The organism is Polyangium jinanense, assembly GCF_028435365.1.
The window spans coordinates 743,999-801,669 of record NZ_JAGTJJ010000002.1 but is presented as its reverse complement, the minus strand read 5'-3'; the positions used below and the strand labels follow the sequence as shown (position 1 = coordinate 801,669).

Below are 57,671 nucleotides of genomic sequence, written 5' to 3'. Positions count from 1 at the left end.
GGCGCGCGCGAGGATCTGCCAGACGCCGTCGGGCACACTGGTGAGCCGGGGCGGCTCGTCGCTCAGGATCGAGGCCATGAGGCTGACGGCGCCTCTGTCCGAGCGAAACGGGAGCTTGCCTGCGAGCAATTCATACGCGACGACGCCCCACGCGAACTGGTCGGCGCGCGCGTCGATCTCTTCGCCGCGGAGCTGCTCGGGCGCCATGTACGCCGGGGTGCCGACGAGCGCGCCTTCGGCCGTCATCGTGGAGAGCGCGCCGTCGGCCGTGGGCCCGAGGGGATCGGCGCTCGTGCGCGCGAGCTTGCGGGCGATTCCGAAATCGAGGACCTTCACGGCGCCGTCGGCGCGCACGACGACGTTCTCGGGTTTGACGTCGCGATGCACGAGGCCCGCCTGATGCGCGGCCGAGAGGGCCCGCGCGATCTCGAGCAGGATCCGCAGGCGCGTGCCGAGGGGTTCGTCCCCGCCGACGAGGGCCCGCAAAGGGCGGCCTTCGACGAGCTCCATCGCGATGAACGGAGCGCCCTCTTGCTCGCCGACGTCGTAGATGGCGACGATGCCCGGATGCGAGAGCGCCGCGACCGCGCGCGCCTCGCGCAGCATGCGCGCGACCGCGCGTCCCCAGGTCTCGCTGTCGGCCTCGTCGCCGCGGCGCAGCACCTTGAGCGCGATTTTGCGGCGCAGGCGCGTGTCCTCGGCGCGGTACACCTCGCCCATGCCACCTTCGCCCAAGAGCGACTCGATGACGTAGCGGTCGAAGGACTCCCCCGGCGAGAAACGCATGGCAAGAACATCGTAGCCCGTCCGGACCCTCCCGCCCAGGGACGATGGCGCGGTTCGTCAGGGTCCGCGCCGGGCTCACAGCCGAGCGTCTTGGCGCGACGCCATCAAGACCAGGACGGTATCGCTTCCTGCCTCGCCGCGGTCAGAGGCTCTCGAGGAGCTTGAGGAGCTCGAGGTTGGGCGTCGCTCGCTCGGAGGCGGGGATGTAAAGCGTGCTCGCCGGGGTGAGCCGCGCCTTGTCCAGGTCCTGAATGGCGACCCAGTCCTCCCTCGGCTTGCAGCCGGGGAACATGGCGGACTCGTAGATACAAACCTTGTGGTCCGTAGGATAAAACTTGGCGAGATGCTCCACGAAATAGTGGAACCCTTTGAGCTGGTAGTTCGAACGGCTGTAATCGCCGCGGCCGAAGACCCCAACCTGCCAAAGAATGAGCGCCGCCTTCGGGTTCGGAACGTGGCCATTGATGACGAAGGCCGTGGCCTCGTAGCTCTGGCATCCGGTCGTGGCCGGATCGACACCGAGCTCGGCGAAGAGACAATCCTCAGCCGAGATGCCCGGCAACATGAACGCCTCGTACCCCTGCTTCCGAAGCCTCTTGATGGCCATGTGCGTGGGATAAGCAAATACCCCAGGGTGGCCGTAGTAGGCGGCGCACGTGCGCATGCCCGCATGGACGCTGGCCATCATGCGCTCGATCATCTGCTCGTAGGTCTCCATGCGGCGCTTCCCCTCTTCGTAAAGCCCGGTGAGCGATTCCGACTTCCCAGGGTTGAGGCGTTGAATGACGCCTTCGGCGACCGGGTCGGAGACCACGTAAAAGACCTTGTCCGCTGCCTTGATCCAGGCGAGCGCCTCCTGGGTCAGGTGACCCACCGTCTTGATCCCACTGCCCACGACGACCAGTGAACCCTTTTTGCTATCCAAGGCTTTCCTCTCCGCGGCGTCTCGTTCATGGACGCTGACCGGCGATGACCGAGTCAATGGCGATGATATTCCAAGCGACAGCGCTGGCACGCTCGTCCTCTACGGGACAGATGCGTGCAGCGCTGGAGTGCTAGGTAAGTATGTTATGTGCGGACGGGGGCGGCGGGCTGGTCCTTCGATGACCCCGCCCGCGTGGGACGACGGAGCAGGAGTCGTCCGCAGCTCGTCAAACGGTCTCGCCCGTGTCGTTGGGATAGTACGGGTAATTGTAATTCGTGATGGCTTGTGCGCTGCTCGAGAGCGGGTCATTGGGATCGTACGTCCGCCCCTGGATGCGCGCGTAGATGATGTCGGGGTTTCCGGTCCGCAGCGCCCGCTCATCGTCCGCCGAGAGCTGCGCCGATTGGATGGCCGACTGCGGATCGGTCAAAAAGACCATGAGCTGGTCGTGATCGAGTGCCGCATCCGTGAGAAAGTCCTTCAGTCGCGAGTCCATGTTCTCACCTCCTGAACACGCGCAGACGCATTGACGTTGCCGCGTGTTCGTTTACGCGTGATCCGAGGCAGAAGGTAACAGCCCTCTGTGAGGGGCAGCAAGTAGTTTCTACACGGAGCCCGCTTTCACCTCGCATCGCGAACCGCTCGCAGCAAAGGAGGACGTACGGTCCGATGGGAACAAAGCCGCGTCCTCCTCCCTCCGGGCTCCCCTCGCCGGCATGCGCCTACGCAAGCGTGACCGCCATCGACTCCCCCCGGAGGGTCCCCGACCGCTTCGCATTGCGTGCGAGGTGCCTCCCGAGGGGTCCGATACGCAAGGCGGAGCGGTGCGAGGCGCCCTCGAGGGGTCGAAATGGGCTCGGGGATGTGAGATGGAGAGCCTCAGGAGGCCCGAACATCGCTCACGCTTGCGATGAGGGAGGCCTCCGAGGCCCGACCCTCGCAAGGCGCTGCGCCCATCGACCCCTCGAGGCCAGGCCAACCGAAGCAGGAAGCGCTCCTTGGCCCTCCGAGGGTGCCCCTCGACGGTTGGTCTACGCACCAAAGGAGGCCTCGAAGGCCCACGCACCGCAACGTCGAGCGTTGCCCTCCCCCTCGGAGGGCATTCGGCACGCTCGACGTTGCGGTGCATGCCCCCTCGGGGGGCCCGGAGTGCGCTTTGCCTTGCGGTTCATGCCCCCTCCGGGGGCCTGAAGAGCGCAACGCCGTGCGAAACGACACGCCCAGCGCGGGCCATCAAGGTCCGGGCCGGGACTCGCAGCCGAGCGCCTTGGCCCGACGCGCGACGTCGCGCGCAGTGATCGAGTCCTTCGCCGCGCCCCACCGCGAAAGGACGGACCGGTACGCCTCGCACGCAAGGTCCTTTTCGCCCCGCGTTTCACGCGCGACACCGAGGCGATGCTGGTTCTGCAGATAATGAACCGGATCCAGCAACATGCCGCAATGGGAGGAGGCCTCGACGAGGTCCGGGAGGGCCCCGTCCATGTCGCCGGCGAGGAAACGGACTTTTCCGCGCAGGGCGGCGGCAGACCGGGCGCGGTAGTAAGGGAGGCCTTCAGGAAGCGAGGGGCGGGAGGGCATGGCGGCGAGGGCCTCGCGCGCCTCGTCGGGCGTCGTTGCTGGCAGGGCATACGCGCCGTACCAGGCGCCTGCGGCGTCACCCTCCTGCACGCAGCGGCGTATCCAGGACTCCCGATGGGAGGCTCGCTCGGCCTCCGAGAGCAGGCCCGCGCGATGCGCGGCGGCGTAAAACGACGGCTCGGGATCGACGGTACAATCCATGGTGCCCGAACGGAGCGAGGCGGTCTGCCGCGCGAGAAAGTCCTGCGCGACGCGGCCCGCGTCCTCAGTGCGTCCGAGCTCGATCAAAAGAAAGACGTGTTTGGCCGTGGGGCCGGCCTCGTGGTCGATGTCGCCGACGACGCCCGTTTGTCGCGCGATCCGGAGCGCGGACTCGAAATCCCCCGTGCCCGCGGCAAAGCCGAAGTCGAGCGTCAAGGCCTCCACCTGGAATCCCGAGGCGCGGAGCTTTTGCGTCGCCGTGTCCACGACGGCGCGGACGGCGGCGTTCTCGCGGCCCTGCCCATAAAGCGAACACGCGAGATAGCTGTGCGCCCGGCCGAGATCGGGCTCGCGCGCGACCCAGCTCCGCGTGACCTCTTCGAGGCCCACGCATCGGTTCGACATGATCTCCACGGCCGCCCGGTCGAACATGCAGTCGCCCGCGGTGGGAGCGACTTCGACGCACCGATCGAGCGCGCGCCGCGCTTCCTCGTGCCGCCCGAGCGCGATGAGCGCGCGGGCCTGGATCTGCAAGCAATCGGCATATCGATCGTCGAGCGCGAGGCAACGCTCGGTGAACGCGAGGAGATCGGCCGGCTTGCGCTGGGGGATCGGGAAAAACTCCCAGTACACGAGCTCGGCGTCGCCGGGGTACCGGGCCGAGAGGTCCGCAAAGCGGCGGCGCATCTCGGCGACGTCGGGCGGGTCGCGCTGCAAAAAGGGTTCGAGCGCGTCGAGCAGGGAGCGATCCCGGTCGCTGAGCGAGGACCGCAAGAGGAAGGCGACCCGGTAGGCCTCGCGCGAGGCGTTGAGGTCCTCGCTGTCCATCGCGACCATTGCATAACGCAGGTGCGCGAGCGCGAGCGAAGGATCGGCCTTGCGGGCCCGATCAAAGGCGAAGCGCGCCGTCGTCCACGAGGCGTCGCGCACGGCCTGGACCCCCTCGCGATACGCGACGAGCGCTTCGGGGTTGTCCGTGGTCGGGAGCGGTAGATCGGTGATCGCAATCCTGACGAGCGGCGCAGCCGATGGAGTCGGCGCGACGGGCGCGCTGTCGACGGGTTTTTCCCGGCGAAACAGAAACCATGCGGCGGCGGCGAGCGCGGCAAGGACGGCGACGAGGGCGAGCGCGCGGGTCGCAGAAACACGGGCCGCGGCGGGCGGGAGCGGCGTGGGTTCGGGTTCGGGTTCAATCGACAGGAGCGCGAGCTCGTCGGCGAGCACGGTCATCGAGGGGAATCGATCCGCGGGATCCTTGGCGAGCGCGCGTTTCACGAGGGCCCGGATTGCCTCGGGCGCGCGGTTCATGGGCCTGGGCTCGTCGGCGAGGATCGAGCTCATGAGGGCTGCCGGGCCCTTGTCCGCGCGGAACGGGAGCTCGCCCTCGAAGAGCTCGTGGGCGACGACGCCCCAGCCAAACTGATCGGTGCGCGCATCCAGCGCCTCGCCCGTGAGCTGCTCGGGCGCCGTATACGCGGGGGTGCCGTGGAACAGGGACTCGGCGGGCTCGGCCTCGAGCGTGCGCGCGCCCGGATCGGTCTCGCGATCGAGGCCACGCGCAATGCCGAAATCGAGCACCTTCACGGTGCCCGCGCGGCTCACGACGATGTTCTCGGGTTTGACGTCGCGGTGCACGAGGCCCGCCTGGTGGGCCGCGGCGAGCGCACGCGCGACGTCGTGGAGGATCTGGATCTTGCGCGCATCTGCCGCGTCCCCGCCGACGAGCGCGCGAAGCGGCTCGCCCTCGGCGATCTCCATGGCGATGAACGCCGTGCCGTCGAGCTCGCCGACGTCATAGATCGCCACGATGCCGGCATGCGAGAGCGCCGCGGCCGCGCGCGCCTCACGGAGCATGCGCGAGGCCTCGTGCGCCCACGCGTCCTCGGAGAGGTCGCCGTCCTTGCGCAGGACCTTCAGCGCGACCTTGCGGCCGAGGCGCGTGTCGAGGGCGCGATACACCTCGCCCATGCCCCCCTCGCCGAGGAGGGATTCGACGACGTACCGGCCGAAGGTCTCGCCGCTCGAAAACCGCGTGGACTCGGCCATGCGTCAACCGGCCTTCGATTCACACCCGAGCGCCTTCACGTGCGCGCGGGCCTCGGCCGCGGTGCGCGAGGCGCGCGCCCCGCCCCAGCGCGCGAGGACGCGGCCGAAGGCGTCACATGCGCCCGAGCGATCGCCGAGGGCCTCGCGGACGAGGCCGAGCTGGTGGAGGCTCTTCGTGTGGCGCATGTGCTGCGTGGGCATCATGGGCTCGATGAGGCCGCCGCACGAGACGGTGGCGGCCGTGAGGTGCGGCAGCGCGGCTTTGGGGTTGCCCGCGAGCCAATACGTCTGGCCGAGCGCGCTGTCGAGCACGAGGCCGAGGTGGAGGGAAAAGCTCCGATCCTTGGTCAAGGCCTCTTGCGGCATCGCGGCGAGCGCGGCCTTGGCGTCCTCGGCGTCGCGGGCGAGGAGCGCATATCCGGAAATCCAGACGCCGATGCGATACAGGGGCTCGGGGTGGCTCTTCACCCAGGCCGCGCGCTCGGCCTCGTACGCCTCCCGGGTGACGAGCCCGGCAGCGAGCTCGGCGCGCAGGAGATGCAGGGAAAAATCCCCGCTGAGCGGCTCGGCGATCAGCGCCCCGCGGCGCGCGCGGAAGCTCTGGGCCTCGCGGCCCGCATCCGCGTCGCGGCCCATTTCTTCGAGCACCTGGACGAGTGTGATCGCAGCCCAGCCGTGCGCCCCCGCGGCCGGATCGTTCGCGACGAGGCGCTGGTGATCGCGGAGCATACGCTCGGCTTGCTCGAACCTCCCCACGGCGATCTCGTGTAGGATGAGGTGCTTACTGGCCTCGGCTTCGAGCCCCTGCGCGCGGAACTGCGCCGCGGCGGTCTCGACGGCGGTCTTCACGGCGGCCTCGGGCGCGCCGCGCGCGTACATCGCGGCCGCAAGCTGCATGTGGGCGATGGGCGCGGAGCCGACCTTGGCGATCCATTCGCGCGCCCCGGTCTCGACGAGCGAGCATCGGCCGAGCGCAATGTTCGTGTCGCCGCGATCCATGAGGCAATCGGAGGCGGCCGGCGTGGCCTCGATACACCGCTCGAGCGCCGCGAGCCCCTCCTCGACTTGCCCGGTGCGGCGAATGAGCAGGCGCGCCCGACCCTGCAAGCAATCGCCATAGAGCGGATCGAGCGCGAGGCATCGATCGACGAGCGGGAGGACCTCGGAGGGCGGCAAGTAGCCGATCGCGAACATCGAATAGTAGTTCGCGATCTCGGCGTTGCCTGGGAATCGCGTGGTGGCGAGCGCGAGGCGTCGGACGGACTCGCCGACATCACTCGGCGTGCGCTGAATGAGAGGCTCGTGCGCGTCGAGCAGGGCCTGGTCGTGCGGTTCGAGCGTCGCGCGGCCCATGACCGCGCGGCGAAAATGCTCCCGCGCGGTCGTGACGTCGGCATCCCAGATGACGATGGCCATGCGCAGCCAGGCCGCGGTGAGGCCCGGATCGGCCTGCGTGGCGCGCGAGAAGGCGGCATACGCCGTCCTCCAGGCGCCGTCCCGCAACGCCTGAAGCCCTTCACGATACGCCGCGCGCGCCTCTTCATTGGCGAACGAAGGCAAAGGCAGGGCGGTGACGGCCGTCGGGACCGGCGTGAGCGCGGTCCGCGCGAGCACGGGCGGCGGTGCGGTTCTCGCCTTGCGCGCGAGGAAAACGCCGGCCGTCGCGAGGCCCACGGTGACGACGGCGGCGAGGCCGAGGAAGCGGCGCGAGCGCGAGGGAGCACGCGTGCTCGTCGCGGGCGGCGTGTGATGCGTGGCGGCGCGGCGCGCGGACGAGCGGGTCGTCGTGGCGCGCGAGGAGGTGTTCGCGGGCGGGCGCGGCTCCTGCACGGAACGACGCGCGGCGCTCGCGGGCTCGTCGTTTCTGCGCACGAGCGTGGTGATCGGCATGGCGAAGGGCGCGAGCGCCGCGGCGATGGCCTCCATCGAGGCGTAACGATCGGCGGGCTCCTTGGCGAGCGCGCGCCGGACGACGGATTCGATCTCGGGCGGCACGCCGTCCATCGGCGGCGGGTCGTCGCTCAGGATCGAGGCGATGAGGCTCACGGGCCCGCGATCCGAACGGAACGGGAGCTTGCCCATGAGCAGCTCGTACGCGGTCACGCCCCAGGCGAATTGATCGGCCCGCGCGTCGATGGCCTCGCCCTTCACTTGCTCGGGCGCCATGTACGCGGGGGTGCCGATGAACGAGCCGTCGCCGGTGCGCGTGGCGAAATCGTCCTGTCCCTCGGCCGCGAGCTCGTCGTCGGTGCGTCGCGCGATGCCGAAATCGAGGACCTTGATGGCGCCGTCCTCGCGGATCATCACGTTCTCGGGCTTGACGTCGCGATGCACGAGCCCGGCGCGGTGCGCGCAGCAGAGGACCTCTGCGACCGCGGAGAGCAGGGCGATCCGCTCGCCGATCGGCGCGTCTTTGCGGATGAGGTCGCGCAGGAGCTTGCCCTGCACGAGCTCCATCGCGATGAAAGGCGTGCCCTCGTGCTCGCCGACGTCGTAGACCGCGACGATGCCGGGATCACTCAACGCCGCGGCGATCCGCGCCTCGCGCAGCATGCGGCGCACCTGCCGGCCCCACGTCTCGCTCGCGCCCTGGGCGTCGCGGCGGAGCACCTTGAGCGCGACGGCGCGACCGAGACGTGTATCCAGCGCGCGATACACCTCGCCCATGCCGCCTTCGCCGAGCAGCGCTTCGACGACGTACCGATCGAACCTGTCTCCAGGCGAAAGGGGCATGGCGCAGAGGGTAGCGCGAAGGAAGGTTCGCCGGAAGGATGGCGAGGGCGCGATTCAGCGCTTCAGGTGCTCGGATCTGATGCTGAGCGCGCCGCACGTCTCGTCGTCGAGTTCGTCGCGCAGGGCCGGGGGAACGTAGAGCGTGGTGGCGGGGCTGAGTTCGGCGTCGACGAGGGCGCCGAGGGGGATGCGCTCGATACGCGCAGGGCAGTTGATGAAGATGGCGGCCTCGTAGAGCGTGACCTCGTGGCTCGGGGAGTAATGCTCGAGGAGCCGCTCGACGAGGAGGTGAATCCAGCGGCCTCGATTGCGCTGGGGCTGATACGTCGGGTCGCCGAAGCTGCCGACCTGCCACAGGACCAGCGCGGACGTGGGGTCGATGGGCTTCCTGTACAGGACGAACCGCGTGGCCTCGTGGCTCACGCAGCCCGGATTCGCGGGGTCGACGCCGAGGTCGGCGAAGAGGCAATCCTCGGCCGAGATGGCGGGGAGCATGATGGCGTCGTAGCCCTCGGCGCGCGCCCTGCGCACCGCCTCGTGCGTCGGGAAGGCGAAGACGCCGGGATGGCCGTACGCCGCGAAGCACGTCCGGTGGCCATCACGCACGGCGCTGAGGACGCGCTCGACCATCGCGTCGTACGCCTCCTTGCGAGCCCCACCAAGCCGGTAAAACCGACCGAGCGATTCCGCGGCTGGCTGAATCTGCTTGATCACCTGCTCGCCCACGATGTCGGCGACGAGGTAAAACACCTTGCTCGCCGTCTTCAACCTGGCAATGGTGTCCCCGTTGAGCTGACCGACCGTCCTGATGCCGGTCCCCACGACAGCGAGCGACCCCTTTTCTTTGATCATCCTGCGCGATGCCTCCCATGCCCGCGGACGACACGCGCCGCGCGCGTCATTCGCCGCATTTCAATGTTTTCGCCCGAGCCGCGGCCGCCTGGGCCGTGACCGAGCCTTTTGTACGACCCCAGCGCCCGAGGACGGTGCGGTACGCGGCGCACGCGCCGGGTTTGTCGTTTCGTTGCTCCCGCACGAGGCCGAGGCGGAAGGTCGCGACGGTATGCTGAATGGGTTCGTCGAGCGCCGTGCAGGAGCGAGCGGCAATCTCGAGGTGCGGCAGGGCGCGTTCCGGATCCCCCGCCAGGCTATGAATGCCGCCGAGCCACATCTCCACCTTGGGCGCCATTTGCGTATAAAAAGCCGCGGGCTGGAGCGGCGGCTGCGCCGCGAGGGCCTCCCGCGCATCGGTCTCGCTCCGGGCGGGCGCCGCGTACCCGACGAACCAGACGGCCGCCTGCTTCGTATCGCCCGTCCCGTCGACCCAGCCGTTCGCCCACGCCTCGCGCGCCGTGGCGTATCCCGCAGCGTCGAGCGCTCCTCCCCGACGCTTCGCCTCCAGGAAGGCCATCGTCGAATCCCACCAGGTCAATTGAACCACCGGCCTCGTCCACGCCGAGCGTTGCGCGAGGAATCGATCCGCGACCTCGGCGGCACGTTTGTCTTGGCCGAGCTCCTCGTAGAGCTGGACCAGCGCGAGCGCCGGGACGACGTGTTTTTCCTCCAGTGATTCGCCCGCGATGTCCTTCTCCAGATCGCGGGCGAGTCGCTCGGCACCCTCGAAGTCGCCGAAGACCAGGGCGTGATGGATACGCAGCCGGCCGGCCTGCTCGTTCCGACCCTGATCCCGGAACCTCTTCGCGGCTTGCTCGACGGCGGCGTTCACGGCCGGGGGCGGCTGCCCTCCGGCGTGGAGGGCCACGGCGAGCTCGTTATGCGCGATCGCCGAGGTCGGGGCCTTGGTGATCCAGCGGCGCACGTCCGTCTCGAGGAGCTCACATTGGCCGAGGTACTTGCGCGCGCGAATCCGTTCGAGCAGGCAATCCACCGACGCCGGCACGAGCTCGACGCAACGATCGAGCGATGCCAGCGCCTCCGTTTGCCGTTCGACGCGGAAGAGCGAATAAGACCGCACCTGCCAGCAATCGGCATACTTGGGATCGAGCTCGATGCAGCGGTCCGTGAGCGCGAGGACCTTCGAGGGCTCGGCGCGCGCCTGAATGGCCACCTGCAGCTCGACGAATTCGGCGTCTCCCGGATACCGCCGGGAGGCCTCCTCGATACGCTTGACCCCCTCGGCCACGTCCGGCGGATCGCGCTGCAAGAGCGGCTCGAGCGCATCGAGCAGAACCTGGTCGCGCTCCGTCATCGTGGCGCGGAGCTGCATGGCGCGCTGAAATGCCATCCGCGTCCCGGCGGTGTCCGCGCGGAATCGTTCGATCAGCGCCAGACGCAAATATGCCGTGCCAAACCCATTGTCGGCCTTCGTCGCGCGCTCGAAGGCCCCACGCGCGACCTCCCAGGACGCGTCCCGCAAGGCCTGCAGGCCCTCCCGGAACGCAGCGATGGCCTCAGGGTTCGACGATCCGGCAATGCGCAGCTCCGTGATCGGCGTGGACGCGGGCGCGGGCGTGGCCGTGGGCACGGACGGCGGCGGCGGCGCGATTTTCTTCCGATACCAGAAGGTCCCCCAGACCGCCGCGGCCACGACCCAAATCGCGCTGAGGCCCACCACGGCCCATCGCGGCAATCGCCGCCCGAGCCTCGGCGGGGGCATCGTATGCATGGCCGGCGATTCGAGCGTGGTCACCGCCGTCGTCGTTTTCCCCGCGTTCCCCGGCATCTCCACGCGCACAATGGGCGTGGGCGGCGGCGGCGGCGTGGTCCGCCCGCTTCGGTCGATGTCCGGCGAGCGCATCGTATGCGTCGGCAGCGCGCCTCGCGGGGGCGGTGCGGACTCCGACTTCGCCGCGATCGGGATGCTGGGCCGCGACCTCCGGACCGGCAAGACGCGCGCATTCGGCGCCACGTCCTCGGGGGCCAGTGTCTCCGGCTGCGTCGAATCGGGCCCCGGGATCAAGACATCGTGCAGGCCGCCCGCGTTCTCGGAAGCGACGTAGGGCGCGAGCGCGTCGACCACGAGATCCATCGAGGAGAATCGGTCCACTTTGCGCTTCGCGACCGTGCGCTTGAGGACACGCTCGATCACCGGCGGCACGAGGCCTTCGAGCGACGGTGGCTCGTCCTGCAGGATGGCCGAGAGCAGCTTGATGCCTTCGAGGTCCGCGCCGAACGGCACGCGTCCCGTGATGAGCTCGTAGGCGAGCACGCCCCACCCGAATTGATCGGTCCGCGCGTCGACCGGATCGCCCGTGAGCTGCTCGGGCGACATGTACGCCGGGGTGCCGACCATCACGCCTTCGCTCGTGACCGTGTCGGCCCCGCGCATCGATCCGACCTTGGCCAGATCTGCGCCGCGCCGCGTGGAAGCGACGGCCTCGTCGGCGTCGAGATGCACGCGCCGCGCGATGCCGAAGTCGAGGACCTTGATGGCGCCATCCTCGCGCAGCATCACGTTTTCCGGCTTCACGTCGCGGTGGACGAGGCCGGCGCGGTGGGCGGCGGAGAGGGCGCGGGCCACGTCGAGCAGCCACCCGAGCCGCGTGGGGATCGAGGCGCCGCCGCCGATCAAGCGCCGGAGCGACAGGCCCTCGATGAGCTCCATCGCGAGGTAGGGCAAGCCCTCGGCCTCGCCGATGTCGTAGATGGAGACCGTGTTCGGGTGGTTCAGCGCCGCGGCGGCGCGGGCCTCGCGCAGCATGCGAACGAGGGCGCGCTGCCAGCCCTCGGGATCTTCGGCGGCCTCTTTGCGCAGGACCTTCAGCGCGACGCGACGTCGCAGGCGGTTGTCGCGCGCCTGATACACCTCGCCCATGCCCCCCTCGCCGAGGAGCGCTTCGATCACGTACCGGTCGAAGGTGTCGCCCGGGCGCAGGCGCATGGCGTCATGCTACCCCGGTGCGGGCGCATTCGCTAAGAACATGCTACGCGGCAAATTTTAGACAGGTGGAAGCCCACGCGGGCTCACCCGCGGGCCGCTGAGAAAGCAGCGCTCCGTATGAGGGGCCCCCCCGGGGAACTCAAAACATCATGAGGACCGGGCAGTTCCACGGCGCCGAGGCGGGTCCGCCACGCTCCGTGCAAAGCCAGTCCGACATCAGCGCGGCGTTCGCGCTCTGGACGACCAGGCGCTCTTCCTCGCCCAGGTTGACCTGCTTCATCAGCTCGTCAGGGTCCTGGAGGAACGCGGCCAAACGGGACGGATCGAGGGCCATATCGGCCAAAAACCGACCAAGAGAAGCTTCCACGTGGGACTCCCTACGTCGTGCGGCTCTGAATCGACGATGACTCCATCGCCCAATTCGAAGGGACGACAGGCCGGCAGTGTTCCCAGTTTACGTAGGAATGCTCGCCCAGGGCAAGCATTTTCTGTCTGGTGGGATCTTGCTGGTTTGGAGGGCCGGGGGCGCGGGCGCGCCCCCCCGTCAGAACTCGGCGGGATCGGAGTGCGTGCCCATGACCTCGCGCAGGACGTCGCAGATCTCCTGCTCGGTGCAGTAGGCCTTCGCGGCGGCGATGATCGGCGGCATGAGGTTCGACGAGCCCCGCGCCGCCTCGCGCACGGCCGCGAGCGCCTCGCGCACGGCGTCGGCGTTGCGGCTCGCCTTCACCTTGGCGAGGTTGTCGCATTGCGTGCGCTGCACCGTCTCGTCGATCTTGAGGAGCGGGATGTTCTTCTCCTCGGACGCGACGAAACTGTTCACGCCGACGATCACGCGCTGCTCGTCCTCGATCTCGCGCTGGAAGCGGTACGCCGAGGCCGCGATCTCGCGCTGCGGATAGCCCTTCTCCACGGCCGCGACCATGCCACCCATCTCGTCGATGCGGCGGATGTAGTCGAGCGCCTCGGCCTCGAGCTTGTCGGTCAGCCATTCCACGTGATAGCTGCCGCCGAGCGGATCGATCGTGTTCGCAACGCCGCTCTCGTGCGCGATGATCTGCTGCGTCCGGAGCGCGATCGTGACCGACTCCTCCGTGGGCAGCGCGTACGTCTCGTCGAGCGAGTTCGTGTGCAGCGATTGCGTGCCCCCGAGGACGGCCGCGAGCGCCTGCAGCGCGACGCGCACGACGTTGTTGTACGGCTGCTGCGCGGTGAGCGAGACGCCGGCCGTCTGCGCGTGCGTGCGGAGCTTCAAGCTCTCGGCTTTGCGCGCGCCGTAGCGCTCGCGCATGAAGCGCGCCCACATGCGACGCGCCGCGCGGAACTTCGCGATCTCCTCGAAGAAATCGTTGTGCACGTCGAAGAAGAAGGAGAGGCGCGGGGCGAAGTCGTCGACGTCGAGCCCACGCGCGATGCCGCTCTCCACGTACGCGAGGCCGTCCGCGATCGTGAAGGCGAGCTCCTGGGCGGCCGTCGCTCCGGCCTCGCGGATGTGGTAGCCGCTGATCGAGACCGTGTTCCAGCGCGGCACCTCGCGCGCGCAGAACTCGATCATGTCCGTCACGATGCGCATCGCCGGCCGCGGTCCGACGACCCAGGCGTGCTGCGCGATGAACTCCTTCAGGCAGTCGTTCTGCACCGTGCCGCCGATCTTGTCGCGCGGGATGCCCCGTTTGTCGGCGAGCGCGATGTAGAAGGCGAGCAGCACGATCGCCGGCCCGTTGATGGTCATCGACGTCGTGACCTTGTCGAGCGGGATCCCGTCGAAGAGGACCTCCATGTCGCGCAGCGTGTCGACTGCGACGCCGCACATGCCGACCTCGCCGAGCGAGCGCGGCGAGTCGGAGTCGTACCCCATCAAGGTCGGGAAATCGAAGGCGGTGGAGAGGCCCGTCTGGCCCTCGGCGAGCAGGTACTTGAAGCGCTGGTTCGTCTGCTCGGGCGTGCCGAAGCCGGCGAACATGCGCATCGTCCAGAGCTTGCCGCGGTACATCGTCGGCTGGACGCCGCGCGTGAACGGGTACTCGCCGGGCAGGCCGAGGTCGGCCTTGTAGTGGATGCGTTTGTCGGCCGGCGTGGCGACGTCGAGGACCTCGAGGCCGCTCCAGGTGGTGAACTTTTGCTGGCGCGGCTTCACCTTGCGCTCAGCCTCGGCGACAGGGCCGATGCGCCAAGCGGCGAGCGCCACGCGCAGCGCGCGCAAGCCCTCGTCATCGAGCCCCAGGCTCTCTCCACCGTCGCCGTTCGTAAAGCGCCGCTCGTCGGATTCGAGCGTGCGTGCGTCGTCGTGTGCCATCGGTCGCGAACCTTCCGGCCGCAAATGTAGCGCGCGAAAGCCCGGCTTGTCTTCTTCCTGCGGCCTTACGGGCAACCGGTCGGCTTGAACACGTCGGAGGCGACAGAGGTGGCGCCGACCTCGAGGCTGTCCTGGATGGTGCCGGCGATCCGAACGCCCGCGGGCAAGCAGACCGTGTCCGCGGTCTCCTGCGAGATCGTCTCGTCGAGCTCGAAGTCGATCGTGACCTCGCTGTCCGGCTGCACGGTGACGGGGAACGGCTGCGTGGAGATGAGCGAGAAACCCGACACGATGGACTGCTGGTTCGGCGCGTCGGTGATGGCGACCGCGCCGAGCTGCACGGTGCTCGGCCCACTCGCGCGTGGACCGAGCACGAGCTTGAGCGTGAACGAGCCGGTCATCGTGGCGCCGAGCACGCCGGCTTTGACGTCGGCGGTCGGCGCCTCGATGCGCGGCTCCACGAAGAGGATGTCCTCGTTCTCGCCGATGCACCCCGCGAGGAGCGAGGAGAGCGCGAGGAAGGCAGGAAGGGCGCGGAGGTTCATCATGAAGAGACGATAAATCAAGGCGACGGCACGCGGCGCGAAGATGCGGCGCATTGCGGGGCGGCGGGGCCACGTCAATGCGGAGGAGCAATGGCGCGGGCGCCGAACCCCTCGATTTCGATTTCCAGAGAGGAATCGCTTCAGGGCGAAGGCGAGCTGATCCCCTTCGATCGCGCCTTCTCGCAGCCGAGCTCGACGCCCGTGGGACCGGCGTCGGTCCGGACGATCTTGAACTCGACGCGGCGGTTCTTGTCCCAGGCGACGGCGTTGTTCGCGGGATCGACCGGACAGAACGGGCCGTAGCCCATGGCGCGCAGGCGGCTCGCGTCGACGCCGCGCTCGATGAGCGCCTTCACCACGGACTCGGCGCGGGCCTGCGTGAGCTTCACGTTCGCGAACTCGGCGCCGCGCACGTCGGCGTGGCCCTGCACTTCGAGGAGCTTCAGGCTCGGGTTGCCCTTCAGCGTGGCGGCGACCGCGTCCACGATCGGAAGCGACTGCGCGAGGATCTCGGCGCTGCCCGTCTTGAAGAGGATCTTCTCCAGGATGAGCACGTTGTTGTCCTGCACGATGACGCTGCCCTTGTCGGGGCAGCCGTCTTCATCGTCCTTGCCGTTGTACGTCTCGGGTTCGTCCGGGCACTTGTCCTCGGCGTCGGCCTTGCCGTCCGCGTCGTTGTCGTCCTCGGGACAACCGTCGTCGTCCTTGAAGTTGTCCTTGTCCTCCGGCGTGTTGATGCACTTGTCGCGCACGTCGGGGATGCCGTCCTTGTCGTTGTCCTCTTCGGGGCAGCCGTCGGTGTCCTCGAAGCCGTCCTTGTCCTCGGCGTTGTCCGGACAGCCGTCCTCGGCGTCGAGGATGCCGTCGCCGTCGCGATCGCCGCTGCGAACCTGCACGGGCTCGTCGACCGGATCGTCCTCGGGGCAGCCGTCGGTGTCCTCGTCGCCGTCCTTGTCCTCGGGATCGCTCGGGCATTGATCGACGTCGTCGGGGATGCCGTCCTTGTCGCGGTCCTCCTCGAAGGGTTCGAAGACGAACGCGAGCATGCCGCGCTGCGAGGCGGACTGGAAGCCGGGCAGGTAGCCGACGCCGCCCGCGAGAGAAAGGTACGAGTTCTTCTGGATGAAGACCTTGAAGCCGCCGAGGACCTCGGCGCTCAGGCGTTGCTTCGCGTCGGAGTCGCCGCCGAGGAGGTAACTCGCGTAGGTCTCGGCCGTGATGTCGAACTTGTCGCCGATGCGCACGCTCGCCGCAAAGCCGCCGGTGCCGAGGTTTCCGTACTGGAAAACGCCCGATTTGAGCTGCGCGAGTCCGGCCTGATCGAGGCCGAACGTGGGGTTTGTCCCAGTGTGGCCGCGGTAGCCGGCGTTCAGGCCGAGGCGCACGACGTTCGTCTTGCCGAACTGCTTCTCGACGATGAGCTGGGGCCAGTAGAAGAAGCCGGGATCCGCGCCGAAGTTGCGTTGCCCGCCGATGCCGTAGCCGCCCTGGACGAGCAGGGCGAGGCCGATGGGTCCGTCGGGCGAGAGCAGGCGGAGCTTTGCGTGCAGGGCGATGTGGCCGAGGGCCTCCGCGGTGAGGCCGTCGTCGTCGTAGTTGCCGGCGGCGCCCGGGCCGATGTCCGTGACGCCCGTGCCGTAGTTGAGGACGACGGGCGCGGTGAGGCCGAGGACGAGCCGATCGGCGATGCCGTAGTTGAAGCTCAACGTGCCCTGCAGGGCGTGGTCGACGAGGTAGTCGGAGCCGTGGCCGGACGCGAGCTCGAGGAGGTTTCTGCCGTAGTCGAGGACGAGGCCGAAGCTGATGGCGTTGCCGGGCAGGACGCCCGCGCCGTTCACCGAGAAGAAGCCACGCGAGTCGACGGCGGGCCGGAAGAGGTGCAGGTCGGCGCCCTCGCCGTTCGACGCGGGGATACGCTCGGTGCTCGTGGTCTGCGCGCTCGCGGGCTCGGCTTGGAGGAGGAGGAGCGCGGAGAGCGCCACGAGCGTCGCGACAGGGCGGCGACGCAGGCCGGTGAGCAAGCCAAGGGTCGTCATGACTCGGTCCTCGTCAGGCGGATCGTGAAGCGCGATTTCGCGGAAGCCTGAAAAACTCGTATCACCAGGCCTATACAACTGCAAAAGGATCGCAAGGATCGCGCGGCCCTCTCCGTCCACGTTCTCCGTCGATCTGCTACCGTGCTCGGCCGTGCGCCGCCCTCGCTCCTTCGCACGTCACTCGCTCGCGGCCCTCGTGATCGCCGCGACGACAGCCTTCGCAGCGAGCGCGAGCGCCCAGGGCAAACCCACGCTGAGCGGGTCGTGGTCGGCGAGCTCCGTATCGGAGAGCTGGTCCGTAGGCGGATGGGTGGATGCCTGCGGGCCGAAGCCGAAGGGCCAAGGCGGAGGCGGCGGATCGGTGCAGATCCGCGAGCAGGGCGGAGAGCTGTCGATCGTGGGCGCGGGGCGCGCCTGGAGCACGGCCGAGTGCTGGGAGCAAGCGCCGGGGCTCGGGCGCGTGAGTCACTCGCAGTCGGGCGGCGGGCGGTTCTGGCGGACGCGGTGCAGCCTCTCGAACGAGAAGCAACGCATCACCGTGACGACGACGGTGTCGGCGACGGACACGTCGATCACGATGCAAGAGACGTCGGAGCACAAGGTCACGGCCGAAGGCGCGACGTGCACGGCGACGGCGAGCCGGTCGCGATCGTTCGGGCTCGTGAAGCGCGACGGCGAAGAGGCGGCGCCGAGCGCATCGGCGAGCGCCTCCGCGAGCGCAGCTCCTTCCAGCCCGCCCCCGAGCCCACCCCCGAGCGCCGCCGCGAGCGCCGCGGTGCCCGCACCCAAGGCGCCGCCGAAGGTGTGCAAGGTGGCGGGAGACCCGGCGCGCCTCGAGGTGTACCCGGCGAGGAAGACGCTGCGGCCGGGGGATCGTTTTTCCTTCCGAACCGTGGTCACGGACAGCGAAGGCTGCGCGGTCTGGGTCAAGCCGACGTGGGCGGTGACGCCCGGTCCCTTCGCGGCGAAGGTGACCGTCGACGGGAGCGGGACCGTCACGGTGGCCGAAGGCGCCGAGGAGGGGCGGGTCGAGCTCGTGGCGACGGTGTCCGGCAAGGGCGTGCCCGTCGCCGTGGAGATCACGAGCCCGACGAAGTACGACGCGCTCCTCTCGGCAGGCACGCTCGACCCGCAGGGGTCCGAGCAAGGCGCGGTAGCGGTGATCGCCACGGGCGCCGTGGGCGGGCGCAAGGGAGTCGCGGACGACGTCGGCCAGGAACGCAAGCAGACGTTCGTGGCGATCGTGATCGGCCTCGCCTTCGCCCTCGGCTTCGCGGGCCTCGTGCTGATGCGGCGCGGGCGGAGGCCGGCGGAGGCGGAAGCCGAGGCGGAAACCGAGCCTCACGAGGAAACGGAAGCCGAGGCAGAAGCGGAGGCCGAGGCGAACGAGGACAGCGAGGCAGAGGCCCCGAAGGCCCAGGCCCCGGCACGATCCACCCCTACACGCGCGGTGGCGCCGTCCGGGAAGGTCTGCCCGACGTGCGGGGAGCGCTACGGCGCGGAGGCGCAGTTCTGTGGGGCAGACGGCACGACGCTGGTGCCGCTGAACCGGTGATGTCCATCGGTAGACCCGGGCGGCTGACTCGCACGTCGGAGGAGCAGCTGTAGGTTGCTTGATCGCGCTCGTGCGAAACCGTTATGCTTTGTGACGGCGTACGGAGAGGCCGGTAACGACCGGACCCGAGGTCCTCGGCGAGAGAGCAAGACGATCGTTCGTGCACGTGCGCGAGACCCGGAAGGGCAGCTTTCCCCATGAAGATTACGTGTCAGTCGTGCCAGGCGAAGTACACGATCGCCGACGAAAAAGTCGTCGGTAAGACCGTCAAGATCAAGTGCAAGAAGTGCGGCTCGGCCATCGTCGTCAACGCGAACGAAGCCGCACCCGACGCACACGGCCAGGGGGGCCAATACGAAGACGAAGACGACGGGGCGACCCGCGTCTTCTCGGGTGATGCGAACGCAGCCGCACCAGGCGGCGGCGGTGGCGAGGAGTGGACGGTCAACGTCGGCGACGACGATCAACGCACGATGTCGACCGCCGCGATCGCAGCCGCGTACGCAGCCGGCACGGTCACGAACGACACGTACGTCTGGAAGGACGGCATGTCGGACTGGCTGCCGCTGTCGCAGGTCGCCGAGCTCATGGCGGCTGTCGGTCGCAGCAGCGGAGTCGCCGCAGCCGCACCGCCGCCCGGGGACGACATGAACGCGACGCTGATGATGCCCGAAGGCGCGGGTGCACCCGCAGCCGCGCGGGCCCAGGCGGCGGCGCGCAAGACGGGTGGTCGTCAGGGTCAGGATCTCTTCGGTTCGTCGAAGGGCGAGCCGGAGCCCGCGCGCGCCTCAGTGCCGCCCGCGGGGCCGAAGGGCAACGCGGTCGGCGAGCGCAACGAGAACTCGGTGCTCTTCTCGCTCTCGGCGCTCACTGCGGCCGAGAAGGCCGCCACGAAGGACGAGCCGAAGAAGAAGGACGGCCGCGGCGGCCTCGACGACATCATGAACCTCGGCGGCGGCGGCCTCGGCGGGCCGATGCTCGCGCCGCCTCCGCTCATGGCGCCCGTCGTGGAGCCGCCTCAGCAGCCGATGATGGCCATGATGACGGGCACGCAGCTCCCGATGACGGGCACGCAGGTGCCGCTCACGGGCACGCAGCTCCCGCTGACCGGCACGCAGGTGCCGCAGGTCGTGATGGTGCAGGTGCCCGAGCAGAAGAAGAGCTCGGCGGGCCTCGTCATCGGCATCGCGCTCGGCATCGTGGTCGCAGGCGCGGCCGCGTTCTTCCTCCTGCGCGGACAGCCGCAGAACACGATGACGACCGAGAACACGACGACGTCGGCGACCCCCACGGCGTCCGCCGCGCCCACGACGCCCACCGCGGCGCCCACGGACACGATCGCGGCGGCGCCCTCGACGACGACGAGCGCGGCGCCGACCACGGACACGACGACGAAGGTCGGATCGAGCGGCGGCGGCCCGATCGGCGGCACGGGCCCGAAGCCCAACAACACGGCCGCGCCTACAGCGACGACGGCGGCGCCGACCGCGACGGCCGCGCCCACGGCGGAGCCTCCGCCTGCCGAGGGCGGCAAGGAGTTCAACCGCGGTGCGGCTTCGTCGGCGCTCGGTTCGGCGGCCGGCGCGGCGAAGAGCTGCAAGACGCCGGACGGCCCGACGGGCACCGGCAAGGTGAAGGTGACGTTCGCGCCGAGCGGCAACGTGACCTCGGCGCAGGTGCAAGGCCCGCCCTTCGCGGGCACGTCGGTCGGCGGCTGCGTGGCCGGCGTCTTCCGCGGCGCGCGCGTCCCGCCCTTCGACGGCGCGCCCGTCAGCGTCACCAAGTCCTTCACGATCAATTGACGGCCCGGGGCTCGCAAACGCGGGCCCTTCCCCGTACCCTCGGCAGCCATGTCCCAACGCCGAAGCTTCGTGCACCTCGGCCTCGGTGTGCTCGCCGTGGCCGGCATCGCCCTCGCCGGCGCGTCATGCGCGGCGAGGAGCCCAAGCAGCGTCGCGTGTGGTGCGGAGGTGCGTCCCTCCATCGACTGCTCGAGTGAGATCCCCGAGGGCGACATCGGTGTCCTGAACCTCGCCTCGGACACGGCGTCGTTCGAGGATGTCGCGATCCGTCGCATCTCGGCGGAGACCGAAAAGTTCGTCGCGGCGCACACGCGCCTCTGCCGCGACTACAACGCGTGTGCGATCGACAAGGCGACGTACGACGAGGAGAAAAAGGCGCTCCTCAAGCTCCTCACTCCCGTTGGCTCGCTGGTCGCGGCGGTGAAACAGGCGTCCTCGGAGGAGGAGCGGCAAGCCGCGCTCGACGCGCTGTACCAGCACACGGTGCCGGAGGCGGAGCGCAAGGAAGAGCTGACGCTCACGCTGTCGATGGAGGCGGAGCTACCGGAGAGCGCGGGCGGCGGGACGCGCACCGTGAAGCCGGACGAACCGCTGCCGACGAACACGCGCGTGTTCTTCAAGGTCGAGGTCAAGCCGCGGGCGTACGTCTACATCTTCCAGAACAACGCGACGAGTGGCCTCACGGTGCTCTTCCCGGACGAGCGGATCGGCACGAAGAACCCGCTCGACGCTAGCCTCGCGTCACGCATCCCGAACGGGGACCTCAGGTTCCGTTTGAACGACAAGGACCTCGGCTTCGAGGACATCTACATCGCCGCGTCGCGCACGCCGCTGCAGAACCTGGACGAGGCGCTCGCGCGCGTGCGTGACGGGAAGGTCACGCGCATCAAGGACGACAAGCTCCTCGACGGGATGAAGCACCTGCCGGTCGAGGGCGCAGGCGCGAAGAAGGACTCGAAGTGCCGCGACGCCGGGCTCGAGAGGTGCCCACGCATCCGTGGTCTCGAGCTCGACCTCAGCGGTGCGTCGGGGAGCAAGCCCGGGAGCAAGCCTCCGTCGTTCATGGCGCGCACCGAGCCCGGCGATGGGCTCCTTCTGAAGGTGTTCTCGTTCCAGCACACGAGCGAGGGCGCGGCCTACAAGGACGCGGCGGAGAAATACACGCGGCTTCCCGCGCCGAAGACGCGGGGCGGCGTCGTCATCGAGCGCGTACGCACACGAGGCGGCGTCGTCATCGAGTGACCCCACCCTCCCCCGACCCGATCTCCGCGAGTTGCCGCGCCTCCTCGAGCAGCCGTTGCGTAGGTGCTCGCAGCGAAGCCCGTCGGCCCTCGATGCTGCGCACGACGTCTCCGAGCTTGGCCCTCACAGCCGTGGGATCGTCGTCCCCCCGTCGCGCCATGTGAAGGGCCGACCAGAGCTCTGCGCGGGCCACGAGGTCCGCGTCGCCCGCCGCCTCGGCCCGGGATCGGGCCAGCACGGCGTCCTCGATCGCCGAAAGGTCACCGAGCCGCGAACGAATATCGGCGCGACGGAGCAGCGACACGATCGCGTAGTAGTCGTGACCGGCAGACAGGGCGAGGGCGATGGACTCGTCCGCGGAGGCCTTGGCTCCCTCGAGATCACCGGTCTGAAGCAAGGCCCCCGCGCAGATCGACTGTGCAGCCGAGAGCAGGACGTGATCGCCGGCCGCGCGCGCCGTCTCCGTCGCTAGCTTTGCGGCCGCGACCGCCTGCGCGAAGTTGCCCGCCCGCAAGTTCGCCGTCGCGAGGTTGATGAGGACCTCGCGGTGCAGTGTGCCGAACTTGAACGACTTGGCTCGCTCGGCGATGCTCGCGAACCCGCGTACGGCATCCTCGTACTTCGCGGCATACATGTGCGCGATGGCGAGATAGTTGTCGGCGTCGAGCTCGGCCCAAGGGGAATGAAGCTCCCGAGCCGCGGCGCGCGCCGTCTCGACGGCCCGAACGAGCCGCGCCTGATCACTGGGATCGACCTCGATGATCAGCTCGAGCCGCATCGCGAGCGCGCGATATCGCAGATCGAGCGACGTCTGCCCCGCGACCGCGATCGCCTCCTCCGCGAGCGCGAGCCCTCGACGCCCACGCACGAGGCGCGCCGCGGCGAGCCGCGTCTCGATGCGCAGGACGAGATCACCGTGCGCGTCCGCATCCGCGACGAGCGAAGGGTCGTGATCGGACGGTAGATGCCGGAGCGTCGCGGCGATCGCGAGCGTGAGCACACGAGCTTCGAGCCGCACGCCCATGTCCACGACGCCGTCGAGGTGGATCCTCTCCAGCCGATCTTTCGCCTCGGCCGCGCGACCCGCGCGGAAGAGCGCGTCGACCACGTGCAGCTCGGCGCGCGCGCGCTCGGCCCCCTTGGCCACCTGCGCGAGTTTCTCCGCGAGCTCGATCGCCCGTTCGAACTCACCGCCCGCGAGCGCCTTCGCCACGGCCTTGCCGTACCAGCGCGTGGCCTCCTCGCGATCGCCGAGCGACTCGTGACCGGCCGCGAGGAACGCCGCGTTCTCCTCGGCCACCTCGCTCCGCCCCACGGCTTCGAGCAGGCTCCGGTGGGTGCGCCGGAACCACGGCTTTTGCCGCACGTCTTCGAGCGCCGCCTGCCGCACGATTTCCTGCGCGAACCCGTGCTCCTGCCGCTCGCCGCGCACGATGAGCAGGCCCGACTCGACGAGCAACTCGAGCGCCTGCTCCACACTCCGCGCGTTCGTCCCCGCGGCCTCCACAGCCGCGACGAGCTGCTCCACCGGCAAACCCGAGCCGTAGAGCGCGACGCACGCGAGCACGTGTTGCGCGGCCCGCTCGCCGTCCGATCCCGGATCGAAGAACGAGTCGAGCCGCGCGCGCAAAAGGTCCCGCACGCCCGGCACTGAGGCGCGCAAGATCGACTCGTCGCGCGGTCGCCACGCGGCGTCACGCCAGACGAGCGCGCCGGTCTCATTCCACACGAGGAGCGGCTGCACGAGGAAAAACGGCACGCCGCCCGCGCCCTCGACCACGGCACGCTCGATGTCCTTCGCGATCGGCGCGACGTTCTGCACGAGCGCGGAGGCATCCTTCGTGGAGAGCGCGTCGAGCATGACGCGCGTCGCACCCGCGCCGATGCCTTGCTCGACGCGACCCACGAAGCGCCGCAGCGAGACGCTCGGGTTCGGTTCGTCGCGTACGGTCACGATGACGAAGAGCCGCCCACGCCCCTTGCGGATCGCTCGATCCGTCAGCATGCGCAAGAGCCCTTGCGTTTGCTCGTCCGCCCACTGCGCGTCGTCCATGTCGAGCACCGTGGGCTCTTCGAGGCTCGCCTCCACGAGCGCCTCCTCGATCGCCTCGATCGACGCCTCCAGCGCGGCGCGTGTCATCGCGGCCTCGACCGAGAGCGCGCGCTCGATGGCATCACGCATGCGACCGAGCCCCTTCACGCCCTCGATCGCGGTGCGCAGCGCGCGGAGGGGCGTCCTGCGCTCGACCGAGCAACGCGCGTCGATCACGCGCCCGAACCCGTACGCCGCCGCCGCCGCGACGATCTCGTCCGCGACGCGTGTCCTTCCCACGCCGAACGATCCCGTCACGAGCGCGACGCGCACGCTGCCTGCGGCCGCCTCCTCCGCGGCGCGCTCGAGCACCTTCACCGCCGCGTCTCGACCGACGAGGCGTGGCCTGTCCGTGAGCTCTTGCGGCGCGTTCTTATCTTCGCCCACGAGCTTGCGAACTGCGCGATCGATCGGCGGATGCTCGCGGTGTTCGCCGATCTCCGGATCGGTACAGCGCCACGGCTTGCCGGGCGCGTGCGGGCCGTCCGCGAAAAGCAGCCGTTTGTCGACGAGCGGCAGGTACGGCGACACGGGCATCCACGTCCCGTCTTCGCGCACCACGTACGCCACGCCGGCCTCGACGCCCGCGGGCAGCGCGCCTTTCGTCTTGCGCCAAACCCCGCCCCGGAGCGGCGTGCCCATGCGCGCCTCGTACGTCGACGGATCGAGCGACACCACGCACCGAAGCGACAGCGACAGGAGCGCCTCGGTATTTTCGAGGAGCGCCATCAGCTTCTCCAGCGCGTTGTCACCGGAGCCGCCCCGATGGATGAAATCGTTACGAGCAGAAACGAGCTCGGTCAGCGGACGCTGCGAGGTGAACGCAAGCATCTGCGCGAGCGCCGGGTCGTACGACTTCAGCGCGTTGCCGACGGTGCGCGTGAGCTCGCACCACATCCCATCCGAGATCCGCGCCGCCCGCGCGAGCGCCTCTGCCAAAGGCCTCGGCGCCGCCGCGCCGCCGAGCTTCGCCACGAGCGCGGCGAGGCCGAGGGAGAAGCCATAACGAACGATGCCGATCCCGAGCTCGAAGAGGCGCTTGCGCACGCCGGTCGCGTCCCCCTCGGCCCGCGCGATCTCCACGCCGACGGCGAGTGTGGCGACGGGCTCGGGCATCGTCGCGATGCACGCAGCGAGCTCGTCGAGCTTGTCCTCGTCGAGCGGCTTGGGCGGCCGGAGGCTGCGGAAGGTGCGTCGCTCCGAGTTCCCCTCGTCGGCGGGGAGATCGTCGCGCGCCTCTTCCGAGGCCTCGCCTTCGTCCAGGGGTTCGACCACGGCGACAGCGTAGCGCGTAGCCGTCTTCGCGGCGGCAGAACACGCCGTAAAATCAGGTCGTTGGGTGCCCCACGAGGTCCTCGACCTCCTCGGGCCGGAAGCCGAGCATCACGGGCTCCGGCACGAGCCGCACGCCGAAGCGCGCGAGCACGCCGTCGCGGATGCGGCGCGCGAAGCGGAGGATGTCCTCGGCGGTCGCGCCGCCGCGATTGACGATCGCAAGCGCGTGGCGCGTGGACAGACCGACCGGGCCGTCGGCCGTGCCCTTCTTGAACCCAGCGCGCTCGATGAGCCACGCGGCCGGGATTTTCACGCGACCCGGGCCCGCGACGAATTGCGGAAGGGTCTCGCCGGGCTCGAGCACGTTCGCAGCCTCGATGCGCGCGCGGGCCTCGGCGAAGGCCGCCTCGTCGAGCGTCGGGTTCACGAAGAACGAACCGGCGCTGCGCCCGTTCTCATCACCCGCCTCGACGAGCATCGACTTGCGACGGCGCAGCTCCAGCACGGCCTTGCGCACCTCCGCGAGCGAGGGCGAAGGGCCGGCGCCGATCTCGCGCAGGTACCGATCGAGCTCGGCGTATCGCACGGCCGCCGAGCCGCCGCGCTGAAGGGAAAACGTCACGCCGACGATCACGAACCTTCCGCTCGCCCGGCGCTTGAACACGCTGTCGCGATACCCGAAGCGGCAGCCGAGCCGATCGATGCCCACGGTCGCGCCGCTGCGCCGATCGATGCCGTAGACGAACGTGATCACGTCGCCCGCCTCCTGACCGTACGCGCCGATGTTCTGGATCGGCGCCGCGCCCACGTCGCCCGGGATGCCCGAGAGGCACTCGAGCCCGGCCCAGCCTTGCTCGACGGTCATCGCGACGATCGCGTCCCACGACTCGCCCGCGCCCGCGCTCAGCGTGACGCGATCTCCCTCGATCGCGTGGTTCACGCCGGAGACCGCGACCCGCAGGACGAGGCCGTCGACGCCGCGATCCGCGACGAGCACGTTCGAGCCGCCGCCGAGCACGGTGACGTCGAGGCGGTGGTTGCGCGCCCAGGCGAGCGTGTCTTGCACGGCCTCCTCGGTGCGTGCCTCGACGTACCGCGCGGCCGGGCCGCCGACGCCGAGTGTGGTGCGCGGTGCGAGTGGCACGTCGAAGAGCATGCCCATCGGCGCGCGCGCCGACTCGGGCGGCTGAGGACGCATCGTACGCAGGCTCAGGGCGCCACCTTCACGCGCGTGCCCGCCATGAACCCGTCGTCCACGGCGCGCACGCGCTCGACGAAGCTGTCGTAATCGTTCGCCGACACCGTGCCCGTCGGCAGATCGAGCAGGAACGACTCCTCGATCACGCCCTCCTTGTACGTCCCCGCGCGGGAAGCCGAGAAGCCGTCGTGCGCGACCTTCACGGACGCCGGCGCGCGCGCGATCGTGGCGCCCTTGGGCAGCTCGATGCGGCGACGCACGCGGTACTGGAGCGGCCTGTCGATGGTGAGAGCGCTCTCGCGGCCCGCGCGCGACGCGTAGAACGAGGCGAGCGTGCTCGAAAAACCCCGCGCGAGGTGCATCGGTTCGAGGCCCGGAAGCAGCCACGTCTTGCCGTCGCGGGTCTCGGGCTGCGAGTAGCCGAAGATCGCGATCTTCGCGCGCACCGAGACCTCCCACGATCCCTCGCTCGATCCGAGCTCCACGTCCTCGACGTCGGCCCAGGGCACCCACGTGAGCACCACGTTGCGCAACATCTCGCGACGATCCGTGCCGACGACCATGTCGAGCGAGTCCGCGAGCGACTGCGCCTCGCGCCCGCGCAGCGCGATCGAGAACGTGCCACGCGCGACGCCCGACGCGTCGAGCGCGAGCCGGATCTCGATCTCGTCGCCCTTCTCGCTCGCGTCGCCCTGCACCGTGACGAGGCTGCCGTCGGGCAGGATCGCGTTGCGGCCACGAAGCTCCGGGCTCACGCGTCCCGGAGGCAACGGCGGGCCATCCACGTCCGCGTCGATCCAGAGCTCACCCTCGGGCAAACGCGCGACGACGAGCGGATACCGGAAACGGCCCACGTGCGGCGGGAAATCCGCGGCTCCGCTGAACGGCTCGGTCTCGGCGATCGCGAGGCGCGCGTCCACGCCGAGCTCGCGCAACGCGCGCCACACGACGAGCGCGCGGCTGCCCTGACCGAGCTCGAGCACCGTGCGCGCCGTCGTCTGCTGCGGGCCCGTGCCGTACATCGCCGACACGTCCGAGAGCTCGCCGCCGCCGGGCACCTTCACGCGCTTGCCCACGGCCGTGACCACACGCTCGACGAGCGCGCGCGACGGCGCCGTGACGGTTCCTGCGGCTTCGCGGGCGAACCGCGCGACGTACGGATCCTTGTCTTCGAGCGCGCGGACGTGATCGTCGAGCAAGCGCCCGAGGTTCGTCCAGGTCTGCGTGCCGAAGCTGATCGTCACCGACTGTTCGAGCCGCGGCACGCCGTCCTCGATGCGACGCGGCTCCTTGTTCTCGATGCGCCAGACGCGGATCTCGTCGCCTTTGTCTGTGCGCACCTGGGGCTTGCCGAGCAAGGGATGCGACCAGAGGCCGAGCGCGAGCGAGGCCGGGCGTCGGAGCTCGATCTCGGCCTCGCGCACGCCGGTGCGGGCCGGCAGGAGATCGGGCCCGTCCACCACGATCTGCCCGCCCGCGTCCGGCACCACGAACCCTTCGAGAATCTGCTCGACGTAGTCGCCCTTTTCGAGCTCCGAAAGATCGCTGTGGCTTTGCGCGGCCATCGCCACCTGATCGGGCTCGACCACGCGGCCGTCGCGCTTGTGGATCCGGCGCCGGAGCAAGCGCTGCGCGGCGTTTGCCTCGATCGCGGGCCCGTACGAAACGGCGCCCTCCGCGACGTCCGTCGTGCCCGACACGCGCCGCAGATCGTAGACGAGGTACCGGAGCACGCCGCCCGCATCCAGGGCGTATCGCTCGACGTGCCGCAGCACCGCCGTGCCCGCGCCGGGCATCACGTTCGTCGCGCGATCCGCCGAAACGAGGCGCGCGCCTTCGGCCTCGAGCTCGCGCGCTTGATCCGGTTCGAGCGCGAGGATCCGGCGCAGGATCGGGATCGCGTACGGCGCGTCGGTCGCCACGCGTTGATCACGTTCGAGGCGCGGACGTACGAGGTCGGATCGATTCCTGCCAGCCGCGAAGCCGAGCGCGTCGAGCAAACGCCTGCGCGCAGGCGGCGTCGCGTCGTAGGCCGCGATCGCCCCGTCAAGATCTCCCGCGAGCACGTGAAGCCCGACTTCCGAATCGCGAAACGCATCCGGCGCCGAGCGCAGGCGCCGCACGCGTCCGAGCTCTTCAAGCGCCGCGCGCGTGTCCCCGCGCTGCTGATGCGCGTACATGCACGCGAGATCCGCGCGGCTCGTCCCTCCCGTACACGCCGCCTTCACCGCATCTGCGCCGACCCGCCCGTGCAGATACGTATCGACCCGCGCGAGCAGCGGCGATCCCGGCACGGCCGTCTCCAGCGTGCGATACGCATCCTCCGCGACGTCGAGCATCTGCCCGCGCTTCGCCGCCGCTGCCACGTACGTGAGCGTCATCGGATCCGTCACGGCCTTCTCGGCCGCGGGTTTGTCCGCGGGCTGCCCCGTCGCCGGCGGACGCACGCCGAGCTCGCCGAGCGCGTCTGCAAGCCCCTCGACCACGCGCCTCCGCTCCGTCAGCGCCGCGCGCGTCACGAGCGCCTCCCAGGCCTTCGGCCAGCCCGCGAGCGTCTTCTCCGTGTAGGCGCGCAGCCGCTCGATCTGCTTCGAATCGGGCAGATCGTCGGCCTTCGCCGTCGCGCGTGCGGCCAGCAAGAACAGGCGTGGGCTGCTCGTCCCCGGCAAACCTCGCTCTTCGAGGAGATGCTCGGCGTCGCGCGCCTCGCCGAGCCCGAGCAGCGCCGCCGTCGTCAGCGCGAGCGTCGTCCCGCCGGGCCTCCCCCACGTGATCTCGATTGGCGTCGCGCTGCCGGCCTTGCCCACCGTGGCGACGTCCCCCGCGCTCGGCGCGCGGAGCCGCAAGGGCAGACCGTCGTCGCCCCACACGTCGAGCTCGATCTGATCCCCGTCGCTCATCTGACCGACCCGCACGACCACACGTGCCCGCCCTGCCGGCAGGTCGATCTGCCCCAGCCGCGTCACGGCGCCGTCGCCCGCCTCGAAGCCGCGACGAAGCACGCGTGTCCCCGCGACGTCGACGACCGCCGCCGACGTCGACGCGAGCGACAGAAACACCTTCTGCTCGCGCGGGTTCTCGATGTCGACCACGAGCGCGCGCACGCCCGGCAGCGAGAACGTCGCGTTCACGTCGAGCCTGCACGCGTCCGCGCGCACCACGTGCGGCGCCACCTCGGCGAAGAACGGCCGCGCGCCCGGGTACGTCGCGCCAAACGCGCCCGTCGGCGCGACCTGCGAAGGCTCGGCGAGGCCACGCAGCGCAGCGAAGTCGAGCGGCGCGATCAGGGCCGCTTCCCGCGCGCATCCGCGCCGCTCGCCCCACACCATCGCCGCCTGCTCTTGCCCCACGTACATCGCGAGCTCGTGCAGCGCCGTCGCCAGCATCCCGCGCATCACCGGGAGCTTGCCCGCATCGCCGCCCTGCGCGAGACGCTCGCCGGCCTCGGTCCACGCCGCGCGTAGCTGGTCCACGACCGCGGGGATCCCGTCCCGCGAGCGATACGCGACAGCCTGTTCTCCAGGCAACCCGAGCGCGTCGACTTCCCGGAATACGAGCGCATCGAGCGACGCGACGACCGTGGCGAGCGCCTCGGGATCACCCGCATTCTCGATGGCCCGATGGATCGCGTCGAGGTACTTCTGCGACGCGAGCGGATCGACCGCCTCGGCATCGAGCGCCTCGACAAACGACTCCGCCAGCTTGGCGGACAGCGGTGCTTGCGGCGCGACGGGCGTCGGGCCGAGACAAGCGGCGACGAGGAGCGCCGCGGAGACGAGCCCGAGGCGGGCGGAATGAAGGCGCATCGGCGGGCTCCATGCTGCCTCATCCACGCGCGCTTGGCACGCGCGGCGAGGTCACGCGCAGGCTGCTAGGCGGCCGGAGATTCTTCGTACACGCGAAGGCCGTACTTCTCCATGCACCAGAGCAGCCCGATGACCAGGCTCCGCTTGTCGTCCACGAACGAAGGTTTTTTCCCTTCGAACGCGTGCCCCACGAACTGGAAACCCCAGCCCACGGTGAACAATGCCCCCGCGAGCGGCAGGCCGACGAGCGTCGCGCCCACGGGGAAGCTCATCGCGATGAGGGGGATGCCGATCTTGTGGCAAGCCTGGTTGCGCGGATCGCGGTGATCGTCCTGGTACTTGTGGAGGAGACGGGTCCACTCGGCGTTCAGGGAAATCATGGTCGGGCGCGGAGCCTACCACGAGCGACCCGCGCGCTGCCCCCTCCGTGACCCCGGACCGAAGATCCGCGACGGAGGCCCCGAAGGCGGCTCCGCGCCCGCGAGCAGTTGCGTCGCCTCCTCGCTCACCGCCGCGCCCTCGGACGCCTCGCCGCTCGACGTGAGCGCGTCCCCAAACCGCCACAGCGAATCGGCGAGCTGGTAACGCACCTCCGCGTTCTTCCCGCTCTGCGCGTAAAGCTTCCGATCGATCGCCACGGCCTCGCGATACGCCGCGACCGCGCCGATGACGTCGCTCGCGTGCACACACGCGTCCGCGAGTCGCTTCAGCGAATACGACACCTCGCCGAGCGCCTCCGGTCCCTCTCCCATCGCCGAAAGGACCCGGCGCCGCAGCAAGAGACACTCCGAGAACGCCACCGCCGCGTCCGCCGGCTTGTTCGCGGCGAGCCGCGCATCCCCGATCCGCTCGAGCGCGTCCGAGAGCTCGAACAGGGCATCCGGCCCCTCGTCGCCTTGTCGCATCGCGCGGATCGCACCGAGCGCGAGCTCCTCGAAGCGCGACGCCGCCACGTGTTCGCGCCGCTCCCGCGCAATCCGCGCCGCCAGGCAATACCAGGCCGGCGGCACCTGCCCCGGCATCCGCGCTCCGTACATCGCGAGCGCCTTCTGCACGTGCACCGCCGCGCGCGACAGATCCTCGTTCTCCGTCGCGATCGCCGCGAGCACCGCGAAGACGCGCGCCTCGTCGAGCGCATCCCCTCGCACGCGGAGCAGCGTCGCCGCCTCGTCGGCCGCGTCCTTCGCGTCCTGCAGCCGACCTTGCCGCAAGAACCCTTCGGCCGCGTCGACGAGCGCATGCGCGCGAATCACCTCGGGTCGCGGCGGCGGAGGCGGCGGCGTCGGCCGCGAGCCCAGCGTCGCGGGCGGGAACGACGCCGCGGGCATCGGCGGACTCGACGTGCGCGCCGAGTTCTCGGCTTGCCAGGCCTTGAGCCGCTCCGGGCTCTGCGAGATCGCCACGAGGTCGTCCGGATCGACCGGCGCGACGCGCATCGAGCTCGTCGACGGTCGCGTCCCGCCGCGCACCGGCAGCGGCGTGCTCGGCCGCACCGCGCCCGCATTGCGCGGCGTGATCAGGAACGACATCGCCTTCACTTGCCAGAGATCTGGCGCGGCCTTCGACACGGGATCCACGACGCCCGGCGGCGCGGCGAGCACGATCCCTCCGAGCAGAACACCGCGCAGCTCCTCGAAGAGCGCCTCGATCTCGATCACCGTCTGCTCCCACGCGCGCGTCCACGGCGTCTCGGGCGCGCCGGGCGCCTCGGCGTGGAGCGCCTCGATCCACACGAGCGATGCGTTCGCGAGGCTGCGATCCTCGAGCAGCCGCGTGGGCAGGCCGAGCAGCTCTTCCGGCGTGCTCGGCACGAGCGTCACCATCGCGTGATTCTCGCCGGTCACGTGTCGCTCGACCCGCTCGCGCAGCGTGCGCAGCTCCGCCGGTACGGGGGTAAACACGAAGCCGACCCAGAATCCGATCACGTTGTCGAGGCGGTCGCGGAGGTACTCCCACGCCACTTCGCCGCGGATCGCCGGTGCTTTCGGCGCCGGTTGTTCTCCCTGTCCCCAGCCTGTCATCGGTTCATGACGCGCGAGAGCCGCCCTCGAGCGGCTTTCCGGCTCCTGGCGAACCTTATCACCATCACAGCCGCGTGGGCCTCTCGCACACGCGAACCTTTACGCCCTCGCCCACCTTGGCCTACCCTACGAACACCTCATGGCGCGCCGAGTCACTCGATTTCTTCGTTCCGTCCCGCACGCGGGGCTCGCAGTCGTCCTCCTCGCCTCTGCGTGCGGCGGTCAGCAGACGCAGACCAAACCGAAGCCCGTCACGAATGCGAACACCGAAGCCACGGAGCCCGAGGACGACGGCCCTGCGCTCGGCCCGCTGACGCTCACCCTGCCCGACGCCGCGGCCTCGGCGTGGGTGGGGCAGCGCGGCAACTACGTCGATACGCTGAGCGGTATCTGGGGCCTCGACAAGCTCGTGATCGCCGTCGGCGGCGGCGGGACGATCCTGCGCAGCGAGGACGCCGGCATCAACTGGACGCGTCAGGCCTCGCCGAAGGACGCGTGGCTGCGTTGCGTCTGGGGCAGCGGCCCGGACGACATCTACGTCGTGGGCGGCAATGCGATCATGCACTCGACGGACGGCGGCATCACGTGGTCGCCGCAAAAGATCCCGATCACGGGCACGTTTTTCATGGCGGTCTGGGGGAGCGGCCGCGACGACGTCTACGTCGTGGGCGGCGATGGAAACATCCTGAACACCACGGACGGCGGAAAGACGTGGACGAAAGACAATAGCGGCGTGGTCGGCACGCTCTACGACGTCTGGGGCAGCGGCGCGGACGACATTTACGTGGTCGGCCAGGCGAGCAAGGACGGCGCGCCGATCGTGCTGCAATCGAAGATCGGCGGGCACCTCTGGTCGAAGCTGCCGGTGGACTCGCTCGACTCCCCGCTCCGGCAAATCGACGGGGCGAGCGTCGATTACCTGTACGCGGTGAGCGCGAAGGGCACGGTATACGAATCGAATGATCGCGCGGCGAGCTGGAAATCGATCGGGAGCTTCGACGGCGACGAGCTCCTCGGCATTCGCGTGGTCGGCAAGGGCGACCTCTACGTGGTCGGCAGAAACCAGCAGTTCCAGCACACGACGGACGGCGGCAAGACCTGGAAAGACGAGCTCAACTGGCCGCACGGCGCCGCGGCGATCCAGGGCATCTGGGGCAAGGGAAGCACCGAGTTGTTCCTGGTCGGCGAAGGGACGCTCGAAGCCGGGCAGAAGGGGAGCCTGGTGCGGCGGAGGTGACGACGGATCACCCGAGGTGATCCCGAGCCCCCGCTGACCCCCCATTTTTTTCCTTCACATCCCGGAACCTCCGCAACCACCGGTCGAACGGCAGGACGATGCGGCCCCGCGCCGCGCTTCGCCTGCGCTCCCCGACCTTTTCTGCGGCCACGCCGACGGCGGCGTGCCGGACGGAGGATTCCATCATGCGCATCACGGCCTCGCTCTCGCTTTCCCTCTTCGTCCTCCCCCTCGCCCTCGGCGCTTGCGTCGACCAGGGCGCATTCCCCGGCGATCTCGAAGGCGACGACCTCGCCGAGCAGACCACAAGGATCCGGATCACGGTCCTCGATCACGACGACAATGGCGAGCAGACCGAGAAGGTCGTCGACATGGATGCGCGTGAATTCGCGGCGCTCACGGCGAAGCGCCCCGGCGCGCCCGCGGGCTCCGCTCCCGCGGCGCAGGGCGAGGACGACGTGGGCACGTCTGCGCAGGCGCTCACGGTGCAGAGCAACGCGGCGAATTGCACGTCGAAGGGGCTCCTCATCTACTCGCAGCCGAATCTCGGCGGTGAGGTCCTCTGCTTGATGACCGTGGGTCACGAAGCCGCCGGCACCACCGGCTTCTCGCTCCCGTGGGACTGGCGCCGCGAGAACGGTGGCAAGTATCCCATGAGTTACTGGTCCGGCGACGACGCCGGTCGGTTCGCCGCGTACTTCTCGGAGATCTCGTTCGGCCCCTGGATGGTCGTGAATTACGCGCCCTATCCGGCCACGGACGCCGTGTACGTGTACATGCAGCGCTTGCTCGGCGCGCCGGCGACGGATCCGTCGATCGCGGTCCCCTCGAATTACCCCCTCGTCCACAAGATGGCCGCGAAGGGGCACCAGATCTACGTCTGCGACGGCTCGCAATGGGTCCTCTCGGCGCCCTCGGCCGTGCTGCTCGACCCGCACGCGCCCTTCGACGTGCTCGGCCACCATTATGCCGGCCCGCAATGGCGCGGCAATGACGGCAGCACCATCCGCGGGCGGAAGGTCTCCGAGGTCCCGTCGCCCGATCCGAATGCGATCCCCTGGCTCAAGATCGAGGTCATCGAGCGCTCGGGCAGCGGCGTGTTCTCGCCGATCGCGTTCATCCAGCGCGTCAACACGGCATCCGGCAAGGCGCCGGCCACGACGTGCAGCGCGGGCAACCGGAACCAGCTCGTCTGGGTCGACTACACGGCGGACTACTACTTCTACGCCGCCCCCACGGCGCCCGCGGGCTGGGTATGCGCGCCCTCGTACTACAATGGAAATGACGGCTGCCACTGCAACTGCGGCGTGCCGGACCCGGACTGTGTGAAGGAGAATCAGTGGCTTTATGGTTGCGGCGGGCAGTGCACCATCTCCAAGACTTGTGTACCCTGATTATCTCGCGGAAAGGACGGTGAATGCCATGGTCATGCACATCGAGGTCGGGAAGTACCAGATCAAGCAGAACGGCAAGGAGGTCGGGAAGCTCGCGGTGGTGGACGGTCTCCAGTATTATTGGCTCTACCTCAATGTCCCCGCGGGGTCGTCGACGTATGCCATCTACACGGCGCCCAGCCAGCGGCGGCTCGCCGCCGACCCGGGCAAGCGATTCGCGAGCGCGCCCGTCGTCACATTCGATTTCGTCTACGAGGGCGCCGTGAGCAGCCCGTTCGACGTCCACGAGTGGAAGGCCCGGAGCGTGCCGACCAGCGTCGTCGCCTCGTCGATCGTGGCCATCCCGCCGCTCTCCTCGATCGCGAGATCGAATGCCCCGGCCGTCAACGGGCAGATCGATTGGGGCGTCTTCCGCCTCGAGCAGGTTGAGTATACTGTGGGATATGTCGACGTGCAGTCGAGGTCCGGCGGGCTGCCCACGGAGAGCTGGTTCCTTTACGAGGCCGGAGGCACACATCCCGCGTATCGTGCCCCGGGGACGTCCGGTGGGCAGTATACCCTGCGCTTCGTGAGCGGCGCCGCGTCCGCCCTCGATTGCGTGCCCACTGGGGTGGCGTACGCGCGCCACGAGTTCGAGTGCAGCGCGGTCGTCATCACCTCGATGTAATCAAACGCGCGAGGGCCTCCTCGATCGAGAGCACATCGAGCCGGCGCGACGCATGCTCCGCCGGCACCGTGCTCGCCATCTCGGAAAGCGCCGCCTGCTCCACCTCCACGGAAACCCCGCCCTCCGCGAGCAACGCGAGCACCTGGATCCCCACGCTCGGCACCGGACAGGCGCGCGCCTTCGCGAGGATCACCTCGACGTTCTCCTCGGACAAACGCTCCCCCGCCGCGACGAGCAAGGCCCCCGCGAGCAATCTCCCGAGCGGATGCCCCGTCCCGGAAAAACACCGAAATGCCCGCCCGGCGAGCGCCCGCGTGGCCTCGGCATCCCCTTTCCGATACGAAACCGCCGCCTCCGCGACCGAAACGAGACCCTCGACGTGCAGGCTCCCGAGCCGCGACGCGGCCTCCACGAGCTCCTCGTCCGGCCCCTCGCCGTCCGTCTTCCCTGCGCGATAATCGATGCAGCGGCGCAGCCACGCAGCCCTCGCTTCGAGCATGGGCAGCCGGAACCTCCGCGCGAGCTCCGTGGCCACCGCCGCGCCCACGGCCGCGCGCTCCAGTTGAAACGCCTCCATCCACGCCGACGCCGCATCCAGCCGCGCCGCGATCTCCATCGATCGAAAGGGCGTACCCTCCGCCGCCTCCTCTTCGAGCCGCGCGGCCTCCTCGAATCGATTCTGACAATACCTGAGCCTGCCGAGCCACGCCGCGTGCGCCGCCCGCGCCGCGCGATCCCCGCTGGCCAAAGCCCAGGCCCGCGCCTCTTCGAGCACCGCCTCCTCGCGCGCGAGCGACACGCGCCGCGCCGCGAGCACCCGCACCCCGTAACGCAATCGTTCGAGGCGTGGATCCGAAAGCGACGGCAAACCCTCCGCGAGCTCGGCCGCGCGCTCGGTCCATGCATTCACCGCGAGCGCCACGCGCACGAGCCGCTCGAGCGCGCGCGTGAGCTCTGTCCCCGGCCCCGGCCGGCACAGCTCGTACAGCGCACGATCGAGCCCCTGCGGCGACCCCTCGGTGAGCGCGATCTCGACCCATTGCGAGTGCAATCGATCGAAGGCGTCCGCGGGCACTTCCGAAAGACCTCGCAACGCCCGAAGCCCCTCTTCGAGATGGAGAACGGCCCGCGCGAGCCGCCCCTCCGCCGCGAGCGCGGCCGCCGATGCCATCGCCTCTTTCGCAATGGTGAGCGCCGGCTGTGCGCCCTCGGCCACGAGCATGCTCGCGAGCCGCACCGGCGTTTCGAGCGCGTCGATCGCCTCGCGGTTCATCGCCAGCAAATCCCCATCCCACCGGCAGAGCCCCGCGCCCATCCAGGCCTCGATTTCCTGCTCGATCCGGGCCGGATCCCCGCCGGTGCGCGAAAACAAAAGCAGCGCCGCATCCTCCCGCAGGTGCAGCAGCCGATCCGGGCCCGCGAAAAGCGCTCGCAGGTCCGCTTCCTCGATGGGTTTGTCGGATGCGATGATTGCGTGTACGGCCGACGGTGTTCGCGAAACGCACCCTCCCCGAAAAACCTCGGCGACCTCGGCGGCCGAGCGCGGGCGCTCGTCGGAATCCGTGGCGAGCAGCCGATCCACGACGGCCGCGACATGCGCGGGCCCCCCCTCCACGAGCGACGCGAGCGCGGGCGGCCGCTCCGTGAGTTTTCCGCGCAAAAGCTCCGCGAGATTCTCCGACGCATGCGGAAATCGGCCCGTGAGCGCATGAAACGCCATCACGCCGACCGCATAGAGATCCGTCCGCGCGGAGAGCGGCAGCTCGGCGATCTGCTCCGGCGCGAGATACGCCGCCGTGCCCACGAGCATCCCCACGCCCGTGATTCGCTCGGCCGTCGCCGCGCTCAGGCACGAGAGCCCGAAATCGAGAATCGTCGGCCGCCCCGCCCCGTCGACGAGCACATTGCCCGGCTTGAGATCCCGATGCAAGAGACCCACGGCGTGCACCCGCGCGAGCGCCTCGCAGAGTTTTACGAGTGGCCCTTCGAGCGCGGCCCACGTGCAGGGCACGGCCACGCCCGGAAAAGGCACGCCCTCCGCGCGTTCCATCACGACGAACGGATGCTCGTCCTCGATTCCCTCGTCGATGAGCCGCACGATCCCGGGGAGCCGGAGGAGCCGGAGCGATGCGACCTCCCGGCAAGCGCGCGCGGCGAGCTCCCCCGTCCCGGGCCGCAGGATCTTCAATGCGACACGCTCGCCCGACAGGCGATCGTGCGCGTCCCACACCTCGCCATACCCACCGCGCCCGAGGCGCCCCTCGAGCCGATATCGCCCCGCGATCCACGCGCCTTCCCGCGCGAATTGCGGCAGCGGCAACACCCCGCTCACGTGCGCGGCGGCCCGCAGAAATGCGTCCGACTCGCCGACGTCGTCGAGCCCTTCGAGATCGAGCGATTCGAGCGATTCGAGCGATTCGAGCGATTCGCCGGCCGCAGAATTCATTCCGTCACCGATCGTCATCCTCGGGGATCAACCCCTCGCGGCGCGCCCGCTCGCGGAGTGCGTCCTTGACGAGCTGAAATCGCTTCCGGAGCCGCGCGGCTTCACGCTTCAGCGCCTCGCCTTCGAGCGGCGCCTCGTCCTCGCCGCGCAGGACCTCCGCGAGCTCGAGCCACGAGAGCTGCCGATCCACGCGCAGCACGAGTAGCTCCTGGTCCTCCTCGGGCAATTCGGCGCGGAGCTCGGCGATGCGGCTCTTCACCTCGGAGCGCTCGAGCGGCGTGGTCGCGCTGCGAATCGCGGCGGCGACGCGCGACACCACGGATCCGCCGTCGAGCGGCGCCTCGCGCTGGCGCCGCCGATGCGCCTCGCGGCGATGGTAGAGGGACGTTCGTCGCGCGACGGCATACACGAACGTGCGGAGCGAAGACATCCAGGCGAAGCTCGGCAGGCTCTTCCAGAGCGCCTCGGCGAACTGCGCGAATACGTCGTCCTGCTCGCCGCGGTCCTGGTGCCGCGCCCCGAGGAACGTGTAGACCTCGGCGCCGTACGCCTTCAACGCGACGGTCGCGGCCCCCTCGAAGTCCCCGCGTTCGCAAAGGATCCTCGCCTCGGACTCCAGATCGTCGCGCTTCCGTGCCTCCATGCTCGTCCGAGGATACACCATTTTCGAGAAAACGCGACTACATTGGCACGGCCGGCAGCCACATGCGGACCGTCGTCCCCTCGCCGAGCTTGCTCGTCACGTGGAGACGTCCACCATGGTCCGTGACAAACCTTTGCGTGAGCGTGAGCCCGAGGCCCGTCCCCTGCCCCGGCGGCTTCGTGGTGAAGAAGGGGTCGAAAATGCGATCGAGGTTCTCGGCGGGAATCCCACATCCGTTGTCGCGCACCTCGATCTCCACGCCGGGCGTGGTGTCCTCCCCCCATTGCCGCGGCCGCGCGAGGACGGAGACGGCGCCGCCCTCGGAGACCGAGTCGAGCGCATTGCCGACCACGTTGAGCAGCGCCGCGTCGAGCTGCGCCATGTTCGCGTGCACCGCCGGCGGCGCCCCGGAATCCTGCGATACATCGAGACGAACCCCGCGCGCGCGCGCCTGCGCCGTGGTGAATTCGAGCACGCGGTCGAGCGCTGCCCGCACGTCGCACGGCTCCTGGCCCGTCGGATGGCCGCGTGAATAGTCGAGCAGCGTGTGCACGAGGCCCGAGCAGCGCGTCGCGTGCGATTCGATGGTGCGCAGCGACTTGCGGAGCGCGGCCTCGTCGAGGTTCGGCCCCTCTGTCGCGCCGAGCCTTCGAAGCGAGAGCTGCGCATTCATCAGGATGATGGCGAGCGGATTGTTGATCTCGTGCGAGAGGCCCGCGAGCATGGTGCCCACCGCGGCCATCTTTCCCGCCTGCACGAGCTCCTCCTGCGTCTCCGAGAGCCTCTCCAACGTCCGCGCGAGCTCGCGGTTTTTCTCGCATAGCTCCGCGTGCACACGATGCAGACGCTCGGCCGCGCGCACGCGCGCCACGAGCTCGGCCGGATCGAACGGTTTGCCCAGGTAATCGTCCGCGCCGGTATCGAGGCCCCAGGCCGCCGCGGCGTGCCCGGCCCGGGCCGTCAAGAGGATGACCGGAATATCCCGCAACGCGGAATCTTGTTTGAGCCGACGGACGAGCTCGAAGCCATCCATCTCGGGCATCATCACGTCCGACACGATGACCTCGGGCCGCCTCGCCTCCACGGCTTCGAGCACGGCGCGGCCATTCGTCACGAGCTCGACGTCGAATTCGGCGGAGAGGATATCCACCAGGTATGACCCCATGTCCGGGTTGTCCTCGGCCACGAGCACACGCGGGCGGTGCGCGTTCGTCGGGACGTACCGAGCGAACGCCACGGGCGTCGTCGGCGCGGCCGCCTCGAAATGGCCCGCGTGGGGCGCGGGCAACCGTGCATCCTTGGGCTCGGGCGCGAGCTCTGGCGCGCTGACGCGGTCGGCGGCCCACGGGAGCCTGACGAAAAATCGCGAGCCGATGCCGACCGCGCTCTCCACGAAGGCCTTCCCACCCATGAGCTCCGCGAGCTCTTTGACGAGCGAGAGCCCGACGCCCGTCCCTTCGTGCTTGCGCGTCGCCGAGGCGTCGATCTGCTGGAATCGCTGAAAAAGCAAATGTTGCTTGTCCGCCGGAATGCCCGGCCCCGTATCCTCGACCGAAAGCTCGAGCTCGGCGCCGACCTTGTGCAAACGCACCACGATGCTCCCCCCCTCCGGGGTGAACTTCAAGGCATTGCCGAGCAAGTTCAGCACGATCTTCTCGAATTTACGCCGATCGAGCGGGACCGGCTCCCGGACCAGGGCCGTGAGCGAGAGCTCGACACCGGCGCGCTCGGCCGAGGGACGCGCGGCGTCGACGATATCGGCGCAAAGCTCGGCGGCGTCGACGGCCTCCCAGTCGACCGTGAATTTGCCGGCCTCGATCTTCTGATGATCGAGGATATCGTCGACGAGGCGATGGAGCCTGCGCGCGTTGCGCTGGATGCGCTCGAGATCCGTGCGCACCCGCGGCGAGATGGGCTCGCAATCGCTCTCGCCCTTCGAAAGCAGCGACGCGAGCGGGCCCAGAATCAACGCGAGCGGCGTACGCAGCTCGTGGCTCATCACCGTGAGAAACTGCCCCTTGGCGCGGGCCGCATCGTCCGCCGCCTCTTTCGCTTTCTGGAGATCGATCTCCATCTGCTTGCGCTCGGTGATGTCCGCGTAAATGCCGAGGAGCCCCGTCACCTCGCCTTGCTCGTCGCGGAGCGGAACCTTGCTCGTGAGCAGTGTCCGATGCGATCCGTCCGTGCGGAGGACGGGCTCTTCGATATCGAGGATGGGCGTACCGCTCTCCATCACCTCGCGGTCGACCTTGACGAACCCGTCCGCGTCCTCGCGCCGGCTCCAGATGTCGTAATCGGTCTTTCCGACGAGGTTCTCCAGCGTCTTCGTGCCCGTATCATTCAAAAAATTCTGGTTTGCGCCCAGAAACCGACCCTGGCGATCTTTCCAGAAGATGGCGTGAGGGACGTTCGCGATGACGTACTTGAGCACGGCTTGTTGTTGCTCGAGGGCCTCCTGCGCGCGCTTGCGCGCCGTGATGTCCGTGGCGACGCCGAGCACGCCCGAGCTCTTGGTCTCCGGTAATTGAAGCGGCATGTATGAACCTCGTACCAGGCGCCCTGGAACTCCCCAACCGTGCGCACGCACTCCCCGGCGAGCGCTCGCCGCGCGGCCTTGGGGACCCACGGGTAATCCCGGTACACCTCGAAGACCGAGGGCGCCACGGTGACGATATGGGGGCATAATGCAGGCTCAGTATATACGGCGCCTACATCCACGTGGAGACGAACATCTCCCGTTCCGCTTGTTTTCAGGCCGCCGGACAGATTCGTCAGGAACGGACTGTGGTCGGCCCGAGCGGCCGCTTCACGGTTTCAAGAAGAACGGATTCGACGCCGCGAACGGCCGCCTCCCTGGATGCAGCGGAGCGAGATCGCCGCCGCCTTTCGCATGGAATAGCACCCAGTTCCGCGGACGCGACGGATCCAGCGTCACCGTGACCTGATTGACGAATTTTTTCGACGGACCGGCCCAGCCATCCACCGGGACCAGCGCCTCGGTCGATAGCGTCTTTCCATTCACGATCGTCTCCAGCATGCTCGCATCCACCCAGCTCGCCGCCTCGATCGTCAGCGTGAACGTCGCCATCCCGCCCGCGCCGGTCTGCACCATTTGCCCGGGTGATTCGCCGTTCGGGCCCGTCGCCGTCATGAACAGGCCGCCGCTGATCGTCGACCCGCCGCTCGCGACCGCGTCGCGCACCAGCTCTTTCGTCAGCTTCGTCGGATCGTCGTGCCCGAACGATAGGCACGTCCGCGGATACCCCACCGGGCTCGTCCGCACATGGTGGCTGTCGGAGCTCCCCACGGCCCAGACCGTCATCCCCGCCTCGAGCAGCGCGAACCAATCCGCGATCGACTCATCCCGGTTCGCCTCGAAATCGGAGTCGTTGAAGACCTCGATCGCGTCGAAATCGTCGCTCCAGAACCCGTCCCGGCCCTTGCCGGTCTTCCGATCGAGCGCCGCGGCGCTGAAATACGCGCCAAATCCGCCGCCGCTCGGGTGATTCACGATGAGCACGGGGTTGTCGGGCAACGCGCGCACCAGCGCGAAGACGTCCTTCGGGTCCTTCCCGATCCAGTCGACCGCGCCGTTGTTCGCCTTCTTCGGGTCCGGCGTCATCGGCACGACTCCGAAATGACCCCACGTGAACGTCGTGAGCTCCTCCGACGCCATGCCGAACGCCCATTGCGTGAGGCCCATGTTCTGGACCATGGGCTGGAAATCCGCGACCCACTCGTGCTCGCTCGACACGGGAATGTCGAGCCCGTCCGCGATCGCCCCCCGCAACTTGTGCTCGAACCGATCATTCGAATCCGCCGAGAACTGCGAATGAATGTGAAAATCGGCGCACATCACGCCCGTCGTGTCGACCGAATGCGCGAGGTTCGCCGGGACCTCCAGCGTCTCGCCCGCCGCGACCGTCACGTCCGTCGTGAGCAGCTCCCATTCGTAGCCGCGCGATACGATCACCGTGTGCTCGCCCGGCGGCACCGACACCGTCGCATTGCCGTCCATCGCGAAGACCTGGTGCAATCGCCCATTCGCCTCGTCGAGCACGCCGAATGCCTCGGGCGTTCCGGCGAGCGCGTCCTTCGGCACGACCTGCACGCGCACCGGCAGCGCCGCGCCCGAAGCCGTCTCCTTCGCGACCACGTGAATCGTGCCGTTCGGATCGAGCGGAATGGTCGCCGTCGCCTCGTCCGCGCCGACCCCGAAGCCCGCGTGCGGCGCATATCCTTGCTTTTGCGGCACGAGCGTCACGGGCGCGCCCGGCGGCACGTGCACCACGAACGCCCCGAACGAGTCTGTCCGCGTCCGGCTCAAATACTCGCCTTCCGGGCTCAACGCGTGCAGCCACGCGCCCACGATGCCCTTGCCCTGCGCGTCCTCGACCGTCCCCTTGATCTCGCGCCACGGCGCCTCGCCCGAGACACGCCGCACCGCCTCGCGCAGGCCGTCGTAATCGGGACCGCCCGCGATGATCTCCGCCCGATCGATCGTCTTCGCCGAGCAAGCATCCACGACGAATCCAGGGCCGTAAAAGAGGGAAAAACCACTGACCGTCAGGCCATACGCGAGCTCGTGGCCCGGAATGCGGAACGCAAAGCCGAAATCGCCGCCGTCGAAGCCCGCCCACGCGACGCGGCCCGAGGGCTCCGCAAAGCCGGACTCGGGCGTGACGAGCTGCGCGTTCGAGTAATGGAAGAAGCCGAGGAGCTCGTCCGGATCCGGCCGTTCGACGCCGAGATCGATGGGCTCGTTCGTCTTGTTGACGAGGCCCATGCGCATCGTCACGCGCTCCTCCCCCGGCCGGAGCACGTAATCGTAGGCCGCCTCGACCTCGTACGTCCGCGGGAACAGATACGAGAGCGGCCCCTGCATGAACGGGATTTTCGAGAGCTTGCCCGCGACCCGCACGATGGCCTCGCCGCCGTCCGCGCCGTCCTTCAGCACCGTGACGCTCGTCGGATCGATCATCTCGATCGAGAGCCCCGTCAGCGTCTCGTTGTACTTCGAGACCCCCGTGGGCTTCCCGTCGGCGTTCGCCTTGTCGACCGAGAGGATCTCGCCGCCGAAACGCGCATACCCATCCGAAAAATCTTTATCCTCGATGAAAACGACAATCTTGTCGTTCGCGAGGACAAAATCCCCCGGCTCGATCTGCTGCCGGCCATGCCCCGGCTGCGCGATGCCCGAAAGGTCGGTGACCCGGCCCGCGCGCGCCTGCCCCGCCGCCTTGGCGCCGAACGGATCCTTGTGCCCGTTCGGGTCGCCGGCCTCGAAGGCCAAGGCGTCGCAATTCCCGTCCGGCGGGGGCTCCTCGTCGGGGCCGCTGCACGCAGCGACGAGGGGCACCTGGACGAGCACGCAGAGAAGTGCACGGAAGGAAGGCGCGGCAAGCGAAGGACAACGCATGAGACCTCCTCGCGAGGCGGAATGCCCGACCTCAATGGATAAGTCTTACGTTTCGGTGACGGCCTTGTGAAGCCCCCAAAGACGAAGCGCAAGCCGAACGTTTGGGCTCAAAATGAAGAGAAGGGCTCCTTCAAGAACGCGATCTCCTCGTCGGTCGAGGCGCGCCCGAGGATCACGTTGCGGTGCGGGAAGCGGCCGAAGCGCTGGATGATGTCGCGATGCCGCACGGCGTAATCGAAGTACGCCGCGAAGGCGCCCCGCGCCTCCCCGGTCACGACGTCGAGGAGTTTTTCGAACCGCGCGACCGCGAGGTTCTGCACGGCAAGGTCCTCGGCGTGCTCGAGCGGCAAGTACACGAAGAGCCGCTCGATGGGCCGAAGCCGGAGATCCTCGTCCGCCGCAATCATCGCCCGCGACGTGGCGAGCGCGAGGGGATCACCCTCGAACGCGCGCGGCGTGCCGCGAAAGATGTTCCGGGTGAGTTGATCACAGACCACGAGGAGCGCGAGCCGGCCGCGCTGCGTCTCGCCCCATGAAGTGATCTCGCCGCGCAGGGCGCGCGCGACGAGATCGCCGAACGTTTCGCGCAGGAATCGATCCGTGGCGTCACTCCGAACGAACCAGAGCGCGTGCTGCCGCTTCACGATCGTGGCGTCGTCCGCATCGGGGCCGAACCACGCCGAAAGGACGTTCGAGATCTCGGCCGGGCCCCCCTCGCCGCTCATCGCGCCTTCTCTGCCGTCTTCTGCGGCGCCGTCTTGCTCGCGTCTCCTGGCACGAGCCGCACGACCCGGTGCATCAGGCCATCGACCCGCTGCAACCACGCGCGCCACTTCGTGTACTTGTCGACCGGGATCGTCGACATGTCGAACACGAGCGTGCGCTTCACGACGACCGCGCCTCCCTCGCCCGGAGAAAACTCGATCTTCGCGCGCCCGAACTCGCCGCCCGCCTCTTCGCCGCCCGGCGGCAGCTCCGCGAAGACGTAGCCCTCGGGCGGCACGATCGTGATCGCGCGTGTCTCATGCCGCGGCGCGAGGAACGGCGGCAGCACGACCGGAAGCGTGCGCGACGAGAGCGGCGCGAGCTGCGACGTGAGCGTCGCCGTGTCGCTCACCGGCACCACGAGCTCGCTCCCTTCACGCCGCGCGATGCCCTGGCTCGTCGCCTCGTACGAGAGCTTCGCCGCGCCGCCCGGCAGCGCACCGTCGAAGCCGACCTCGCCCTTGAGCTCCACGCCGGGCACCCACTTGCCCGTGAGGTACGTCTCGGCCCATTGCTTGCGCGCGTCCGGCTCGACGAGGTTCGTGCGCGCCTCGAAGGCCGCGTCGCCGACGTGCCGCTCGTTCGCGGTGAGCTTGCCGCGGCCCTGGACGTCGAGCTCGATCCGCCACTCGGCGTCGATGCCGTGATCGTCGGGCGAGCTCGCGGGCGTCTCGATCATCTTCGCGGGGCCGTCGTCGATGAAGAACGCGAGCGTGCGCGCATCCATCGCCGGCAGCGGGCCGAGGCGGCTCTGCGGGCTCGTCGCGTCGAGCCACATCGCCGGCGCGCCGTCCTTCGCGGGCAGGTACGCGATGCCGTGATCGAACATCGGCACCGCGACCTTCTCGCTGCGCAGGAGCATCGACTGCCCCGTGTAGCGCGTCTGCACGAGCACCTCGGTCGCCTCGATGCCGATCGCCTTGAGCAGCGTGATGAGCAGCATCGCCTTGTCGTCGCAGTCGCCTTGCTTGCGCGCGAGCGAGATCTGCGGGCGGTTCGGAAGCCACGCCTCCCCCGAGACGTAGTTCACGTATCTGATCGAGTCGGCGACGTAGTCGAAGACCGCGCGGATCTTCTCGTCGCGCGTCTTCTTGCCCTTCGTGAGCTCGGCCGCGAGTTCCTTGATGCGCTCGTCAGGCGTGGAAAAACCCTCGACCGCGCTCTTGTACCAGGTGCGGAAATCGCCCCAGCCCGCGAACGTCGAGCCCACGACGACCGGCACCGTCTCCGCGATCGGCGGCGCGAGTGGCTCGTCACGCACGTTCGTCGGGTTGTCCCATACGAACCGCTGGACCACGCGATCGCCGACGGTCTTCGTCTCCGCTCGATCGGCCTTGCCATTGATCACGTCGACGGCGAGCGGCGAAGCCGCGGGCGAGTCCACGATGACCTCGTTGAACAGGATCGGCCGCGTATCCATCGAGCCGACGTAGTCGATGAAGTAGAACGGTGCATCGCCGCGACGACCCACGGGATCCCGCGTCCACGAGCGCACCGCGATCTCGACGACGTCGCCCGACGAAAGCTTCGGCCAGCGCACGTACGCGCCGCGCCCGCCGCCGCCTTGCTCCTCGGGCAGCGCGATCGAGCCGTCCTTCCGGTGCACACGCGCGAAGAGCAGCTCCGTGCGATCGCCCTCGGCCGGGATGTCCGGCTCGAAGAGGTCCATCTCCGTGCGCGGCTCGACCACGATTTCCCGCGCGTAATGCATGAGCTGCGAGACGCGCCGATCCGGGTGGTACGTCACGACGCGCGTCCAGTGGAGCTGCCGATCGAAGACCTCGCCCTTCTTCGCCGGGTTCGCCTTGGCCCGCGCGAGGAAGACGCTCGGCTGCACGATCGCCTGCTCGTCGGGCATCGCCGTCTTGCCCTGCGGCATGCGCGTGCGGAGCGCGATCTCCGCCTTGCGTTGCTGATCCGTGGGCTCGAGCGCGAGCGCGCGCGAGAGCGCCTCGGTCACGCGCTCCGCCGGCTCCGACGGCGGTTTGCCCAGCCGCACCTCGTCCGCGAGCACCGCTTTGCGCGCCGCCGCGAGCCCATCGAATGCCGACGCCTTGTTCGGCGAGAGCAAGGTCGCCACGTAAAACACCTCGCGCGCCCATGCGTTCCGGCCCGCGTCGAGCAGCTGCCGCCCGATCGCCACGAGCTCGTCGGCCGATCGCTGATGCGCGAGGCTCTCGGCCGCGGCGCGCTCGAGCTCCGCGCCGCCCTGCACCCGGAACGCCGACACGTAACGGCTATCCCGCGCGCCCGCGCGCTGCTCCACGAGCTTGCGCGCCGCGACGAGCGCCGTCTGCGGATCGGCGCGTGTCACCGAGGAGAGCTCGGCCCACACGGCCGTCGGCGCGCGCCCGCGCTCCTCGCCCGTCATCGCCATCAGCTCGTCCCGATGCGCCCGGTACGCGCCCTGCGCGCCCATCTGCGAGCGCCCCGCGATCTTGAGCAGGCGCGCTTCGAGGTCCGTCGCGGTCGCGAGCGGCGCCTCGCGGACGCGCGCGAGCGCCCAGTCGGGATAACGCGCCGCGAGCGACGATTCGAAAAGCCGCCGCTGCGCGAACGCCGCCGTCGCCTCGTCGTTCGCCGCTTTGCCGCGCTCGAACGCGAGGTTCAGCCGCTCGCTCCGCTCCGCGCCGAACGGCGAGACGTACCCCGCGAGCGCGAGCACGTCGGGCGACGTGTCCTTGCCTCGGAGCGCCGCTTCGAGCAGCCCCGGCGCACGCGGCGAACGCGCGTCCTCCGCGCCCCCGAGCGTCCGCAGGATCGCCGCCCGCAGCGCTGCATCCGGACTCGGATTCGCGCCCACGTCGAGCCCCACCTCGAGCTGCGTTTTGGCCCGCGTCACGCCCTTCGGCGGCTTGATCTCCGCGGCGACCCGCGCCTCCTTCGCCGGATCCGCTTTCTGCGCTTTCCCCGGCTTCTTCTCGGCGACAACCGGCAGCGTCACGCTCGTGATGTCCGACGACGACGACACCGTGATCGCCGCGCCCGCTTCATCCGTGAACCGCAAGCGCACGCGCCCCTCGTCCGAGGTCGCGCCCGAGCAGACCTTCACCGCGACGAGATGCGGCCCGGGCGCTGGCTCGATCCGCGCGGCCAGCCGATCCAGCACGAGCCGCGGATGCACTTCCTCGCTCATCGCGACATCGGCGCCGTCCCAGAGCAGCCGCACCTTGCCCGTCGACGCGACATGCACGACCACGGGCTTCTGCGCCTGGCCCGCGGGCGGGTTCGGGAAGACGACCTTCGACGCGAGATACGTGCAGCTCTCGGCACGCGGATGCACGTAGAGATCGAGCGGAACCCCACGCCACGTCGACGACTGCGGCAGGATGCGCCGCCACGCGACGTCGTAGACGCCCCACGAGTACCGCGCCGACGTGTCGTTGAATTTCTGCCCCGGTGCCTCCGGGCCTTCCTTGTCGCGAATCCCTTCGCCCTTGTCCTGGAACGGACCGAGGATCGCAAAGGACCGCACGAGCCCACTCGTGTCGGGCGCGACGTCGTACGAAATCGTCTTCGAGGAAGCCCACGCAGGCCCCGCCGGGTTCGGCGTCAACCACGCCGCGAGCGCCCGCGCATCCCCCGCGACCGGCGACTTCGTCGTGGCCACCGAGCGCAGCGCTCCGCGCACTTTTCCGAATGTCGCGCGCTCATCCAGCGTCGTCGCCACGAGCAACCCCGCGAGCGCATCCGGCCCGCCTGCCGTCGCGCGCTGGATCCCGAGATCCACCATCGGATCCGGCTGCGCCGCCGTCCACCGCGAAGGCGCCTTCGGCAAGGACGCCTGGACGCCCTTGTTCTTGTCCTGGACGCCCTTGTCCTTGTCCTGGACGCCCTTGTCCTTGTCCTGGACGCCCTTGTTCTTGTCCTGGACGCCCTTGTCCTTGTCCTGGGCGCCCTTGTTCTTGTCCTGGACGCCTGCGGCGGGTTTCTTCGTCGTCGCGGGATCGGCCTTTTTCCCGGGCGATTGCGCGAGCGCCGTGCTCGAGACGAGCCCCAGCGTGATCACCCACGCGATGCCCCTCTTCCACGACGCCCCGGCGCGCAGACGTCGTGTTCCCTCGCCGATGGCCTGCGCGCTCGAAGACCTTTCCATGGGTACATCGATGCATAGCGCGGCACGTCGGGGGGATCGAGCCCCTCGGCCCGGTTCTTGGCCCGCCTCGCCGCGCGCCTCTACCCTCCCGCGCATGCGCCGCGTCTCTCGTTTGATCGCTGCCCTCGCGCTCGCCTTGACCGCCTCGCTCGCGCCCGCTTCGAGCGCGTTCGCGCGTGGCAAGGCCACCGTCGAGTGGACCCGCGTCGACGCCCCGGAAGGAAAAGAGGGCGACCGGATCGCCCGCACCCTGCGGGGCCTCCTCAAAGAGGCCAGCCGCAAGGCCGATTTCGGCAAATCCGGCAAGGTCGCGCTCCGCGCCAAGATCACCGAGTACGTCGTCGAGAAGAAGGGCGACGTCCTGCGCATCCGCTGCACCATCGTCGGTCGTGTCGAGGGCGGCGCCAGCGCGAAGAGTCGCATCTCCTTCGGCGGCGACCCGAACGACCCGAAGGCCCTCGAAAAGCAAGTCCTCACGATGGTCGCGCACGGCGTCACGAGCCGCCTTGCCGCGATCGCCCGCTCCCGCGCCGAAGCCGAGGAAAAGAAGAAAAAAGCGGCTCGTGAGGTCGAGGACTAGACCGCGACAGCTTTCCGAATCGCCTCTCGACCCTCGCGGCAAATTGATTTAGTCCAGGGAGTCGACATGGAATACGACCGCATGCTCGCGACGCTCTTCGAGGAAGAGGACCGCGCGCGCGAGATGGCGAGCAAGCTGATGAAGGTCTCCCAGGAGTCGCGCGAGGCGGCCTCCGCGGAGCGTCAGAGCCTCGTCGCCTTCCTCAAGGGCCCGATGGAACGGCACATGGCGTACGAGGAGCGCGCCGTCTTCCCGCAGCTCGACCGCCGCGGCCTCGGCGCCGAAGTGCAAGTCGCGCTGCGACACCACGCGATGATCCGCGAAGACGCCGAAAAGCTCGCCGCCGCGAGGCCCGGTGACGACGTGAGCCAGCTCATCTTCGATGTGGCGCGCCGCATGCTGCACCACACGAACTTCGAGGGAGATTACATCTATCCCGAGCTCACCTACGAAGCTTGGCGTGATCTCATGAAGGAGACCGCGGGGTGAACGCCGCGCTCTCGACATCTGCCCCGGGCGCCACGTACTCTGTGGGTTCCTGATGAGCCTCGAGGCAGGCCGCGTCCTCAGCACCCGCTACCGGCTGGTCCGACCCCTCGGGCAGGGCTCGCAAGGGGCCGTGTGGATCGCGGACCACCTCGCCCTCAACACGGAAGTCGCGGTCAAGCTCATCGACCCCGAGCTCGCCAAACGCGAAGACGCGGTCGAGCGCTTCAAGCGCGAAGCCACCGCCGCCGCGCAGCTCCGCTCTGCCCACGTCGTCCAGATCCTCGATCACGGCATCGACGAAGGGCAGCCCTTCATCGTGATGGAGCTGCTCGACGGCGAAGACCTCTTCGAGCGGCTCAACAAGCGCGGTCGTCTCTCGCTGCGCGAGACGTCCAAGGTGATCACGCAGGTCTGCCGCGCCCTCGCGCGCGCGCACGCCGCGGGCATCGTGCATCGCGATCTCAAGCCCGAAAACGTCTTCCTCTGCAACAACGAGGACGACGAGGTCGTGAAGGTGCTCGACTTCGGCGTCGCGAAAGTGACCGACCCGGCGAAGGCCACCATGCAGCGCACCAACGTCGGTACGCTCATCGGCACGCCGCACTACATGAGCCCCGAGCAGGTCAAGGGCATCTCCGAGATCGATTCTCGCACCGATCTCTGGGCGATCGGCGTCATCGCCTACCAGTGCGTCGTCGGCGAACTGCCCTTCGACAGCGAAGGCGTCGGCGATCTGCTCATCAAGATCTCGGTCGCCGAGCCACCCGTGCCCTCGAAGGTCTGGAAAGGCGTCCCGCCCCAGTTCGACGCGTGGTTCGCGAAGGCCTGCGACAAGGACCCGGGCAAACGCTTCCAGAGCGCGCGTGAGCTCGCCGAGGCCCTCGCCCGCGTGGTCGCCTCCGTGCCCGAAGCGATGCGCGGCGAGCTGCCGCCACGGCCCGCATCGATCCGCCCGCCGCCCGTCGCGCCCACGTCGTCGCCCGGCACACCCGCGCCCACGACCGCAAAGCCGAAGAGCTCGAAGGCCCCGGCGCTGCCTCCGCGCGCCACCGCATCCCCGGCCAAACCACCCCCGCGCGCCGAGCGCGCAAAGACGGAGCTGCTCGATCCTTCCGACGTCGAGGTCCTCGCCGACACGACGACGCGCGGCCCCGTCTCCGAGGACATCGACGACTTCGAGTTCGACTTCGACGACGAGCCGCCGGTCATCGTCTCCACGGCGCCTCCCGCCGTCGTCGCGCCAGCGCCCGCGCCCGCGCCGAAGCACGCCTCCGGCGTGCGCGCGCCGATGCCCTCGCCCGCCGCGACGCCGCTGCCCGCTGCAGCGCCCGCGCAACGCGTGAGCGCGACGCCGCCGCTCTCCGCGAACCCGTTCCTCTCCGACCTCGGCGCGCCCGTCCTTCCCGCGGGCCTGCTCGACGCGCCCCCGCCTCGTCCTTCGGCCCCAGCCCCGGAGCCCGTGCAGGCGGTGATCCCGCGGCATCCCGCGCCGATCACGGCGCCGGGCGTGGACAGCGGCGATCGGATCTCCGCGCCTCCCGAGATCGACGGCTCGCGCCGCAAGCGCGTGCTCGCGTTCGTCGGCGTGGCGTTCGTCCTGGCCGCGGGCGGCATCGCGTACGTCGTGGTCCAGTCGAACATGTTGCCGCCCGGCCCGGTCCCGGCCGCGTCGGTGCCGCCTCCGCCCGAGCCCATCGAGCCGCCGGCCGTGGTCGCCGTCCCTTCGCCCACGGCGAGCTTCGGCTCGCCGATCCCGACCACGAAGAAGCCCACGGGCAGGCCGGGCACGACCACGAAGAAGACGACGTCCCCCTCGAACACGTCCAAGACGACGGCGACGGCCAAGCAGCCCGACCCGCCGCCCGACGACGGCACGATCGTCATCCCGGATCCGCCGAGCGAAGTCCCGCCGGCGGACTGAGAGGGAAAAGGAAAAACCCCGCCACTGCTGGTCGCAGCGCGGGGTTTTTCGTTTAGAGACGCCAGAGCGTGTTCGCCGGGGCGTCCTCGTTTCTACGGATCAGGAGCCCTCTTCGAACTCCGCGTCGATGACGCCGTCCTTGCCCTTGCCACCGGCGGGCGGGGGCGGCGCGCCACCGTTGCCGGGCGGCGCACCGGCCTGCGGACCGGCCTTCTCGTACATCACGCTCGCGATGCGGTGCATCTCCTTCTCGAGCTTCTCGAGCGAGGCCTGCACGGCCGCGTCGTCCTGCTTCTCGATCGCCTGGCGCGCCTCGGCGACGATGCCGTTCAGCGCGGACACGTCGCTCTCGGGCACCTTGTCCTTGTTGTCGGCGATCGTCTTTTCGATCTGGTAGCAGAGGTTGTCGAGCTTGTTGCGCCGCTCGATCTCCTCGCGCCGACGCTTGTCCTCGGCCTCGTGCTCGGAGGCTTCGCGGACCATGCGCTGAATCTCGTCCTCCTTGAGACCGCCGGAAGCCGTGATCGTGATGCGCTGATCCTTGCCCGTCGCCATGTCCTTCGCGTGCACGCTGAGGATGCCGTTCGCGTCGATGTCGAACGTCACCTCGATCTTCGGCACGCCGCGCGGCGCCGGCATGATGCCTTCCAGGTGGAAGCGGCCCAGCGTGCGGTTGTACCGCGCCTCGGTGCGCTCGCCTTGCAGCACGTGCACCTCGACCGAGGGCTGGCTGTCGGTCGCCGTCGAGAACGTCTCCTTCTTCTGCGTCGGGATCGTCGTGTTGCGCGAGATCATCACCGTCATCACGCCGCCGAGCGTCTCGACGCCGAGCGAGAGCGGCGTGACGTCGAGCAGCACGAGGTCCTTCACGTCGCCGGAGAGCACACCCGCCTGCACCGCGGCGCCGACGGCCACGACCTCGTCCGGGTTCACGCCCTTGTGCGGCTCTTTGCCGAAGAACTTCTTCACCGTCTCCTGCACGAGCGGGATGCGCGTCGAGCCGCCGACGAGCACGACCTCGTCGATCTGCTGCGGCGTCTTCTTCGCGTCCGCGAGCGCCTTGCGCACGGGCTCCATCGTCCGCTCGATGAGCGGCCGGATCATCTGCTCGAGCTTCGCGCGGCTGAGCTGCTTCTGCAGGTGCTTCGGGCCCGACGCGTCGGCCGTGAGGAACGGCAGGTTGATCGTCGTCTCCTGCACGTTCGACAGCTCGATCTTCGCCTGCTCCGCCGCGTCCTTCAGGCGCTGCACGACCATCTTGTCGTTCGAGACGTCGATGCCCGTGTCCTTCTTGAACTCGGCGATCAGCCAATCCATCACGAGGTGGTCGACGTCGTCGCCGCCGAGGTGCGTGTCGCCGTTCGTCGAGATGACCTGCACGACGTTGTCGCCGACCTCGAGGATCGAGATGTCGAACGTGCCGCCGCCGAAGTCGTAGACCGCGATGACCTCGTCGTTCTTCTTGTCGAGACCGTACGCGAGTGCGGCCGCGGTCGGCTCGTTGACGATGCGCTTGACGTCGAGGCCGGCGATGCGGCCGGCGTCCTTCGTCGCCTGGCGCTGCGAGTCGTTGAAGTACGCGGGGACCGTGATGACCGCCTCGGTCACCTTCTCGCCGAGGTAGTCCTCCGCCGCCTTCTTCAGCTTCTGCAGGACCTTCGCCGAGACCTCCGGCGGCGAGTTCTGCTTGCCGCGGATCTCGATGATGGCGTCGCCGTTCTTGCCCTTCACGACCTTGTACGGGACGCGCTTGACCTCTTCGCTCACCTCTTCGAAGCGGCGGCCCACGAAGCGCTTGGCCGAGTAGATCGTGTTGAGGGGGTTCGTGACGGCTTGGCGCTTCGCGATCTGCCCGACGAGCACCTCGCCCTTGTCGTCGAACGCGACGACCGACGGCGTGATCCGTGAGCCCTCCTCGTTGACGATGACCTTGGGCTCCTTGCCCTCCATCACCGCGACAACGCTGTTCGTCGTGCCGAGATCGATGCCGATGATCTTGCCCATGGAACCTTTTTCCTCCGAGACGGTCGCGCACGAAGTTCGGCGCATGCGAGGCAGAGCGGCCGGGGAGAGCCTGCCTGGAAACGCTACAACCCTACGTAAATGAGCCGGAAACCTTCGAAATCCTTCTTATTTTTCGAGTCGCTCCGGCTTTGCGGGTCGCTTCGCGGTCGAAAGTAACCACACGCTCCTTCACGTCAACGGAAGCGCTGGCAGAACTCGGAAAAATCCATGCCCGAGCCCGGACGTCCTCGAAGAACCTGCCGGCTCGTGATGGCCGTCCCTTGCGATCTCTGGGAGGTGCGTGCTAAGAGGCTCGGCCCTTCTTCGGAGGAAGGACCTGCGCCATGAAGCAAGGCATCCACCCCAATTACGTCATGTCGACGATCAACTGCGCCTGCGGCTCGGTCGTCGTCACCCGTTCGACCCGCGGCAGCTTCACCACCGACATCTGCTCCGCGTGCCACCCCTTCTACACGGGCAAGGCGAAGGTCATGGACGTCGCCGGCCGCGTCGACCGCTTCCGCAAGAAGTACGCGCAGACGCAAAAGGCGACCTGATCCCGCGCGGAATTTCCCATTCCGCCGGTCTCCCCCCGTGGGGCGCCCGCTCTGCGGGGGGGCGCCTCCCACTCGGGTACTTCCCGCGCTAGAGTCTTGCCGATGAGCCAGGAAGTCGCGCGCCCGTACATCGGCGGGCAAGCCGTGATCGAGGGGGTCATGATGAGATCCCCTCGCTCGCTCTCCATCGTGTGCCGCAGACGCTCGGGCGAGCTCGTGGTCCGTGAACGGGCCGCGCCCACGCTCGCGCAAGGCCCGCGCACCTGGCCGCTCGTGCGCGGCATCGTCACCGTCGTCGAGTCTCTCAAGCTCGGCTCGCAAGCCCTGCGCTGGTCAGCCGATCTCTTCGAGCAAGACCTGGACGACGAGGACAAGCCGGCGTCGAAGAAAAAGCCGCCGACCGCGAGCAATATCCTCACGGCGCTCTCGCTCCCCATCCTCTCGCTCGTCACCTCGGGCGGAGAGGCGGCCCCGTCCACGGGGAGCAAGGGTGCGGGCGGGTTCGGGTTCATCTCGATCCTGTTCGCCGTGGGCCTGTTCGTCGCGGCACCGCAGGCCGGCGCCGAGGGCATCAACAAGCTCTTCAAGCTCGGCCTCGACGTCAGCTCGCCGGGCTTCCAGGCGCTCACGGGCGCCGCGAAGCTCCTCATCGTCGTCGGCTACATGCTGCTCATCCGGCAGGTCGCCGAGATCCGCCGCGTGTTCCAGTACCACGGCGCCGAACACAAGGCGATTTCGACCTACGAGGCCCACGAAGAGCTCACGGTCGAGAACGCGGCCAAGAAGACCACGCTCCACGCGCGTTGCGGCACCACGTTCCTCGTGATGGTCGCGCTCGTGTCGATTCTCGTCTTCTCGGCCATCGGCGCGCTCCTGCCGACGATCCCCGGCGGACGGCTCGCGCAGAGCGTGGGCTTCTTCTTCATGAAGCTGCCCTTCCTGCCGTTCATCGCCGCCATCACCTACGAGCTGCAGCGCTTCTTCGCGCGCTTCTGCACCGTGGGCCCGCTGCAGGTCCTGCTCTGGCCGGGTTTCCTCGTCCAGAAGATCACGACCGCAGAGCCCGAGCCCGCGCAGCTCGAGGTGGCGCTCGCGTCGCTCCGCGCGACGCTCTGGCGCGAAGCCGCGGCCACGAGCGCGCCCGCCGAGGTGCCCGACCGCGTCTTCCCCGATTACGGCCGACTCCTCGCAGACCCGGGTTACGTCGGCGCGCGCGTCTGAACTCGGACCTTACCCCATGTTGCCGATCACGAAGCTCGAAGCCGTGGCGCGGCGCTTCCGGGAGCTCGAGCACCTGCTCTGCTCGCCCGAGGTGCTCGCCGATCACGCGAAGCTGCAGAAGCTCAACAAGGAGCGCACGGACCTCGAGCCCGTCGTGGCGCAGTTCGCGCGCCTGAACGACGTCGAGCGTCGCATCGCGGAGGACCGCGAGGTGCTCGCCGATCCCGAGCTCGGCGAGCTCGCACGCGCCGAGCTGCCCGAGCTCGAAGCCGAGCGCGAGGTGATCACGAGCGAGCTCGAATTGCTCCTTTTGCCGAAGGATCCGAACGACGCGAAGAACACGATCGTCGAGATCCGAAGCGGCGAGGGCGGCGAGGAAGCGGCGCTCTTCGCAGCCGACGTCTTCCGCATGATCGTCCGGTACGCCGAGACGAAGCGCTGGAAGGTCGAGATCCTCAGCGTGAGCGAGGCCTCGGCGGGCGGGTACAAAGAGGTCATCGCGCTCGTCACGGGCCAGGACGTCTATTCGCACCTTCGTTACGAGGGCGGCGTGCACCGCGTGCAGCGCGTGCCCGCGACCGAAGCGCAGGGCCGGATCCACACGTCGACCGCGACCGTCGCCGTGCTGCCCGAAGCCGATGACGTCGACGTGCAGATCGACGACAAGGACCTCGACATCTCGATCGCGGCCTCCGGCGGTCCCGGCGGACAGGGCGTGAACACGACGAACAGCGCCGTGCAGATCCGCCACATCCCGACGGGCATCATCGTGAAGTGCCAGGACGAGCGCTCGCAGCTCAAGAACAAGGCGAAGGCGCTCAAGGTGCTGAAGAGCCGTCTGCTCGACATCGAGCGCAAGCGGCAAGAAGACGCGCTCAGCGCCGAGCGGCGCACGATGGTCGGCTCGGCCGAGCGATCGCAGAAGATCCGCACCTACAACTACCCGCAGAACCGCGTCACCGATCACCGCATCGGCCTCACGCTGCACAAGCTCGATCGCATCATGGACGGTGACATCGACGAGCTCATCGCCGCGCTTCGCACGCATCGCCAGGCCGAGCTCCTGAAGCAGGGCGGCTCCCAGGAGCGCCCCGCCGAGATCGAATGATCGCGCGGCCCGACCTCGAGGCGCTGCTCGTCGCGCTCGTGCTCGTCCCGGGGACGTACTCGCGCAATCGCTTCTTCGCGCTCTACACCGACCCCGAGGCGGCCCGCGTCCGCCGTCGCGCCAAGCTCCTCCGCAGCGTCATCGCCGAGGTCACGCAGAACGATCCCGCGCGCCGCGGGCACATCGTCGCGATCGACGAACAGAAGGACGGCGGCGCGACATTTACGTATGTCGTCCCGTCGCTGAACCTGCGCCGCACGACGACGCTCTCCGAGCTCGAGCTCTCGATCGTGCGTTACGCCCTGGCGTGCCGCGCGGGTTCGATCGCGCCGGCGACGCCGCCGGACGAGAAGGCGTTCGCGCCGCTCGGCGAGGACGATCCGGTGCGGGCGCGCATCGAGGACACCCTGCGCAAGCTCGCGCCGGACCTCGCCGCGCTCACGTCGAGCGGCGCGCTCGCCACGGACGAGGCCTGTGACCTCGACGAACCGTGTGATCCGGACGAACGTGACGAGCCCACGGAAGCTTGTGCGCCTTCCCCCGCGCCTTCCGGTCTTTCTTCTTTACCCGAGGGGGCGACCGAGCGATAACGCGAGCTTCGTGCATCCGGGGAGGACGAGATGTGCATCTTCTGCAAGATCGCGAAGAAAGAGATCCCGGCGAAGCTCGTGCTCGAGGACGATGACCTCGTAGCGTTCCACGACATCAACGCGCAGGCGCCGATCCACGTCCTCGTGATTCCCAAGCAGCACATCACGGGGATCGGCGAGGTGACCGACGAACACGTCACGGTGCTCGGCAAGCTGCTCGTCGCAGCGCGTCGCATCGCCGAGGACGCGGGGCTTTCGCAATCGGGTTTCCGCGTGGTCGTCAATCACGGCCAGCACGCGGGTCAGACCGTGCATCACCTCCACGTGCACGTGCTCGGCGGAAGGCCGCTCGCGTGGCCGCCGGGCTGATCGAGGCGAGGGACACGATGCGAAACGTTTTCTTGCTGGGTTGCGCGGTCGCGTCGGCCGCGCTCGTGGGCTGCGGCGACGAGAGCAACGGCGCGCCGGCGCCGGATTACATCAGGAAGACGATCGAGCTCGTCGAGCACGCCGACAACGAGACGGTCACGCACACGGACGTGGCGATGATGGATTC

General features: G+C 69.1%; 38 protein-coding genes (2 of these 38 running past the window's edge). 15 read left to right on the top strand and 23 right to left on the bottom strand.

The window, feature by feature from the left end; genetic code table 11:
- The 11 genes from KEG57_RS08280 to KEG57_RS08230 all read right to left on the bottom strand — a co-directional run.
- Positions 1-786: the start of a serine/threonine-protein kinase gene (locus KEG57_RS08280; RefSeq protein WP_272417516.1), read on the bottom strand. 1,938 nt of this gene lie to the left of the window's left edge; only the first 786 of its 2,724 coding nucleotides appear in the window; the start codon lies at positions 784-786; its stop codon lies beyond the left edge, outside the window.
- A 142-nt stretch (positions 787-928) separates the two neighbouring features.
- Complete coding sequence (locus KEG57_RS08275) at positions 929-1,711, bottom strand: SAM-dependent methyltransferase (RefSeq protein ID WP_272417515.1); 783 nt, start codon at positions 1,709-1,711, stop codon at positions 929-931.
- 226 nt (positions 1,712-1,937) lie between these two features.
- The gene (locus KEG57_RS08270; RefSeq protein WP_272417514.1) at positions 1,938-2,207 is read right to left on the bottom strand and encodes a hypothetical protein; all 270 of its coding nucleotides are present in this window, start codon (positions 2,205-2,207) and stop codon (positions 1,938-1,940) included.
- Positions 2,208-2,944: 737 nt separating this feature from the next.
- Positions 2,945-5,536: a serine/threonine-protein kinase gene (locus KEG57_RS08265; protein ID WP_272417513.1), complete on the bottom strand. Its 2,592-nt coding sequence runs from the start codon at positions 5,534-5,536 to the stop codon at positions 2,945-2,947.
- A gap of 3 nt (positions 5,537-5,539) precedes the next feature.
- Complete coding sequence (locus KEG57_RS08260; protein ID WP_272458345.1) at positions 5,540-8,269, bottom strand: serine/threonine-protein kinase; 2,730 nt, start codon at positions 8,267-8,269, stop codon at positions 5,540-5,542.
- Between the two features lie 54 nt (positions 8,270-8,323).
- Complete coding sequence (locus tag KEG57_RS08255) at positions 8,324-9,121, bottom strand: SAM-dependent methyltransferase (protein ID WP_272417511.1); 798 nt, start codon at positions 9,119-9,121, stop codon at positions 8,324-8,326.
- A 46-nt stretch (positions 9,122-9,167) separates the two neighbouring features.
- On the bottom strand, positions 9,168-12,110 hold the full coding sequence (locus KEG57_RS08250) for a serine/threonine-protein kinase (protein WP_272417510.1): 2,943 nt from the start codon (positions 12,108-12,110) through the stop codon (positions 9,168-9,170).
- A gap of 139 nt (positions 12,111-12,249) precedes the next feature.
- A complete protein-coding gene (locus KEG57_RS08245; RefSeq protein ID WP_272417509.1) occupies positions 12,250-12,477 on the bottom strand; it encodes a hypothetical protein in 228 nt (75 codons plus the stop codon).
- Positions 12,478-12,654: 177 nt separating this feature from the next.
- A complete protein-coding gene (locus KEG57_RS08240) occupies positions 12,655-14,406 on the bottom strand; it encodes an acyl-CoA mutase large subunit family protein (protein WP_272417508.1) in 1,752 nt (583 codons plus the stop codon).
- Positions 14,407-14,471: 65 nt separating this feature from the next.
- Positions 14,472-14,954, bottom strand: coding sequence for a hypothetical protein (locus KEG57_RS08235; protein WP_272458344.1), 483 nt, complete (start codon positions 14,952-14,954; stop codon positions 14,472-14,474).
- A gap of 137 nt (positions 14,955-15,091) precedes the next feature.
- Positions 15,092-16,987, bottom strand: coding sequence for an OmpA family protein (locus KEG57_RS08230; protein ID WP_272417506.1), 1,896 nt, complete (start codon positions 16,985-16,987; stop codon positions 15,092-15,094).
- Positions 16,988-17,138: 151 nt separating this feature from the next.
- On the opposite strand from KEG57_RS08230, the gene KEG57_RS08225 reads away from it, so the two are divergent.
- From KEG57_RS08225 to KEG57_RS08215, 3 genes are all read left to right on the top strand, one after another.
- On the top strand, positions 17,139-18,542 hold the full coding sequence (locus tag KEG57_RS08225) for a hypothetical protein (protein WP_272417505.1): 1,404 nt from the start codon (positions 17,139-17,141) through the stop codon (positions 18,540-18,542).
- A 197-nt stretch (positions 18,543-18,739) separates the two neighbouring features.
- A complete protein-coding gene (locus KEG57_RS08220) occupies positions 18,740-20,344 on the top strand; it encodes a zinc-ribbon domain-containing protein (RefSeq protein WP_272417504.1) in 1,605 nt (534 codons plus the stop codon).
- 48 nt (positions 20,345-20,392) lie between these two features.
- Complete coding sequence (locus KEG57_RS08215; protein WP_272458343.1) at positions 20,393-21,586, top strand: DUF4384 domain-containing protein; 1,194 nt, start codon at positions 20,393-20,395, stop codon at positions 21,584-21,586.
- Here KEG57_RS08215 and KEG57_RS08210 read toward each other — a convergent pair.
- From KEG57_RS08210 to KEG57_RS08190, 5 genes are all read right to left on the bottom strand, one after another.
- The gene (locus tag KEG57_RS08210) at positions 21,576-24,953 is read right to left on the bottom strand and encodes an AAA family ATPase (protein WP_272458342.1); all 3,378 of its coding nucleotides are present in this window, start codon (positions 24,951-24,953) and stop codon (positions 21,576-21,578) included. The two genes, KEG57_RS08215 and KEG57_RS08210, sit on opposite strands and share 11 nt — an antisense overlap.
- 52 nt (positions 24,954-25,005) lie before the next feature.
- Positions 25,006-26,151 carry a UDP-N-acetylmuramate dehydrogenase gene (locus KEG57_RS08205; RefSeq protein WP_272417501.1) on the bottom strand — a complete coding sequence of 382 codons (1,146 nt, stop codon included), beginning with the start codon at positions 26,149-26,151 and terminating at the stop codon, positions 25,006-25,008.
- An 11-nt stretch (positions 26,152-26,162) separates the two neighbouring features.
- On the bottom strand, positions 26,163-29,957 hold the full coding sequence (locus KEG57_RS08200) for a hypothetical protein (RefSeq protein WP_272417500.1): 3,795 nt from the start codon (positions 29,955-29,957) through the stop codon (positions 26,163-26,165).
- A gap of 65 nt (positions 29,958-30,022) precedes the next feature.
- Positions 30,023-30,337 (bottom strand): Mpo1-like protein, encoded by a 315-nt coding sequence (locus tag KEG57_RS08195; protein WP_272417499.1) that lies wholly within the window; start codon positions 30,335-30,337, stop codon positions 30,023-30,025.
- Between the two features lie 15 nt (positions 30,338-30,352).
- Positions 30,353-31,978, bottom strand: a complete 1,626-nt coding sequence (locus KEG57_RS08190; RefSeq protein ID WP_272417498.1) for a tetratricopeptide repeat protein — start codon at positions 31,976-31,978, stop codon at positions 30,353-30,355.
- A 139-nt stretch (positions 31,979-32,117) separates the two neighbouring features.
- Between KEG57_RS08190 and KEG57_RS08185 the strand changes: the two genes are divergently transcribed.
- The 3 genes from KEG57_RS08185 to KEG57_RS08175 all read left to right on the top strand — a co-directional run bounded on the left by KEG57_RS08185 (position 32,118) and on the right by KEG57_RS08175 (position 35,276).
- Entirely contained in the window at positions 32,118-33,215 is a 1,098-nt protein-coding gene (locus tag KEG57_RS08185; protein WP_272417497.1) for a WD40/YVTN/BNR-like repeat-containing protein, read from the top strand.
- 185 nt (positions 33,216-33,400) lie between these two features.
- Positions 33,401-34,609: a DUF3455 domain-containing protein gene (locus KEG57_RS08180; RefSeq protein ID WP_272417496.1), complete on the top strand. Its 1,209-nt coding sequence runs from the start codon at positions 33,401-33,403 to the stop codon at positions 34,607-34,609.
- 28 nt (positions 34,610-34,637) lie between these two features.
- On the top strand, positions 34,638-35,276 hold the full coding sequence (locus tag KEG57_RS08175) for a hypothetical protein (protein ID WP_272417495.1): 639 nt from the start codon (positions 34,638-34,640) through the stop codon (positions 35,274-35,276).
- On the opposite strand, the gene KEG57_RS08170 is transcribed toward KEG57_RS08175, so the two are convergent.
- The 6 genes from KEG57_RS08170 to KEG57_RS08145 all read right to left on the bottom strand — a co-directional run bounded on the left by KEG57_RS08170 (position 35,263) and on the right by KEG57_RS08145 (position 48,645).
- Entirely contained in the window at positions 35,263-37,722 is a 2,460-nt protein-coding gene (locus KEG57_RS08170) for a serine/threonine-protein kinase (protein WP_272417494.1), read from the bottom strand. The genes KEG57_RS08175 and KEG57_RS08170 overlap by 14 nt on opposite strands.
- 4 nt (positions 37,723-37,726) lie before the next feature.
- Complete coding sequence (locus KEG57_RS08165) at positions 37,727-38,365, bottom strand: RNA polymerase sigma factor (protein ID WP_272417493.1); 639 nt, start codon at positions 38,363-38,365, stop codon at positions 37,727-37,729.
- Between the two features lie 37 nt (positions 38,366-38,402).
- On the bottom strand, positions 38,403-40,901 hold the full coding sequence (locus KEG57_RS08160) for an ATP-binding protein (protein WP_272417492.1): 2,499 nt from the start codon (positions 40,899-40,901) through the stop codon (positions 38,403-38,405).
- A gap of 270 nt (positions 40,902-41,171) precedes the next feature.
- Entirely contained in the window at positions 41,172-43,784 is a 2,613-nt protein-coding gene (locus KEG57_RS08155; protein WP_272417491.1) for a CehA/McbA family metallohydrolase, read from the bottom strand.
- Between the two features lie 107 nt (positions 43,785-43,891).
- Positions 43,892-44,509, bottom strand: coding sequence for a DUF924 family protein (locus KEG57_RS08150; protein WP_272417490.1), 618 nt, complete (start codon positions 44,507-44,509; stop codon positions 43,892-43,894).
- Positions 44,506-48,645 carry a transglutaminase-like domain-containing protein gene (locus tag KEG57_RS08145; RefSeq protein ID WP_272417489.1) on the bottom strand — a complete coding sequence of 1,380 codons (4,140 nt, stop codon included), beginning with the start codon at positions 48,643-48,645 and terminating at the stop codon, positions 44,506-44,508. The genes KEG57_RS08150 and KEG57_RS08145 overlap by 4 nt, the downstream gene beginning before the upstream one ends.
- A gap of 94 nt (positions 48,646-48,739) precedes the next feature.
- Here KEG57_RS08145 and KEG57_RS08140 point away from each other — a divergent pair, with 94 nt between their 5' ends.
- The 3 genes from KEG57_RS08140 (at position 48,740) to KEG57_RS08130 (ending at position 51,635) form a co-directional block, all read left to right on the top strand.
- Positions 48,740-49,225: a hypothetical protein gene (locus tag KEG57_RS08140; protein ID WP_272417488.1), complete on the top strand. Its 486-nt coding sequence runs from the start codon at positions 48,740-48,742 to the stop codon at positions 49,223-49,225.
- A gap of 66 nt (positions 49,226-49,291) precedes the next feature.
- Positions 49,292-49,714, top strand: coding sequence for a hemerythrin domain-containing protein (locus KEG57_RS08135; protein ID WP_153820869.1), 423 nt, complete (start codon positions 49,292-49,294; stop codon positions 49,712-49,714).
- Positions 49,715-49,766: 52 nt separating this feature from the next.
- A complete protein-coding gene (locus KEG57_RS08130; RefSeq protein ID WP_272417487.1) occupies positions 49,767-51,635 on the top strand; it encodes a serine/threonine-protein kinase in 1,869 nt (622 codons plus the stop codon).
- A gap of 99 nt (positions 51,636-51,734) precedes the next feature.
- Here KEG57_RS08130 and dnaK read toward each other — a convergent pair whose 3' ends face one another.
- Complete coding sequence (gene dnaK, locus KEG57_RS08125; protein WP_272417486.1) at positions 51,735-53,639, bottom strand: molecular chaperone DnaK; 1,905 nt, start codon at positions 53,637-53,639, stop codon at positions 51,735-51,737.
- Positions 53,640-53,983: 344 nt separating this feature from the next.
- Here dnaK and rpmE point away from each other — a divergent pair, with 344 nt between their 5' ends.
- The 6 genes from rpmE to KEG57_RS08095 all read left to right on the top strand — a co-directional run.
- On the top strand, positions 53,984-54,196 hold the full coding sequence (gene rpmE, locus KEG57_RS08120) for a 50S ribosomal protein L31 (protein ID WP_136927255.1): 213 nt from the start codon (positions 53,984-53,986) through the stop codon (positions 54,194-54,196).
- Positions 54,197-54,298: 102 nt separating this feature from the next.
- On the top strand, positions 54,299-55,417 hold the full coding sequence (locus KEG57_RS08115) for a DUF1385 domain-containing protein (RefSeq protein ID WP_272417485.1): 1,119 nt from the start codon (positions 54,299-54,301) through the stop codon (positions 55,415-55,417).
- A gap of 16 nt (positions 55,418-55,433) precedes the next feature.
- Complete coding sequence (prfA, locus tag KEG57_RS08110; protein WP_272417484.1) at positions 55,434-56,525, top strand: peptide chain release factor 1; 1,092 nt, start codon at positions 55,434-55,436, stop codon at positions 56,523-56,525.
- Positions 56,522-57,115, top strand: a complete 594-nt coding sequence (locus KEG57_RS08105; protein WP_272417483.1) for a hypothetical protein — start codon at positions 56,522-56,524, stop codon at positions 57,113-57,115. The genes prfA and KEG57_RS08105 overlap by 4 nt, the downstream gene beginning before the upstream one ends.
- A gap of 30 nt (positions 57,116-57,145) precedes the next feature.
- Positions 57,146-57,484: a histidine triad nucleotide-binding protein gene (locus KEG57_RS08100; protein WP_272417481.1), complete on the top strand. Its 339-nt coding sequence runs from the start codon at positions 57,146-57,148 to the stop codon at positions 57,482-57,484.
- Positions 57,485-57,501: 17 nt separating this feature from the next.
- Positions 57,502-57,671, top strand: the 5' portion of a protein-coding gene (locus KEG57_RS08095) for an allene oxide cyclase family protein (protein WP_272417480.1). Its footprint extends 313 nt past the window's final position; the window shows 170 of its 483 coding nt (coding positions 1-170); the start codon lies at positions 57,502-57,504; its stop codon lies off the right edge, out of view.

Coding starts and splice junctions, on each gene's coding strand:
- KEG57_RS08270 (WP_272417514.1), bottom strand. CDS start 2,207: ATGGACTCGCGACTGAAGGACTTTCTCACGGATGCGGCACTCGATCAC.
- KEG57_RS08265 (WP_272417513.1), bottom strand. CDS start 5,536: ATGGCCGAGTCCACGCGGTTTTCGAGCGGCGAGACCTTCGGCCGGTAC.
- KEG57_RS08260 (WP_272458345.1), bottom strand. CDS start 8,269: ATGCCCCTTTCGCCTGGAGACAGGTTCGATCGGTACGTCGTCGAAGCG.
- KEG57_RS08255 (WP_272417511.1), bottom strand. CDS start 9,121: ATGATCAAAGAAAAGGGGTCGCTCGCTGTCGTGGGGACCGGCATCAGG.
- KEG57_RS08250 (WP_272417510.1), bottom strand. CDS start 12,110: ATGCGCCTGCGCCCGGGCGACACCTTCGACCGGTACGTGATCGAAGCG.
- KEG57_RS08240 (WP_272417508.1), bottom strand. CDS start 14,406: ATGGCACACGACGACGCACGCACGCTCGAATCCGACGAGCGGCGCTTT.
- KEG57_RS08235 (WP_272458344.1), bottom strand. CDS start 14,954: ATGATGAACCTCCGCGCCCTTCCTGCCTTCCTCGCGCTCTCCTCGCTC.
- KEG57_RS08230 (WP_272417506.1), bottom strand. CDS start 16,987: ATGACGACCCTTGGCTTGCTCACCGGCCTGCGTCGCCGCCCTGTCGCG.
- KEG57_RS08220 (WP_272417504.1), top strand. CDS start 18,740: ATGAAGATTACGTGTCAGTCGTGCCAGGCGAAGTACACGATCGCCGAC.
- KEG57_RS08215 (WP_272458343.1), top strand. CDS start 20,393: ATGTCCCAACGCCGAAGCTTCGTGCACCTCGGCCTCGGTGTGCTCGCC.
- KEG57_RS08205 (WP_272417501.1), bottom strand. CDS start 26,151: ATGCGTCCTCAGCCGCCCGAGTCGGCGCGCGCGCCGATGGGCATGCTC.
- KEG57_RS08200 (WP_272417500.1), bottom strand. CDS start 29,957: ATGCGCCTTCATTCCGCCCGCCTCGGGCTCGTCTCCGCGGCGCTCCTC.
- KEG57_RS08195 (WP_272417499.1), bottom strand. CDS start 30,337: ATGATTTCCCTGAACGCCGAGTGGACCCGTCTCCTCCACAAGTACCAG.
- KEG57_RS08190 (WP_272417498.1), bottom strand. CDS start 31,978: ATGACAGGCTGGGGACAGGGAGAACAACCGGCGCCGAAAGCACCGGCG.
- KEG57_RS08185 (WP_272417497.1), top strand. CDS start 32,118: ATGGCGCGCCGAGTCACTCGATTTCTTCGTTCCGTCCCGCACGCGGGG.
- KEG57_RS08180 (WP_272417496.1), top strand. CDS start 33,401: ATGCGCATCACGGCCTCGCTCTCGCTTTCCCTCTTCGTCCTCCCCCTC.
- KEG57_RS08175 (WP_272417495.1), top strand. CDS start 34,638: ATGGTCATGCACATCGAGGTCGGGAAGTACCAGATCAAGCAGAACGGC.
- KEG57_RS08170 (WP_272417494.1), bottom strand. CDS start 37,722: ATGAATTCTGCGGCCGGCGAATCGCTCGAATCGCTCGAATCGCTCGAA.
- KEG57_RS08165 (WP_272417493.1), bottom strand. CDS start 38,365: ATGGAGGCACGGAAGCGCGACGATCTGGAGTCCGAGGCGAGGATCCTT.
- KEG57_RS08160 (WP_272417492.1), bottom strand. CDS start 40,901: ATGCCGCTTCAATTACCGGAGACCAAGAGCTCGGGCGTGCTCGGCGTC.
- KEG57_RS08155 (WP_272417491.1), bottom strand. CDS start 43,784: ATGCGTTGTCCTTCGCTTGCCGCGCCTTCCTTCCGTGCACTTCTCTGC.
- KEG57_RS08150 (WP_272417490.1), bottom strand. CDS start 44,509: ATGAGCGGCGAGGGGGGCCCGGCCGAGATCTCGAACGTCCTTTCGGCG.
- KEG57_RS08145 (WP_272417489.1), bottom strand. CDS start 48,645: ATGGAAAGGTCTTCGAGCGCGCAGGCCATCGGCGAGGGAACACGACGT.
- KEG57_RS08140 (WP_272417488.1), top strand. CDS start 48,740: ATGCGCCGCGTCTCTCGTTTGATCGCTGCCCTCGCGCTCGCCTTGACC.
- KEG57_RS08135 (WP_153820869.1), top strand. CDS start 49,292: ATGGAATACGACCGCATGCTCGCGACGCTCTTCGAGGAAGAGGACCGC.
- KEG57_RS08130 (WP_272417487.1), top strand. CDS start 49,767: ATGAGCCTCGAGGCAGGCCGCGTCCTCAGCACCCGCTACCGGCTGGTC.
- dnaK (WP_272417486.1), bottom strand. CDS start 53,639: ATGGGCAAGATCATCGGCATCGATCTCGGCACGACGAACAGCGTTGTC.
- rpmE (WP_136927255.1), top strand. CDS start 53,984: ATGAAGCAAGGCATCCACCCCAATTACGTCATGTCGACGATCAACTGC.
- KEG57_RS08115 (WP_272417485.1), top strand. CDS start 54,299: ATGAGCCAGGAAGTCGCGCGCCCGTACATCGGCGGGCAAGCCGTGATC.
- prfA (WP_272417484.1), top strand. CDS start 55,434: ATGTTGCCGATCACGAAGCTCGAAGCCGTGGCGCGGCGCTTCCGGGAG.
- KEG57_RS08105 (WP_272417483.1), top strand. CDS start 56,522: ATGATCGCGCGGCCCGACCTCGAGGCGCTGCTCGTCGCGCTCGTGCTC.
- KEG57_RS08100 (WP_272417481.1), top strand. CDS start 57,146: ATGTGCATCTTCTGCAAGATCGCGAAGAAAGAGATCCCGGCGAAGCTC.